This is a genomic window from Streptomonospora arabica, assembly GCF_039531585.1.
GTDB lineage: Bacteria > Actinomycetota > Actinomycetes > Streptosporangiales > Streptosporangiaceae > Streptomonospora > Streptomonospora halophila.
Map to the genome: position 1 here is coordinate 1 of NZ_BAAAQI010000025.1, position 52,714 is coordinate 52,714.

General features: G+C 74.7%; 43 protein-coding genes and 1 pseudogene. 18 read left to right on the top strand and 26 right to left on the bottom strand.

Annotated elements, in window-relative coordinates; all coding sequences use genetic code 11:
- Positions 1 to 93, top strand: a pseudogene (locus tag ABD284_RS25860) (IS982 family transposase); the annotation flags it as partial.
- 30 nt (positions 94 to 123) lie between these two features.
- Here ABD284_RS25860 and ABD284_RS24215 read toward each other — a convergent pair.
- The 4 genes from ABD284_RS24215 to ABD284_RS24230 all read right to left on the bottom strand — a co-directional run bounded on the left by ABD284_RS24215 (position 124) and on the right by ABD284_RS24230 (position 5,787).
- The gene (locus ABD284_RS24215) at positions 124 to 2,520 is read right to left on the bottom strand and encodes a beta-xylosidase/alpha-l-arabinosidase (RefSeq protein WP_344148210.1); all 2,397 of its coding nucleotides are present in this window, start codon (positions 2,518 to 2,520) and stop codon (positions 124 to 126) included.
- Positions 2,521 to 2,624: 104 nt separating this feature from the next.
- Positions 2,625 to 3,530, bottom strand: coding sequence for a carbohydrate ABC transporter permease (locus ABD284_RS24220; RefSeq protein ID WP_386699659.1), 906 nt, complete (start codon positions 3,528 to 3,530; stop codon positions 2,625 to 2,627).
- The gene (locus tag ABD284_RS24225) at positions 3,527 to 4,498 is read right to left on the bottom strand and encodes a carbohydrate ABC transporter permease (RefSeq protein WP_344148213.1); all 972 of its coding nucleotides are present in this window, start codon (positions 4,496 to 4,498) and stop codon (positions 3,527 to 3,529) included. The genes ABD284_RS24220 and ABD284_RS24225 overlap by 4 nt, the downstream gene beginning before the upstream one ends.
- A complete protein-coding gene (locus ABD284_RS24230) occupies positions 4,495 to 5,787 on the bottom strand; it encodes an ABC transporter substrate-binding protein (protein WP_344148220.1) in 1,293 nt (430 codons plus the stop codon). Before ABD284_RS24230 ends, ABD284_RS24225 begins: the two co-directional genes overlap by 4 nt.
- A gap of 172 nt (positions 5,788 to 5,959) precedes the next feature.
- Between ABD284_RS24230 and ABD284_RS24235 the strand changes: the two genes are divergently transcribed.
- Positions 5,960 to 6,988 (top strand): LacI family DNA-binding transcriptional regulator, encoded by a 1,029-nt coding sequence (locus tag ABD284_RS24235; protein ID WP_344148340.1) that lies wholly within the window; start codon positions 5,960 to 5,962, stop codon positions 6,986 to 6,988.
- A 1,135-nt stretch (positions 6,989 to 8,123) separates the two neighbouring features.
- Here ABD284_RS24235 and ABD284_RS24240 read toward each other — a convergent pair.
- Positions 8,124 to 9,140 (bottom strand): LacI family DNA-binding transcriptional regulator, encoded by a 1,017-nt coding sequence (locus tag ABD284_RS24240; protein WP_344148223.1) that lies wholly within the window; start codon positions 9,138 to 9,140, stop codon positions 8,124 to 8,126.
- 277 nt (positions 9,141 to 9,417) lie between these two features.
- Here ABD284_RS24240 and ABD284_RS24245 point away from each other — a divergent pair, with 277 nt between their 5' ends.
- The 3 genes from ABD284_RS24245 (at position 9,418) to ABD284_RS24255 (ending at position 12,748) form a co-directional block, all read left to right on the top strand.
- Entirely contained in the window at positions 9,418 to 10,665 is a 1,248-nt protein-coding gene (locus tag ABD284_RS24245) for an endo-1,4-beta-xylanase (protein WP_344148226.1), read from the top strand.
- 36 nt (positions 10,666 to 10,701) lie between these two features.
- The gene (locus tag ABD284_RS24250) at positions 10,702 to 11,700 is read left to right on the top strand and encodes a helix-turn-helix transcriptional regulator (protein WP_344148229.1); all 999 of its coding nucleotides are present in this window, start codon (positions 10,702 to 10,704) and stop codon (positions 11,698 to 11,700) included.
- A 97-nt stretch (positions 11,701 to 11,797) separates the two neighbouring features.
- Complete coding sequence (locus ABD284_RS24255; RefSeq protein WP_344148232.1) at positions 11,798 to 12,748, top strand: helix-turn-helix domain-containing protein; 951 nt, start codon at positions 11,798 to 11,800, stop codon at positions 12,746 to 12,748.
- A 37-nt stretch (positions 12,749 to 12,785) separates the two neighbouring features.
- Here the strand turns inward: ABD284_RS24255 and ABD284_RS24260 are convergent, their stop codons facing one another.
- Positions 12,786 to 14,615, bottom strand: coding sequence for a serine/threonine protein kinase (locus tag ABD284_RS24260; RefSeq protein WP_344148235.1), 1,830 nt, complete (start codon positions 14,613 to 14,615; stop codon positions 12,786 to 12,788).
- Positions 14,616 to 14,922: 307 nt separating this feature from the next.
- Between ABD284_RS24260 and ABD284_RS24265 the strand changes: the two genes are divergently transcribed.
- A complete protein-coding gene (locus tag ABD284_RS24265; protein WP_344148238.1) occupies positions 14,923 to 15,390 on the top strand; it encodes an NUDIX domain-containing protein in 468 nt (155 codons plus the stop codon).
- Positions 15,391 to 15,465: 75 nt separating this feature from the next.
- Here the strand turns inward: ABD284_RS24265 and ABD284_RS24270 are convergent, their stop codons facing one another.
- Together ABD284_RS24270 and ABD284_RS24275 are read right to left on the bottom strand one after the other, a co-directional pair.
- Positions 15,466 to 15,942: a nitroreductase family deazaflavin-dependent oxidoreductase gene (locus ABD284_RS24270; protein ID WP_344148241.1), complete on the bottom strand. Its 477-nt coding sequence runs from the start codon at positions 15,940 to 15,942 to the stop codon at positions 15,466 to 15,468.
- Positions 15,943 to 16,018: 76 nt separating this feature from the next.
- A complete protein-coding gene (locus tag ABD284_RS24275; RefSeq protein ID WP_344148245.1) occupies positions 16,019 to 16,552 on the bottom strand; it encodes a TetR/AcrR family transcriptional regulator in 534 nt (177 codons plus the stop codon).
- Between the two features lie 179 nt (positions 16,553 to 16,731).
- Between ABD284_RS24275 and ABD284_RS24280 the strand changes: the two genes are divergently transcribed.
- Positions 16,732 to 18,000, top strand: a complete 1,269-nt coding sequence (locus tag ABD284_RS24280; RefSeq protein WP_344148248.1) for a cytochrome P450 — start codon at positions 16,732 to 16,734, stop codon at positions 17,998 to 18,000.
- An 85-nt stretch (positions 18,001 to 18,085) separates the two neighbouring features.
- Here ABD284_RS24280 and ABD284_RS24285 read toward each other — a convergent pair whose 3' ends face one another.
- The 3 genes from ABD284_RS24285 to ABD284_RS24295 form a co-directional block, all read right to left on the bottom strand.
- Positions 18,086 to 19,228, bottom strand: coding sequence for a hypothetical protein (locus tag ABD284_RS24285; RefSeq protein ID WP_344148251.1), 1,143 nt, complete (start codon positions 19,226 to 19,228; stop codon positions 18,086 to 18,088).
- A 226-nt stretch (positions 19,229 to 19,454) separates the two neighbouring features.
- The gene (locus tag ABD284_RS24290) at positions 19,455 to 19,787 is read right to left on the bottom strand and encodes a MoaD/ThiS family protein (protein WP_344148254.1); all 333 of its coding nucleotides are present in this window, start codon (positions 19,785 to 19,787) and stop codon (positions 19,455 to 19,457) included.
- 3 nt (positions 19,788 to 19,790) lie between these two features.
- Complete coding sequence (locus ABD284_RS24295) at positions 19,791 to 20,891, bottom strand: WD40/YVTN/BNR-like repeat-containing protein (RefSeq protein WP_344148257.1); 1,101 nt, start codon at positions 20,889 to 20,891, stop codon at positions 19,791 to 19,793.
- A 384-nt stretch (positions 20,892 to 21,275) separates the two neighbouring features.
- Between ABD284_RS24295 and ABD284_RS24300 the strand changes: the two genes are divergently transcribed.
- The 7 genes from ABD284_RS24300 (at position 21,276) to ABD284_RS24330 (ending at position 30,642) form a co-directional block, all read left to right on the top strand.
- Positions 21,276 to 24,098 (top strand): helix-turn-helix transcriptional regulator, encoded by a 2,823-nt coding sequence (locus ABD284_RS24300; protein ID WP_344148260.1) that lies wholly within the window; start codon positions 21,276 to 21,278, stop codon positions 24,096 to 24,098.
- Between the two features lie 168 nt (positions 24,099 to 24,266).
- Positions 24,267 to 25,061 (top strand): ABC transporter ATP-binding protein, encoded by a 795-nt coding sequence (locus tag ABD284_RS24305; RefSeq protein ID WP_344148263.1) that lies wholly within the window; start codon positions 24,267 to 24,269, stop codon positions 25,059 to 25,061.
- Complete coding sequence (locus ABD284_RS24310; protein WP_344148267.1) at positions 25,054 to 25,776, top strand: ABC transporter ATP-binding protein; 723 nt, start codon at positions 25,054 to 25,056, stop codon at positions 25,774 to 25,776. Before ABD284_RS24305 ends, ABD284_RS24310 begins: the two co-directional genes overlap by 8 nt.
- A 13-nt stretch (positions 25,777 to 25,789) precedes the next feature.
- Entirely contained in the window at positions 25,790 to 26,641 is an 852-nt protein-coding gene (locus ABD284_RS24315; protein ID WP_344148270.1) for a branched-chain amino acid ABC transporter permease, read from the top strand.
- 2 nt (positions 26,642 to 26,643) lie between these two features.
- Entirely contained in the window at positions 26,644 to 27,723 is a 1,080-nt protein-coding gene (locus ABD284_RS24320) for a branched-chain amino acid ABC transporter permease (protein WP_344148273.1), read from the top strand.
- Positions 27,724 to 27,781: 58 nt separating this feature from the next.
- Complete coding sequence (locus tag ABD284_RS24325) at positions 27,782 to 29,110, top strand: ABC transporter substrate-binding protein (protein WP_344148276.1); 1,329 nt, start codon at positions 27,782 to 27,784, stop codon at positions 29,108 to 29,110.
- 827 nt (positions 29,111 to 29,937) lie between these two features.
- Positions 29,938 to 30,642, top strand: coding sequence for a GAF and ANTAR domain-containing protein (locus tag ABD284_RS24330; RefSeq protein WP_344148279.1), 705 nt, complete (start codon positions 29,938 to 29,940; stop codon positions 30,640 to 30,642).
- 39 nt (positions 30,643 to 30,681) lie between these two features.
- Here the strand turns inward: ABD284_RS24330 and ABD284_RS24335 are convergent, their stop codons facing one another.
- Positions 30,682 to 31,593, bottom strand: coding sequence for a glycosyltransferase family 2 protein (locus tag ABD284_RS24335; protein WP_344148282.1), 912 nt, complete (start codon positions 31,591 to 31,593; stop codon positions 30,682 to 30,684).
- Complete coding sequence (locus ABD284_RS24340; protein WP_344148285.1) at positions 31,590 to 32,480, bottom strand: glycosyltransferase family 2 protein; 891 nt, start codon at positions 32,478 to 32,480, stop codon at positions 31,590 to 31,592. The genes ABD284_RS24335 and ABD284_RS24340 overlap by 4 nt, the downstream gene beginning before the upstream one ends.
- A 431-nt stretch (positions 32,481 to 32,911) precedes the next feature.
- On the opposite strand from ABD284_RS24340, the gene ABD284_RS24345 reads away from it, so the two are divergent.
- Entirely contained in the window at positions 32,912 to 33,751 is an 840-nt protein-coding gene (locus ABD284_RS24345; RefSeq protein ID WP_344148288.1) for a SigB/SigF/SigG family RNA polymerase sigma factor, read from the top strand.
- A 104-nt stretch (positions 33,752 to 33,855) separates the two neighbouring features.
- On the opposite strand, the gene ABD284_RS24350 is transcribed toward ABD284_RS24345, so the two are convergent.
- The 11 genes from ABD284_RS24350 to ABD284_RS24400 all read right to left on the bottom strand — a co-directional run bounded on the left by ABD284_RS24350 (position 33,856) and on the right by ABD284_RS24400 (position 47,728).
- Positions 33,856 to 34,857, bottom strand: coding sequence for a UDP-glucuronic acid decarboxylase family protein (locus ABD284_RS24350; RefSeq protein ID WP_344148291.1), 1,002 nt, complete (start codon positions 34,855 to 34,857; stop codon positions 33,856 to 33,858).
- Between the two features lie 43 nt (positions 34,858 to 34,900).
- Positions 34,901 to 35,593 carry an SDR family oxidoreductase gene (locus tag ABD284_RS24355; RefSeq protein ID WP_344148294.1) on the bottom strand — a complete coding sequence of 231 codons (693 nt, stop codon included), beginning with the start codon at positions 35,591 to 35,593 and terminating at the stop codon, positions 34,901 to 34,903.
- Between the two features lie 81 nt (positions 35,594 to 35,674).
- The gene (locus ABD284_RS24360) at positions 35,675 to 37,054 is read right to left on the bottom strand and encodes a PfkB family carbohydrate kinase (RefSeq protein WP_344148297.1); all 1,380 of its coding nucleotides are present in this window, start codon (positions 37,052 to 37,054) and stop codon (positions 35,675 to 35,677) included.
- Positions 37,051 to 37,647 (bottom strand): D-sedoheptulose-7-phosphate isomerase, encoded by a 597-nt coding sequence (locus ABD284_RS24365; protein WP_344148300.1) that lies wholly within the window; start codon positions 37,645 to 37,647, stop codon positions 37,051 to 37,053. Before ABD284_RS24365 ends, ABD284_RS24360 begins: the two co-directional genes overlap by 4 nt.
- Positions 37,647 to 38,891: a glycosyltransferase gene (locus ABD284_RS24370; protein WP_344148303.1), complete on the bottom strand. Its 1,245-nt coding sequence runs from the start codon at positions 38,889 to 38,891 to the stop codon at positions 37,647 to 37,649. Before ABD284_RS24370 ends, ABD284_RS24365 begins: the two co-directional genes overlap by 1 nt.
- Complete coding sequence (locus tag ABD284_RS24375) at positions 38,888 to 39,913, bottom strand: glycosyltransferase (protein ID WP_344148306.1); 1,026 nt, start codon at positions 39,911 to 39,913, stop codon at positions 38,888 to 38,890. The genes ABD284_RS24370 and ABD284_RS24375 overlap by 4 nt, the downstream gene beginning before the upstream one ends.
- Positions 39,910 to 40,965 carry a glycosyltransferase family 9 protein gene (locus ABD284_RS24380; protein ID WP_344148309.1) on the bottom strand — a complete coding sequence of 352 codons (1,056 nt, stop codon included), beginning with the start codon at positions 40,963 to 40,965 and terminating at the stop codon, positions 39,910 to 39,912. The genes ABD284_RS24375 and ABD284_RS24380 overlap by 4 nt, the downstream gene beginning before the upstream one ends.
- Positions 40,962 to 42,518: an HAD-IIIA family hydrolase gene (locus ABD284_RS24385; RefSeq protein WP_344148312.1), complete on the bottom strand. Its 1,557-nt coding sequence runs from the start codon at positions 42,516 to 42,518 to the stop codon at positions 40,962 to 40,964. Before ABD284_RS24385 ends, ABD284_RS24380 begins: the two co-directional genes overlap by 4 nt.
- A 3-nt stretch (positions 42,519 to 42,521) precedes the next feature.
- The gene (locus ABD284_RS24390) at positions 42,522 to 44,174 is read right to left on the bottom strand and encodes a carbamoyltransferase family protein (RefSeq protein WP_344148315.1); all 1,653 of its coding nucleotides are present in this window, start codon (positions 44,172 to 44,174) and stop codon (positions 42,522 to 42,524) included.
- 553 nt (positions 44,175 to 44,727) lie between these two features.
- Entirely contained in the window at positions 44,728 to 47,289 is a 2,562-nt protein-coding gene (locus ABD284_RS24395; RefSeq protein ID WP_344148318.1) for an ATP-dependent Clp protease ATP-binding subunit, read from the bottom strand.
- Positions 47,290 to 47,362: 73 nt separating this feature from the next.
- Positions 47,363 to 47,728, bottom strand: coding sequence for a DUF8129 domain-containing protein (locus ABD284_RS24400; RefSeq protein WP_344148320.1), 366 nt, complete (start codon positions 47,726 to 47,728; stop codon positions 47,363 to 47,365).
- Between the two features lie 255 nt (positions 47,729 to 47,983).
- Between ABD284_RS24400 and ABD284_RS24405 the strand changes: the two genes are divergently transcribed.
- A complete protein-coding gene (locus ABD284_RS24405) occupies positions 47,984 to 48,376 on the top strand; it encodes a PPOX class F420-dependent oxidoreductase (protein WP_344148322.1) in 393 nt (130 codons plus the stop codon).
- A gap of 545 nt (positions 48,377 to 48,921) precedes the next feature.
- On the opposite strand, the gene ctaD is transcribed toward ABD284_RS24405, so the two are convergent.
- Both ctaD and ABD284_RS24415 read right to left on the bottom strand, forming a co-directional pair.
- Entirely contained in the window at positions 48,922 to 50,598 is a 1,677-nt protein-coding gene (ctaD, locus tag ABD284_RS24410) for an aa3-type cytochrome oxidase subunit I (protein ID WP_344148325.1), read from the bottom strand.
- Between the two features lie 127 nt (positions 50,599 to 50,725).
- The gene (locus tag ABD284_RS24415; RefSeq protein ID WP_344148328.1) at positions 50,726 to 50,953 is read right to left on the bottom strand and encodes a DUF3040 domain-containing protein; all 228 of its coding nucleotides are present in this window, start codon (positions 50,951 to 50,953) and stop codon (positions 50,726 to 50,728) included.
- Between the two features lie 294 nt (positions 50,954 to 51,247).
- Between ABD284_RS24415 and ABD284_RS24420 the strand changes: the two genes are divergently transcribed.
- Together ABD284_RS24420 and ABD284_RS24425 are read left to right on the top strand one after the other, a co-directional pair.
- A complete protein-coding gene (locus ABD284_RS24420; protein ID WP_344148331.1) occupies positions 51,248 to 51,667 on the top strand; it encodes a CBS domain-containing protein in 420 nt (139 codons plus the stop codon).
- An 87-nt stretch (positions 51,668 to 51,754) separates the two neighbouring features.
- Positions 51,755 to 52,714: glycosyltransferase family 9 protein (locus tag ABD284_RS24425; RefSeq protein WP_344148334.1), on the top strand; the 960-nt coding region annotated here is incomplete at its 3' end.

The following is a 52,714-nucleotide window of genomic DNA, read 5'->3' on the forward strand; positions in this document are numbered from 1 at the left end:
TGCCAGCGCATCTGCGCGCTCAACGCCGCGATCTGGCACAACTGGCTGATCGGCGCCCCGGTCAAGCGGTCACTGATCGCCTACGACCACTGACCGGGACACACAACAACTCCCATCAACGATCTAGTCGGCCACGGCGGCCTCGCTCACCAGGTGGCGGGTGTGGTCGACCTCCCGGGTCGGCCCCTCCAGGCGCACGCGGGACGTGTGCCGCACCTCCTCGCACGAGGCCCGCAGGGACAGGTCGAGGTCCCCGGCCTCCACGATGCGCCGCCCGTCGGGAGCGGTGTAGGCGGCCAGGTCGGCCGGTACGGCGAACTCCACCCGCCGCTCCTGGCCCGGCTCCAGCTCCACCCGCACGTACCCGATGAGGCTGCACACCGGCCGGCTCACCCGGGCGACGGGGTCGCCCAGATAGAGCTGGACGACCTCGGTGCCGGCGCGCGCTCCCGTGTTGCGCACCGTGCAGCCCAGGGTGAAGGAGCCGTCGGTGGTGGTCGCGACCGGGTCGCCGGAGCCCGCGGGCCGCCCGTGCACCCGGAAGTCCGTCCACGCGAAGGAGGTGTAGGAGAGGCCGTGGCCGAAGGGGTGGAGCGCGGAGGGGTCGACCGTACTGACCTCGCTGCGCCGTGCCAGCGGCGGAGCCGGATAGGAGGAGGCGGGCTGGCCGCCGCCGTCCCGCGGCACCGCCAGAGGCAGTCGGCCGCTCGGGTTGACCCGTCCCGACAGCACGCCCGCCACCGCCGGGCCGCCCTCCTCGCCGGGGAAGAACGCCTGCACCACGGCCGCCGCCCGCTCGGCGAGGCCGCCCAGCGCGTAGGGGCGCCCGCTCATCACGACCAGCACCAGCGGGGTACCGGTCTCCAGCAGCGCCTCGACCAGCTCGTGCTGCACGCCCGGCAGCCGCAGGTCGGCGACGTCGCAGCCCTCGCCCGACGTCCCGCGGCCGAAGAGCCCGGCCCGGTCGCCGACCACGGCCACGCACACGTCCGCGGCCTCGGCGGCGGCAACGGCCTCGGCGATGCCGGAGGTCTCGGGGTCGTCCACACCGCAGCCGCGCCGGTGGTCCAGCACGGCGCCGCCCAGCTCGGCGCGCAGCCCCTCCAGCAATGTCGGCACCTCGATGCCGATCCCGACGTCGGGGTGGGAGGGACCGACGTGGGCGGGGAAGGAGTAGCAGCCCAGCATGGCCTCCGTGGAGTCGGCCAGCGGACCGACCACGGCCGTGCGGCGGCCGCCCGCCAGCGGCAGCGCGCCGGAGGGGTTGGCCAGCAGCACCACCGACTCCTCGGCCAGGCGGCGGGCCAGCGCGCGGTGCTCGGCCGGGTCCAGGTCGATGTCGACGTCGGCCGCCGCGTCGCCGCCCCGGCCCTCCGCCCCGGCGGACTCGGCGGACTCGGCGGGGAACGGCGTCCAGTCGGGGTCGAGCAGGCCCAGCTCGCACTTCTGGATGAGCACGCGCAGGGCGGCGCGGTCCACGAGGTCCTCGGACACGCGTCCGTCGCGCACGGCCTCCAGCAGCGGAGCGCCGTAGTTGCGCAGGGTCGGCAGCTCGATGTCGACGCCGGCCTCCAGCGCCGCGGCCGCGGCCTCCGCGCCCGACCCGGCGATGCCGTGCAGGGTCTGAAGGAAGGTGACGGCGAAGTAGTCGGAGACCACGGTGCCGGAGAAGCCCCACTCCTCGCGCAGGAGGTAGGTGAGCAGGCCGGGGTCGGCCGTTGCGGGCACGCCGTCGTTGGCGGTGTAGGAAGGCATCACCGATCCGGCGCCGCCCAGCGCGACCGCCATCTCGAAGGGGGGCAGCAGCAGGTCGGCGAACTCGCGCGTGCCCGCCGAGACCGGCGCAAGGTTGCGTCCGGCGCGCGAGGCGGAGTATCCGGCGAAGTGCTTGAGCGTGGCGACGACGCCCGTCGACTGCAGCCCGCGCACGTAGGCGGTGGCCACGGTGCCGACCAGGTAGGGGTCCTCGCCGATGGTCTCCTCGGTGCGGCCCCACCGCGGGTCCCGGCTGACGTCCAGCACCGGAGCGAGTCCCTGGTGGATGCCGACACGCCGCATCGAGGCGCCGATCTGGGCCGCCATCCGCTCCACGAGGTCGGTGTCGAAGGACGCTCCCCAGGCCAGCGGGGTCGGATAGACGGTCGCCTGCCAGGCCGCGAAGCCCGAGAGGCACTCCTCGTGCGCGATGGCGGGGATGTTGAACCGGTTGGCCGCCGCGATCTCCTTCTGGGAGTTGGCCAGCGCCTGCACCCCCATGGCCGGGGCGACGGGGGCGGTGCCGAAGGGGCGGGTGAGCTGGCCCAGGCCGTCGGCGATGACCTGGTGCCACTCGGGGGGTACCTCGGCCAGGTCGTGCTGGTGGGGGGCGACCCCCTCACCGGATCCGTCGGCGCCCACCCAGACTCCGTAGAGCTGGGCGACCTTCTCCTCTAAGGTCATGAGCCGGAGAACCTCGCCCGCCCGTTCGTCGGCCGGACGCGCGGCGTCCTGCCAGGGGGCGAGGTTGGAATGCGGCGACATATACCGTCCTTATTCATTGCGGAGTCCCGCGCGGGGCTCCGGTGGCTGTTGGTTCCGGTGGGGCGCGGTGGCGCCGGCGGCGGACCGCCGGCGCCCGTCGCCAGCTACTTTCCGCCGACGCCCATCAGGCCGCTGACCAGCGAGCGGCGGGCGACCAGGTAGACGATGAACAGGGGGACCGTCGCCAGCACGACCGCGGACAGCAGACCGGGGATGTCGACGCGGTACAGCCCCTGGAACTCGAACAGACCCAGGGTGATGACCCGCTTGTCCGCAGACTGGGTCAGGATCAGCGGGAACAGGAAGCCGTTCCAGGCCTGGAGCGCGGCGTAGACCGCGACCGTGCTGATGCCCGACCGGGAGAGCGGTACGACCAGCCGGAAGAACATGCGCACCGATCCCGCGCCGTCCAGCTCCATCGCCTCGTAGAGGTCGTCGGAGATGTCGCGCATGGACCCGGTCAGGATCAGGATGCACACCGGCAGGGCGAACGCCGCGGTCGGCAGCATGATGGCGGCCAGGGAGTCGTACAGGCCCATCTCGATGATGATCAGGTAGACGGGGATGATCACCGCCTGGTTCGGGATGGCCAGCCCCAGCAGGAAGACCCGGAACAGCGAGTTGGTCATCAGCGAGCGCGTGCGCACGATGGCATAGCCCGCGGTCACGGCCAGGGCCACGACGAGGGCGACCACCACCGCGGTCACCACGATCGTGTTGAGTACGAAGCCCGCCAGTCCGTTCTCGATCGCCCTGGCGTAGTTGTCCAGCGTCGGGTCCGACGGGATGGTCAGCGGGCCGGCCGCCCGGTACTCCGAGGTCTGCTGGAAGGTGGCCACCAGCAGGGCGTACAGCGGCACACCCACCACCAGCAGCCAGGCGAAGGCGCCCAGGCCCGCGACCGGGTTGGGGCGCTGGCGCCAGCTGCGCAGGCGCCTGCGCCTGTGCGGTCCGGCGGCGCGCGTAGGCGGGGTCTGCCGGCCGGCGGTGGCCGGAGAGGTCGCGGTCACATCCCCTCCCGGGTGCTGCGCATCGAGCCGAATCCGGTGAAGCGCACCATCAGCAGCGAGGCGAGGGTGGCCACGGCCACCAGCACGCAGGCCACGGCGCTGGCGTAGCCGTACTGGTAGTTCTCGAACCCGGCTTCGTACATCAGGTACGGCACGATCGTGGTGGCGTGCCCGGGGCCGCCTCCCGTGATGATCAGCACCGTGTCGAAGTAGGTCAGCGATCCCACGATCATCAGCACCGACGACGTGGTGATCGTGTTGCGCAGCTGAGGCAGGGTGATGTGCCAGAACGCGCGGTAGCGGCCGGCGCCGTCGATCTCGGAGGCCTGGTACAGCGACTCGGGGATCTGCCGGGCGCCGCCCTGGTACAGCAGGGTGTGCAGCGGGATGAACTGCCAGGCGCTGACGAACAGGATCACGATGAACGCCCCGGACTCGCTGCTGAGCAGGTCCAGTCCCGGAACCCCGACCAGGGGCCCGATCCGGGCGAGCGGGCCGAAGTTGGGGTCCAGCAGCGCCCGCCAGATGATGGCGATGGCGGCCGAGGACAGCAGCAGCGGCACGAAGAAGACCGCCGAGAGCACGGCTCGGTTGCGCTGGCGGCCCGACGCCCACACGCCGAGCAGCAGCGAGATCGGCGTCTGCACCGCCCAGCTCCCGATGGTCAGCATCAGGGTCAGGGCGATGGCCCGGTGCATGACGGAGTCGCCGAGCAGCCGCGTCCAGTTGGCGAACCCGACGAACTGAGGTGATCCCAGCCCTCCCCAGGTGGTCAGGGACAGATAGACCACCAGCACCATGGGCAGCACGGCGAACAGGCCGAAGAACAGCAGTGCGGGAAGCCCCCACCAGGCGCTGGGACGTCCCGCGCGCGGCGCCCCAGAGCGCGCACCGCCGCGACCGGCGGTGCGCGCCTGGGACCGGGCCGACGCGGGGCGTCCGCTCCGGTTGGGCGAGAGAACGCTCACTGGAGCGCCGCCACGTTGTCGACGAACTCCTCGGGCGTGATCTGCTTGTTGAACAGCTTCTCGATCTCGGTCACCATCGGCTCGGCCTGCGAGCGGGGCAGCGCCTGGTCCCAGGAGAGCTGGAAGGTGGGCGCGTCGCGGACCATCTGGTACTGGTAGGTCGCGAAGTCGGGGTTGGGCGAGTGCTTCTCGATCATCTCCTCGGCGTTGGTCGTCGTGGGGACCTCGCCGTTCTCGACCATGTCCTTGACGTAGGGGTCGCTGTAGGTCTGCTTGAGGAAGTCGACCTCGGCCTCGGTGTCGCCGTCGTCGGTGACGGAGAAGAAGTTCGTCGGGTTGCCGACGACGGCCTGGGGGTTGCCGTCGCCCTCGGGCAGCTCGGGGAACGCGGTGTAGCCCAGGTGCTCCTCGGCGAACTCGGGCGCGTCGGCCAGCTGCGTGGAGTACTCCCAGGAGCCCATCAGGTGCATGGCGGCCTTGCCCTCGGAGAGCAGGGCCGAGGCGGCGCCCTCCTCATAGCTCACCGAGGCGTAGTTGTCGCCGAACGCGCCGCGGTCGACGAGGTCCTGCACGGTCTCGGCCGCGTCCAGCACGGCCGGGTCGCGCCACCCTGCGGGGTCGCCGTTCTGGATGCGTTGGAAGACCTCGTGTCCGCCCTTGCGGTCGACCAGGTACTGCATCCACATCTGCTCGGTCCAGGGCGTGGCCCCGCCGAGGGCGAAGGGGGTGACGCCCTCCTCCTTGAACGTGTCGATCAGGTCGAGGATGTCCTGCCAGGTTTCGGGCGGCTTCGCGCCGGCCTCCTCGAAGACCTTCTCGTTGTAGAAGAGCATGACGGGCTGCGTGCCGCGCAGCGGGATGCCGTACTGGGTGTCGTTGACCTTGCCGGCCTCGAGGATGGAAGGGATGAACGCGTCCTCCATCTCGGGGTTCGCCTGCAGCGTCGCCCCCAGAGGCAGGAGCATCTCCTGCTCGATGTAGGGCTCGATGCTGCCGCCGCCCCAGTTGAAGAACATGTCGGGGGCCTGGCCCGAGCCCATGACCGTGCGCAGCTTGTCCTCGTAGCCGTCGCCGGGGACCTCCTGGATGACGGCCTTGGTGGAGTCGTGCTCCTGGTTGAACCGCTTCGCGGCGTTCTTCTGCACGACCGCGAGCGAGTCCTGGTACATGAGTACGTTCATCTCGCCGTCGCCGTCGCCGCCTCCGGAACCTCCGGAGCCGCCGCACGCGGTGGCGGTGAACAGGAGCAGCGCGAGTGCGCCAGCGGTGCCGGCCCTGTGGGGAGTCATGGCTACGTCCTATCGAAACTATCGGACAAGTTATCGCAATGCGTGCTGCCAGAATTTACGGCGCTGCCGTGACAAGCGTCAATAGTCCGCGAGAAGTTCGTCACCCTCCCGCTGCGGCACCATCGGGAGACGCCCAGTAAAATGCAGGCTTGTGACAGCAGAACCCGCCCCGATGCCCCAGGGCCCCGCCGGATCCGAGCCCGTGACGATCTCGAAAATTGCGGAGGCCGCAGGGGTATCCGTGCCGACGGTCTCCAAGGTCCTCAACGGGCGCGCCGACGTCGCGCCCGAAACCCGTGCGCGCGTCGAGGAGCTCATCCACCGGCACGGCTACCGCAGGCGCCGGGGCCCCGGCGCCGGGCGCTCGCCGACGATCGACCTCGTCTTCCACGAGCTGGACAGCGCGTGGGCGATAGAGGTCATCCGCGGCGTCGAGCGCATCGCCCGCGCCGAGGGCCTCAGCGTGGTGCTCTCGGAGTCCGGCGGCGAGCAGACCCCGCGCGACGCCTGGGTGGAGGCGGTCCTGGGGCGCCAGTCCACGGCCGCGATCCTGGTCTTCTCCGACCTGGCCCCCGACCAGCGGGCGCGGCTGACCGCCCGCAGCATCCCGTTCGTGGTCGTCGACCCGACCGGCGACACCGACGAGGCCGTGCCTTCCATCGGCTCGGCCAACTGGAACGGCGGCCTGGTGGCCACGCGCCACCTGATCGAGCTCGGCCACGAGCGCATCGCGGTGATCGGCGGGCCCACCGACGTGCTGTGCAGCCGGGCGCGCATCGACGGCTACCGCTCCGCGCTGGACGCGGCCGGCCTGCCGGTCGACCCCGGGCTGGTGCGCTCGGGCGACTTCCACATCGAGGGCGGCCACAACCACGGCCGCGACCTGCTCACCTCGCCCGACCCGCCCACGGCGATCTTCGCCGGCAGCGACCTCCAGGCCATGGGCCTGTACGAGGCGGCGCGCGAGCTCGGTGTGCGGATTCCCGAGGACCTGAGCGTGGTGGGCTACGACGACCTGCCGGTCGCGCGCTGGGTCGGTCCGCCGCTGACGACGGTGCGCCAGCCGCTGACCGAGATGGCCGAGGAGGCCACGCGCCTCGCGCTGATGCTCAGCCGCGGCCAGCAGCCGCCCAACCTGCGTCTGGACCTGGCCACCAACCTGGTGGTGCGGCAGAGTACGGCCCCGCCGCGGCACCGCTGAGGGACGAGCGGGGGGGGGGGGCGGCGCCGGTTCCCCGGGCGCCGCGCCGGGCGGTCAGCCGCACACAAGTACGAGGGGCGGGACCGCAGCCGTCCCGCCCCTCGTCATCGCGGCGCCCTCAAGGGGCGGGAGGGCGCCGTTCTCCAGGGATGGCTTCGTCGCGGCGGGGCCGCCGTCCCGGTCCGCCGGCCTGGAACCGGCCGCACGAGGCCGCAGTGATATGGATGCGGCCGGTCCCAGGGTCCGGGGCGACGCGCTGAGGCGTCGGTCTCCGCCTTCGGCGGGCGCCGCTGCGGGCGGCACCCGCCGAGGCGCGGGGGCGCAGGCGTGTCCGGGCGCAGGGGATCCGCCCGGAACCGCCTGCCGGAGGCGGGTGGAGCGCCGGCGCCGGCGTCCGCGCCGCTCCCGTCCGCCCCCGCGCGGTCGGCGTGCCACCGGGTTCGACAGCGCCCCGCGGACGGGGTGCGCGCACGCGCCGGCGGAGCCGGGCGCGGCTCGGGTCGGTCATGGCGCTTCCTCGCTGTCATGGATCGGTGGCCGGGGGTCGCCGGGCGGCCGCGTGCGCGTGCCCCGGCCCGAAGGGACGGGCCGCAGCGGACATGCGGGAGCGGTCGCGCCGGCGGCCCCGGCGGCGCGGGCGCGGGGCGCCGGGTCAGCCGCGGCGGGCGGCGTCCCGGCCCGGGGGGTCCGGGCGGGCGCCGCCCCGATCCGCCCGAGGGGGCGGCGGTGGCGGCGGCGCGGTGCGGTCGGCGGCAACGGCCGCTCCGGTCGGTGGGGGCGGAACGGCCGCGCGGCTGCGGCGACGGGATGGTCGGCCCACGGGGGTGTGCTCCCTTCGGGTCGTACACGTCCGGAACGGCGGCCACCTGCACTCCCGTTGGGAGCGCTCCCAGACGTGATGAATGTAACATGGTCGCCATAAGACACCAAGGGGTCACATAGCGAAATTAACTCGAAACTCGGAATCCGCACCTCAACGGGCCCGAACCGCCGGAGTCCCCGCCCTCTCCCCCGGCGCCGCTTCGGACGGGGCCGGCGCACCGCCGGGAGCCCTCCGCATCCGCGGTACCGGGTGCGGCTGCGGCGACGACCGTGCGGGCGCCCGCCCGGCGGGCCCCGTCCCGCGGCGGCTCGCTCAGTTTCGCGGCGGCGCGGTGCTGGTCCGGGCCACCAGCTCGCCCGGCGGCGCGGGCACGCGCCGGGATTCGCCGCCCGCGACCGCATCGAGCAGCAGCGAGGCCGCCAGGCGGCCGTGCTCGGACAGGTCGCGGCGGATCGCCGTCAGGGCCGGGCGCACCGCCTGGCAGAGCGGGGAGTCGTCCCAGGCCACGATGGACAGGTGGTCCGGGACGGCCACGCCCAGCTCCTGGGCCGCGCTCAGGCCCGCCACCGCCATCAGGTCGTTGTCGTAGACCAGCGCGGTCGGCGGCTCGGGACCGGCGAGCAGGTCGCGGGTGGCCTGCGCGCCGCGCTCGCCGGTGTAGTCGGTGTGCACCACGACGGGCGGCGGCAGGCCGTGCTCGTGCGCCGCACCGGCCAGCGCCTCGGTGCGCACGCCGGTGTGCACCAGGTTCTCGGGGCCGGCCACGCGGCCGATCCTGCGGTGGCCCAGCCCCGCGAGGTGGCGCACCGCCAGGCGCATGCAGCCGCCGTCGTCGGACCACACGCACGGCAGGCCGCCCGTGCCCTCGGGCCCGCCCACGGCCACCGCCGGGAGGCCCATCACCGTGAGCGCTCCCACCCGCGGGTCGTCGCGCACCAGATCCACCACCAGCACCCCGTCCACGCGGCGCTCGGCGTACCAGCGCCGATAGGTCGCCAGCTCGGGCGAGGTCTCGTCGACCGACTGCAGCATCAGCGCCGTGTCGCCGTCGGCAAGCTCCTCCTGGATGCCGGCGATGAAGCGCATGAAGAACGTCTCGACGCCGAGCACCATCGCCGGGCGGTCGATGATCAGGCCGATGGCGCCCGCCCGTCCGTCGGAGAGGGCGCGGGCGGCGCTGCTCGGCGCCCAGCCCAGGTCGCCGGCGATGCGCAGGATGCGGGTGCGGGTGGCCTCGGAAACCCCGGGGCGGCCGTTCAGGGCGCACGAGACCGCTCCCTTGGACACTCCCGCCGCCCTCGCGATGTCGACGATCGTCGGGCGCCTCATCGTCTGGTTCCCCCCGCCTGTGAGCGCGCCGCCGCACGTGGGGAACTTACCAGCTCGCACCGAATGCGGCCGGGCGGAGCGGAGGCCGTTCGCGGTCCGGAGGACCCGCGGGCGGAAGGGGCGCATGCGCGACACGGCGGCCGCAAACGGACAAGATTCCCGGCACATCGTGGACGGACTGGGATGATCGAGACGCGGCCCGTTCCGCGGCGCACCAGGCGGGCCGCCGGGCGCCGGACGCTCCGGCGCCCGGGAACCGGCAGCGAAAGAGGGCCCCATGGTCAAGCACCGAGCCCCGCGAACGCACCTCATGGCGGTAGGCGCAGGCCTGCTGCTCTTCGTCCTGCTGGCCGTGGTCGCCGTGCGGGCGACGGCCGGACCCACGCAGGCCGGCGGCGTCCCGCTGCGCGACCTCGCCGCCGAACACGGCATCCGCATCGGCGCCGCCGCCAACCCGTACCTGCTGGAGAGGAACCGCCACTACCGGGCGGTCCTGGGCGAGCAGTACGGCTCGCTGACGGCGGAGAACGTGATGAAGTGGGACACCCTGCAACCGGAGCGCGGTGTGTACGACTTCTCTCTGGCCGACACCCTGGTCGACTTCGCCGAGAAGCACGGCCAGGACATGCGCGGCCACACCCTGCTCTGGCACAACCAGAACCCGGAGTGGCTGTCCGAGGGACACTTCGGCCCCGATGAGCTGCGCTCGATCATGCACGACCACATCGAGACCGTCGTCGGCGACCACTTCAAGGGGCGGGTCTACGCCTGGGACGTGATCAACGAGCCGTTCCGCGACAGCGGCGGCGAGCTGCGCCGCAACCTGTGGCTGCGGACCCTGGGCAAGGACTACATCGCCGAGGCGCTGCGCACGGCCCATGCGGCCGACCCGGACGCGCGGCTCTACATCAACGACTTCAGCATCGAGGGCCGCAACGCCAAGAGCGACGCCCTCTACGAGCTGGCGAAGTCGCTGCTGGAGCAGGGCGTCCCGCTGCACGGCATCGGATTCCAGAGCCACCTGAGCGTCGGCGCCGTCCCCGACGACATGGTCGAGAACATGCGCAGGTTCACCGACCTCGGGCTGGAGGTCACCGTCACCGAGCTCGACATCAGCATCGACATGCCCGCCAGCGAGGAGGAGCTGCGCGCCCAGGCCGAGGACTACCGCACGGTCGTGCGCAACTGCCTGCAGGTCAGCAAATGCACCGGGGTCACTGTGTGGGGCGTGGGCGACGCCGACTCCTGGATCCCGTCCTGGTTCCCGGGCCAGGGCGCGGCGCTGCCCTTCGACCAGGACTACGCGCCCAAGCCCGCCTTCGGCGCCGTGCAGGAGGCGCTGAGCAAGGCCGGGTTCGGCGCAACGCCCACCGGCCCCGCGACTCCCACCGCCTCCGCAACGCCCGCCGGTCCCGCGGCTTCCGCCAACCCGGCAACACCCGCGGCCTCCGCGACACCCACCGGCCCGGCACCCACGGCCTCCACAACGCCCACCGGCCCCGGTACACGGTCGCCGGGATACTGACACCGGCTGTCAGGAGCACGCCGCATACTGGGGTGCATGCGTGCGAGCCGACTGGTCTCGCTGGTGCTGCTGCTGCAGAACCGCGGGCGGATGACCGCGGCCGAGCTGGCCTCGGCCCTGGAGGTCTCCGAACGGACGATCTACCGCGACACCGAGGCGCTGAGCGGTGCCGGCATCCCGCTCTACGCCGACCGCGGCGCTGGCGGCGGGTACCGCCTCCTCGACGGCTACCGGACCCGGCTGACCGGGCTGACCGCCGGCGAGGCCGACGCGCTGCTCCTGGCGGGCCTGCCCGATGCCGCCGCCCAGCTGGGGCTGGGAGCCGAGATGGCCGCGGCCGACCTCAAGCTGCTGGCGGCACTGCCGGAGGAGCTGCGCGAACGCGCCGAGCGCGTGCGGTCGCGCTTCCACCTGGACGCGCCGGGCTGGTGGCGGGCGACCGAGGAGACCCCGCACCTGAGCGCGATCGCCGCCGCGGTGTGGGACCAGCACACGATCGACGCCGCCTACCGCCGGTGGGACGGCGCCGAGGTGCGGCGGCGGCTCGACCCGCTGGGCGTCGTGCTCAAGGGGGGCACCTGGTACTTCCTCGCGCGCCCGCACCCCGACGAGGGCCGGCCCGCGCCCTCCGGCCCGCTCCGCCCGCGCACCTTCCGCGTCTCGCGGGTGTGCGGCCTCCAGGTGCGCGACGACGTCTTCGAGCGCCCCGCCGACTTCGACCTCGCCGCCTCGTGGGCGCAGTGGTCGCGGGAGTTCGAGGAGAGCCGGCACCGGTTGCGCACCCGCGTCCGGTTGACGCGCCGCGCCCTGGAGCTGATGCCCGCCCTGTCCTCCCCGATCACCGCCGCCGGCGCAGAAGGGCTGGAACCGGGCCCCGACGGCTGGTGCGAGGCCGAGCTCCTGGTCGAGTCGGTGGCGGTGGCCACCTCGGAGTTCGCGGCCTACGGCCCCGAGATCGAGGTGCTGGAGCCCGTTGAGCTGCGCTCGGCCCTGGCCGGCTGCCTGCGCGCCGCCGCCGCACTGTACTCGCGGTGAGCCCGGCGGAGGGCGCGCGGCGCCGGGCCGGACGCGTCGGCACCACCGGCGAAAGCCGGTTGACCCTCCAGTGAGGGGAGACTCCACGATGGCGGACATGGAAACGCAGGAAGGCCTGCACACCATCGGTGAGCTGGCCGCACGCACCGGACTGAGCGTCAAGGCGATCCGGTTCTACGCCGACGCGGGCGTCGTGCCGCCGACGGCGCGCAGCGCCGCGGGCTACCGGCTCTACGACGCCGAGGCCGCGGCCCGGCTGGACCTGGTGCGCACGCTGCGCGAGCTCGGGATCGACCTGGCGACGATCAGGGCGGTCCTGGGCCGCGAGGCCGACCTCGGCGAGGTGGCCGCCGCGCACGTGCGCTCGCTGGACGAGCGGATCCGGATGCTGCGCCTGCGCCGGGCGGTGCTGAGCACCGTCGCCCATCGCACGCCGACACAACGGGAGATCAGCCTCATGACCGACCTCGCCCGCCTGTCCGCCGAGGAGCGGCAGCGCATCATCGACGACTACCACGACGCCGTCTTCGGCGGCCTCGACCTGGACGAGGACTTCGTCGCCCACCAGCGCTCGGTGCGGGTGGAGCTGCCCGAGGAGCCCGGTCCCGAGCAGGTGGACGCCTGGGTCGAGCTTGCCGAACTGGTCCAGGACCCCGGCTTCCGGGAGCGGGTGCGGGACATGGCCCGAGCCCAGGAGCGCAGCAGAGCCGACGGCACCTTCGAGCGGTCCGCCGAGGGCGCCTCCCGGCTCGCCGAGCGCATCGCCGAATCGGTCGCCGCCGCCCGCGCCGCCGGTATCGCGCCCGACTCCGCCGAGGCCCGGCCCGTGGTCGACGAGCTGGTGGCCGCTGCGCTGGAGGGCGGGGCCGCCGACACCCCGGCCGAGCGGCGCCGCCTGGCCGACGGGTACGCCGTGTTCACCGACCGCCGTGTCGAGCGCTACTGGAAGCTCATGGGCGTGATCAACGGCTGGCCCGCGTTCGAGCCGCGGGTGCCCGAGTGGGAGTGGTTCATCGCGGCGCTGCGCGCGAGCGCCGAGGCCGCGTAGCACCCCGGCGCGGGGCCGCGCCCCGCGGCCCCGCGCCTCAGCCCCAGAAGCCGTAGTAGTAGAGCATCCCGTTCGTGCCGGCGATGACGGCCAGCGCCAGCGCGGAGCCGACCACGTAGCCGGTGCGCAGCGAGCGGATGAGGAACTCGGCGCCCACGATGTTGTTCAGCAGGAAGTAGCCCAGGTACATGGCGTGGAAGAACCCGTCGAGGGTGAAGACGCCCGGGTAGTACCACCCCTGGCCGCTCCACATGCCCGACTCGGTGGTGAACCACTGCCAGGCGTAGGAGACGCCCGTTCCCAGCGGTATCTGGATGAGCGGGATGATCAGCAGCGGCAGCAGCTTGGCGAAGCTCCACAGGCTGGGCTGGTCGGCATGGCGGGCCTGCGCCTGGGCGCGGCGGGCGGCCTCCTGCTCGGCCCGCACGCGCTCGCGGTGCGCGCGCTCGGCCTCCTGCCTGCGGCGCTGCTCCTCACGCTGCTGCTCGCGCTGCTGCTGCTCCTCGCGCTGCCGGCGGAGCTCCTCGTCGCGGCGGCGCTGCTCGTCCTGGGACTGCCGGCCGCCGCCGTAGGCGTCTCCGGCGCCGCCGCGGTACATGCCGGCATAGGGGTCGTCCTGGGCCGGAGGCATCGCGGCGGTCGGGGGATGCTGCCGGCCGCCGGTGCCGTAAGCGGATGTCGGGGCGGGGCCCTGCTGGTCGTAGGCGCGGGTGTGCTGCCCGTAGGCCGCGGTGGAGGCGGCCTGGTCGTAGGCGCGCGTCTGGTCCGGCCGCGGGCCGTCGGGGTGGTAGGGCGGCGGGTGCTGGGAGGTACCGCCCGCCCCGCCGGCCCCCATGACGGAGGTGGCGTCGGCGCCGCCCTGCCCGGCGGCCCGGGTCGCCGCGTCGTCGCCGAGGGCGGAGGCCGCCGCCGCGCCGGCCGCGGCGCCGGCGGCCGCTCCGCCGAGCACGGAGGTCGACCCGCCGGTGTCGGCGCCGTCGGTGGTGCCCGCGCCGCTCAGCGCGGAGTTGGTCCGGGCGACCTGCTCGCGCACACCGCGCATGACCTGGGCGGGCAGCCAGGACTCGCCGATGGGGATGTCGCCGATCGCGTCGAGCAACTGGCCCGGCGAGGGCCGTCCCCGCGCGTCCTTGGCCAGGCAGGCCGAGACCAGGCGCTGGAGCTGGGCGGGCACCGCTGAGAGGTCGGGGTCGTGCTGCATGACGCGCATGACCAGGGTGGGCATGGCGCCCTCGCCGAAGGGCCCCACGCCGCCGGCCGCGTAGACCAGCACCGCGCCGAAGGCGAAGATGTCGCTGCCGGCGGTGAGGTGCTCGCCTTGGATCTGCTCCGGCGACATGAAACCGGGCGTTCCGATGACCGACTGGGTGGCGGCGGTGCCTTCGCTGGCGCGGGCGATGCCGAAGTCGATGACGCGCGGCCCGTCCTCGGCCAGCAGCACGTTGCCCGGCTTGAGGTCGCGGTGGATCAGTCCGACGCGGTGGATCTCGCCCAGGGCCTCGGCCAGGCCCGCCGCCAGCACGCGCAGCGTGTGCTCGGGCAGCCCGCCGTAGCTGCGCACGGCCTCGTCCAACGGCAGCGAGGGCACGTAGGAGGTCACCAGCCAGGGGACCTGGTCGTCGGGGTCGGCGTCGATGACCGGGGCGGTGAACGCACCGCTGACCTGGCGCGCGGCGGTGACCTCGCGGGCGAAGCGATCGCGGAAGGAGGTGTCGGTCGCCAGGTGGGGGTGGATGCGCTTCACCGCGACCGGGCGGCCGCCCGCTGACCGTCCGAAGTACACCTGCCCCATGCCCCCGGCACCCAGCCGGCTGATCAGCCGGTACCGGCCGATGCGCTCCGGGTCGCCGTGCTCCAACGGACCCACGTCCGTACCTCCGCTTTCGCGCTCTCTCGATGGGTGGCCCGATCCCTGCGATCGTAGCCGCACCGGGTGCGGTCCCGCCCCGCTCCGCCGGCGCCCGACCGCGGCCGGCGGGCGGGCGCGCCGCCGTCTCAGGTGCAGGCTGGAGCCTGCGCCTCGGTCGGCGTTCAGTCTAGGGGGTGGGCGCGTCACCACAGGCGCCTTTACATCGTAGATTATTCTGAGTGTCGCCCGGCACGGCCGCGGTCTCGGCGCCCGCGCGGCCCGGTACCGCGTCGCCGCGCCCTCCGGCACGGCCTACGCTGCGGGTATGGCGCAATTCCTTCCTCCCGAGCAGTGGTTCGCCTCGTTGCCCACGGCCTATCTGGCCGCATTCGGGCTGATCACCGACGAATTCGGCCGCGTACTGCTGGTCGATCCCAACTACCGCGACCACTGGACACTGCCGGGCGGGGTCGTCGAGGACGGCGAGGCCCCGCATCTGGCCTGCGAGCGCGAGGTCGCCGAGGAGGTGGGGCTGAGCCGCACCGCCGGCACGCTGCTGTCCGTGCAGTGGAGCGCGCCCCGGGGCGCCCGCCCCAAGCCGTTCCTGTCGTTCGTCTTCGACTGCGGCTCGGTGGACGCGGGCGTGCCCATCACGCTGCAGGAGGAGGAGCTCGACGACTTCGCCTTCGTCGCACCCGATGCCGCGCCCGGCCTGCTGCACCCCGCCCTGGCGCCCCGGCTGACCGGCGCCCTCAAGGCCCGCCGCGAGGGCGCGACGGTCTACGTGCCCTAGACGGCATGCAGGGAGGGTTCGCGCGAAGGGCGCCGGTCCGGCCCCGGGGGCCGAGGGGCGCGCACCCGGCGGCGCTCAGGCGCGAGGGTGCAGCCGGACGAACGGCAGTTCGCGCCCCGCGGCCCGGAAGTCCTCCTCCGACCCGTCGAGCACGAAGCCCATCATCCGCGCCAGCCGCACAGCGGCGCGCGGGTGGCGGCGGGCGTAGCCGACGAAGAACCCGGCGCCCTCGTCTGCGGCCGGCGGCTCGGCCTCCGCCGCGAAGCGCCGCGCGCCCACTTGGACGAGCACTCGCGGATGCGCGAGTACGTTGCGGTACCAGTCGGCGCGCGGGCCGAACCCGGAGCAGACGACGTAGGCGCCGCCGGGTGTGCGGTCGACGACCTCCAGAACGGTCCGCCGGCGGCGCCCGGACGTCCGCCCGACGTGGTTGAGCAGCAGGAACCGACCGCCGAGCAGCGGCCCCAGGCCCCATCGGTACAGGTGGACCGGCGCGCGGAACAGCAGCCGGGCCGCTCCGGTGGGCGGCTGCGGGCGGTCGGCGATCTCCATCGCGGCCCCTCTTCCGGTTTCGTGGTCGTTGACTCGGTCGTCGCGCCGACCGCTTCCCGGCCGCCGGCGCCGGCACTCAGTCCGCGCCCTCCAGGAGGTCGCGCAGCGCCTCCGAAGCGGCGCCGACCGGCACCTCGCGGTCGGCCATCACGTGCAGCACCAGCCCGTCGAGCAGCGCGGTCACCAGGACGGCCGCCCCGGTGCAGCGCCGCGGCCCCCAGTGGGGATACAGCGCGGCGACGCGATCGGCGATCCGGCCGCGCGCCTCGCGCAGCTCGTCGCGCAGCACGTCGCACAGGTCGGGTTCGCGCTGGGCGCCGACGACGAGTTCCACGGCGATGCGCATGGCCCGGTCGTCGTCGGTCGATGCGGGGATGATCCGGGCCAGCTCGTCCAGCACCTCGCCGACGCTCGCCCGCTCCAGCAGCGCCTCGGCGAAGGGCTCCAGGACCTGCTCGGTGCCGGCCCTGGCCACGTCGCGCCGCAGCCCGGCCAGGCCGCCGAAGTGGTAGTGGATCAGTCCGGTGTTGGCCCCGCTGCGCTCGGCCACGGCCCGCGCCGTGATGGCGGGCCAACCTCCCTCGGCGAGCAGGTCCAGCCCGGCTGCCACCAACTGCTCGCGGCGCCGCGCCCCTCGACCCGAAGTTGCACGATCGGCTAAGTTAGCCATGTGGCCAAGTTACCGCACCCGCAGCGCCGACCGCGACCTCGCACGGCCGGCACGTGCCTCGGCCCCGCCCGCACCACCATGTCGGCATCCGGTTTCCAGCGCAGCCAGGGGGCGCGTCAATGCTCTCCACCACCGAACTCCGCTTCGCCGCACGTCTGCGCATCCAGCGCGGCCTGACCTTGTTCTTCGCCCAGACCGGCGACGCCTTCAGCCGCGTCGACCACTGGCCCTGGCGCCTCGACCCCTATCCCGTCTACGCGCGGATGCACGCCGGGGAGCCCGTCCAGCGCAGCCGCGTCGGCGTGCTGACGATCGCCTCCCACGAGACCGCCCGCGGCGTGCTGCGCGACCGGCGCATCGGCGTGCGGCCCGTCGGCGAGTATCCGCTGCCCGACTTCGACCTGCTCGACCTGTCGTTTTTGCAGCGCGACGAGCCCGACCACGCCCGGCTGCGCGCCTTGGCGCGGCCCGCCTTCTCGCCGCGCCGGATGGCGGCGTACCGGCCGATGGTGCAGACCGTCGCCGACCGGCTGCTGGACGCGGTCGAACCGCGCGGCCGCTTCGACCTGATGCGCGACTTCGCCGCACCGCTGCCGATCGCGGTCATCACCGAGCTGCTCGGGATCGAGGGCGCCGACAGCGAGCGGTTCCTCCACTACGGCAACACGCTGGGCGCCTCGCTGGACGGCGCGCGCAGCCTGCGCCGGTACCGCGAGCTCATGCGGGCCTCGGCCGAGATCGACGCGATGTTCGGCAGGCTCGTCGAGGAGCGCCGCCGCGACCCCCGCGACGACATCGTCAGCGACCTGGTCTCCGCCGTGGACGACGAGCGGATGACCGCGCAGGAGCTGCACGCCATGGCGCAGCTGCTGCTCGTGGCCGGGTTCGAGACCACGGTGAACCTCATCGGAAACGCGGTGGCCGCGCTGATGGTCCACCGCGACCAGTGGGAGGCCCTGCGCGCCGATCCCGGGCTGGCACCCCGGGCGGTCGAGGAGGCGCTGCGCTACGACTCCCCCGTCCAACTGGTCGGCCGCTTCCCCCACGAGGACGTCGAGATCGCCGGGCGCGCCGTCCGGCGCGACACCCCGATGCTGGTGCTGGTCGGGGCGGCCGGGCGCGACCCGGCGGTCTTCCCCGATCCGGCGCGGTTCGACCTCACCCGAGAGAACGCGGGCGAGCACCTGTCCTTCTCCGGGGGCGCGCACTACTGCCTCGGCGCGCCGCTGGCCCGGTTGGAGGGGGACATCGCGCTGCGCACACTCGTGCGGCGCTTCCCCGACCTGCGGGCCGCGGAAGCGCCGCGGCGGCGCCGGACGACCACGATCCGCGGCCTGGCGCGGTTCCCCGTTCACGCGGGAGCGGGCTCGCGCCCGGTCTCGGCCTGAGGCGGCAGCGCACCGCCGACCGTCTCCGCCCCCCACCCCCGCGGAGGCGGCCGGCCCGCCCGGCACCGGACCGGCGCGCGTGCCGCTAGTTCGCCGGTGCGGGGGACGGACGCGCCGCACCGCGTCCGCAGTCGGCGCAGGCGCCGCGGCGGCGCAGGTGGTAGGCGAGCGCGGCGGCGGCAAGGGCCGCGCCCCAGACCGGGAAGAGCACGGCGATGAGGCCCGCCAGCACCGCGGCCCCGAACGGACCGCTCGCATCCGCGGCACCGCCGGCCATGGCGGCATAGCCCGAGACCATCGCGATGCCGCCGACGAACACCAGCACCGCCACGACGCAGGCGGGGACCACGGCCAGCGCGACCGGGACTCGCCGGCCGGCGAGTCCCGGCACCCAGCGGGGGAAGACCTCGCCCCAGCGCTGGACCAGCCCGAGCGTCAGCACGGCGCCGACGGTGGCGAAGCCCGCAAGGAACGCGCCCGAGGTCCACGAGCCGTCGGCCTGGCCCTCGCGCAGGAACTCCCGGGTGATCCCGATCGGGATGCCCAGCCACCAGGCGAACCGGGTGGCGGCGTAGAGCAGCGGCGGCGCCATCGCGACGTACACCGCGACGCTCCCCCACCGCGCCGCGGCGGCGGGCGAGGTCCACCCGTGCGCCCGGCCGGTGCGCCCGCAGTGCACGCACCCGCCCCTGCTGCGCCGCGCGTAGGCCAGGGCGGCCGCCGCCCAGAGGAGCCCGCCGGCCAGGCAGACCACCTGGTGCAGCATGTCCCGGGTCAGCGCCTGGGCCAGGAACACCGCGCCCACGTCGCTGCCGGCCACCACGCCGACCAGTCCGTAGGGCACATAGCCCAGAAGCATCAGCAGGCGGACGTCGATCATGCAGAGCAGCAGCAGTGCCGCGACCAGTGCGCCCGCGGCGACGAGCAGACGCCGCCCGGTGCGCACGCCCTTCAGCATGGTCGCGCCCACCGCCGCGGCGGGCAGGCCCGCCAGCAGCACCGCCGCCCACGCCGGTCCCGGGCCGAAGCGGGCGGCCAGCGGACCCAGCGACGGGTCGCCGGCGGCCTCCACGGGCGGGTCTCCCGCGGTCAGCGCCCAGAGCAGCGCCACCAGCGCATATCCCAGCGACCACAGCGGCGCCGCCACCGGCGTCCAGCGCAGCCACCCGCGCGGGCGGCTGCGCGCGCCCCCGCCCGCGGACCCGTTCCCGGATCGTTCCGTCGTCATCGCGCTCTCCCTCACTCCGGCGGCCGAGCGGCCGCACCGGTTGCCGAGGGCTCCCACTCTCGCCGGGGGCGGCGCCGCCGGGCCTCCCCCCGCAGAGCGGACCGCCGCCGCCGGCCTCCCCTCTGCGGGGGAGGAGCGGCGGCGGCTCTGCGCAGCGCGTTCGCGGCGCCCGGCCGGGCCGGCGCCGGTCGGGGCACGCGGCGGGTCGGGCCGACCCGAGCGCGGGTCAGCCGCCGGCCACCGACGGGAGGACGCGGACCTCCGTGCCGTCGGCGACGGGCGTGTCGAGGCCGCCGACGGCGCGGCACTCGTCGGAGTCGACGAAGACGTTGACGTAGCGGCGCAGGCGGCCCTGCTCGTCGCGGATCCGGCGGTCGAGCCCCGGGTAGCGGCGGGCGAGCTCGTCGAGGACGGCGCGCAGGGTGGGCGCGGAGTCCGGCGGGGCGGCGGTGGGCGCCGCTGCGCCGGCGGGCGCCGCGGCACCGAGCGCGATGTCGACGCGGGAGGCTCCCCCGGCGTCGCTCTGCAGGACCTGCGGGAGGACGACCGTCACACCCATGGCTCACACCTCCGTCGCGCGGACGCAGAGCACGTCGGGCAGGTGCGCGGCCACCTGCGTCCACTCGCCGCCGGAGTCGGTGGTGCAGTAGACGTCGCCGCTGCGGGTGCCGAAGTAGAAGCCGGGGTCGGCGGCGCCGTCGGTGCAGGCGCCGTCGCGCAGCACGATCCCGTAGTAGGGGTCCTCGGGCAGCCCCTTGGCGGCCGGCCGCCAGCTGCGGCCCGCGTCGTCGGTGCGGTAGACGGCCAGGTGGTCGTCGGGGGGCAGGTGCACCTCCTGGCTGACCACCGGGAACACGTATCCCGACCCGGGGATGTGCGGATGGGTGACGAAGGAGAACCCGAAGTCGGTGGGCAGGCCGTCGGCGATCGGGGTCCAGCCCGAGGCGGGGTCCGTGCTGCGGAAGACGCCGTGGTGGTTCTGGGCGTAGAACTCGCCGTCGCTGCCGACCGCGACCTTGTGCACGCACTGGCCGTACTCGGGGTACTCCTCGGGCAGGAAGACGGCGGTGATGCCGTGGTTGGCCGGGTTCCAGGCGGTGCCGCCGTCGCGGGACTGGTACACCCCGCCGGTGGACATGGCCACGGTCATGGCCCGCGGGTCGGTGCCGTCGGCGCTGACCCGCCCGGGGATCACGGTGTGGATCGCGGCCCCGCCCGCGCCGGGCCACCAGTCGCCGCGGTGGGGGTGGTCCCACAGGCCGCGCACCAGCTCGAAGCTCTCGCCGCCGTCGGTCGAGCGGAACAGCGCGGTGGGCTCGACCCCGGCGTAGACGGTGCCGGGCTCGTCGCCGAAGGCGAGCTGCCACACCCGGGTGAAGGTGGCGTCGACGTCCTCGGGGAACGCGATCGGCGCCCGGTCCGGCTCGTGCCAGGTGGCGCCGAGGTCGTCGCTGGACCACACGCTGGGCCCGAAGTGGGAGCTCTCGGCTCCGACCAGGATCCGCCGCGTGCCGGGCTCGATGCCCACCGCGTAGATGCCGGCCATGTTGGCGTAGTCCGCGCTGTCCAGGCGGTGCGGGCCGCGCATCCGCCAGGTGCGGCGGTCCTCGGCGGTTGCGGTGAACAGGCCCTTGCGTGTCCCGATGACCAGGAGATACGTCATGATCGCCCCAAGAGGTGAGTGCTCGGCAGGCAGTGGAGAACGTGGGCGGGCGCACCGTGGTCGGCGGCCCGCCGGGTGGTCGCGCGCCGCCGCGGGACTGCGCCTGCAAGGCGGCGGGTGTGACCCAGAGCATACCGGAGGCGGAGTAAAATTCGTACAAGTGTTCGCCGCGTGTCGTTGACGGAGCGGTGGCGCCGAGGGCGCCGATGTGGGCACCGACCGGGCCCGCGCGGGCGGCGGAGCACCCTCCGGCCGACCCGCCGGCGCGGGCCGCGCCGCCGCTACCAGCCGCACCCGCCGCCTCACGCAGCGCCCTATCGGTGAAATCACCAGTGTGTCCCCGGTCACCTGTCGACAGGATCGAGCGCTGTGTAACTTGAGGGCGTGCCCACAGCGAATCCCCCGCCGACTCCCGGAATCCGCCTCCGGGGCCGGGAGTCGGAGCAGCGGATGCTCACCGACGCCCTGGACGGCGCCCGCGCCGGCCAAGGCGCGGCACTGCTGGTCTGCGGGGGCCCGGGCATCGGCAAGACCGCCCTGCTCGACCACGCCTGCGAGGTGGCGCGCACGCCGCAGGTCAACCGCAGCCGGGCGCCGCAGGACGCCGTGGTCCTCAAGGGCGCGATGGTGCTCAGCTCGGCCGGCACCGAGTCCGAGTCGGCGATGCCCTTCGCCGGCCTGCAGCGCCTGCTGCGCCCGGTCGCCGATCGCATCGGCGAACTGCCGGCGCATCAGGCCGCGGCCATCGAGCAGGCGATGGAGACCGGACGCGTGGCCGAGAGCGACCGCTTCCCGCTCTCCATCGGAGTGCTGCGGACGCTGTGCCTGCTGGGCCACTCCGCTCCCCTGCTGGTCTGCGTCGACGACGCCCACCTGATGGACTCCGCGTCCCTGGACGCGCTGGCCTTCGCCGCGCGCCGGCTGGGCACCGACCCGGTGGCGGTGGTCTTCGCGGCTCGCGACGACGCGCCCAAGTCGGCGGTGCCCGGAATCCCGGCCGCGACCCTGAGCCCGCTCTCCGACGCGGCCGTCAGCGAGGTCCTCGGCGACGCCGCGCCCGGCGGTATCGCCGCCGGGGTCCGCGCCGAACTGGTGCGCGCCAGCCACGGCAACCCGCTGGCCGCCCGCGGTTTCGCGGCGGCGCTCTCCCGCGACCAGCTCTCGGGCGCCCGGTCCCTGCCGCGCACCCTGCCGCTGCCGGCGCGGCTGCGCGGCGCCTACGCACCGCGGCTGGAGCATCTGCCCGAGCCGACCCGCCACCTGCTGCTCCTGGCCTCGGCCGACCCCGACTGCGGCGCCGACGACCTCGTGCGCGCCGCGGGGCGGCCGGAGACGACCGTGGGCGACCTCGAGCCCGCCGAGAACGCCGGGCTGGTGCGCATCGACGGCGCCCGGGTGGTCTTCACCGACCCGCTGCTGCGCACGGCCGCCTACCAGGCCGCCCCGGTGGTGCGGCGCCGCGCCGCCCACGCCCGCCTGGCCCGCGTCGTCGACCCCAAGCGCGAGCCCTCGCGCTACGCCCGCCACCGTGCCGCGGCCGCCGAGGGGCCCGACTCCGAGCTGGCGGCCGAGCTGGCCGCGGCGGCCGACACCGCCAAGGAGCTCAACGGCCACTCGGTGGCCTCGGCCGCGCTAGAGCAGGCCGCCGAGCTGACCCCGATCCCCCGGCTGCGGGCGTGCCGGCTGTCCACGGCGGCCCAGGACGCGTGGCTGTCGGGAATGCCCGAGCGGGCCTCGGAGCTGCTGGAGCGCGCCGAGCCCGACGCGGTCTCCCCCCGCCAGGCCGGCGTGCTGGAGCTGATCCGCGGCCAGGTCCGGCTGCGCGAGGGCAACGCGATCGACACCGCCGACGCCCTGCTGTCCACCGCCGAGCAGCTGCTGCCCCACGACCGCGAGCTGGCGGTGCGCTCGCTGATGCGCGCCGCCGACGCCGCGTCGTTCGCGGGCGACCCGGTGCGCCACGCCGCGGCGGCGCGCCGGCTGGCGCCGCTGGCCCGCGACAACGACCCGCCGGCCATGCGGCTGGCGTTCGCCTACATGGAGGGTTGCGCGCTCAGCTTCGCCGGCGACTACGCGGGCGCGGTCGAGCCGCTGCGGCGCGCCACCGACCTGGCCGAGGAGGTCGACACCCCGGCCGAGCTGATCTGGGCGAGCATCGCCGGACTGCGGCTGGGCGACGCGCCGCTGGTGCACGCGCTGGCGACCCGCGCGGTGGCGGTGGCCCGGCGCCGGGGCGCGCTGGCGGTCGTGCCCCAGGCGCTGGAGTTCCTCGTCTACTCGGAGTTCTGGAGCGGCAGGTTCCCCTCGGGTATCGGCAACTGCATGACGGGCCTGCGGCTGGCCCGCGAGACCGGCCAGCGCAACTGCGCCACCCACCACCTCGCCGCGCTGAGCCTGCTCGCCGCCATCCAGGGCGACTCCGAGACCTGCCACGAACGGGCGCGCGCCGTGGCCGAGCGATCGTGCGAGAACAGCCTGGGCCTGCCGATCGCGCTCAGCTCGTGGGCCCTGGCCCTGCTGGAGCTGGCCCAGGGCGACGCCCACAGCGCGTTCTCGCGGCTGCGCGTGCTCAACCACGCCGGTGCGGGCTACGGCCACCCGACGATGCGGCTGCTGACCGCGCCGGTGTTCGTCGAGGCCTGCGTGCGCACCGGCGAGCACGGCCGCGCCGAGGTCGCGCTGGCGCCCTTCGAGGCGTGGGCCGATGCGACCGGCAGCCTGAGCAGCCAGGCGGTCGCGGCGCGCTGCCGGGGCCTGCTGGCCGCCCCGGACGAGGCCGCCGACCTCTTCGAGGAGGCGCTGCGGCTGCACCGGGCGTGCGGCGACGACGACGTGGAGCGGGCCCGCACCGCGCTGCTGTACGGAACGACGCTGCGCCGCAACCGCTTCCCCGGCCGCGCGCGCGAGCACCTGCGCGAGGCGCTGGAGACCTTCGAATGGATCGGCGCGCGGCTGTGGGTGGAGCAGGCCCGCGGCGAGCTGCGGGCGATCGGCGACCCCGAGCCCGCGGCCGGCTCCGACCGGGTCGACCGCGGTCTGACCACCCAGCAGCACCAGATCGCGCTGCTGGTGTCCGAAGGGGCCACCAACCGCGAGGTGGCCGCGCACATGTTCATCAGCCCCCGCACCGTCGAACACCACTTACGCGGGATCTTCCGCAAGCTCAACATCCGCTCGCGGGTGGACCTGGCCCGCATGTTCCGCTGAGAACCGCGCGGGTCCGTGGGCGCACCCCGCGGGGTGCGCCCACGGACCCCGCGACCGTCCCTCGAACCACGACCCGCCGCACCCTCCGCAGCGGCGGACGACTACCCCCTACATGCCAACCGGTCGGTATCGCAGCGGACTCCGACCCCGGCACGGAAAGCAGAGCGCATGAGACCCACAACGCCGGACCCCCTGCTCACCGCCGAGGGGGTGACCGTGCGCTTCGGCGGCCTGACAGCCCTCAACGACGTGGGGCTGTCGGTGGCGCCCGGCAGCGTCGTCGGGCTGATCGGGCCCAACGGCGCCGGGAAGACGACGCTGTTCAACGTCGTCTCCGGCGTCCTGCGCCCGCAGAGCGGCTCCGTCTCCTGGAAGGGCCGCCGGCTGCGCCGGCACCGCCCCCACCACCTCGCCGACCTGGGCATCGCCCGCACGCTGCAGGGCCTCAACCTGTTCCCCGGGCTCTCGGCGCTGGACAACGTCATGGTCGGCGCCGACCGGCTCTGCCGCGGGGGCGCGTTCGCCATGCTCACCGGCCTGGGCCGCTACCACTCCGACGAGCGGCGGCTGCGCGAGCGGGCGATGGCCGCACTGGCGGAGTTCGGCGCCGCCCATGCCGCCCGGGCGATGCCGGGCACCCTGCCCTTCGGCGTGCAGAAGCGCGTGGCGCTGGCCCGCGCGGTGGTCGCCGAACCCGAGCTGCTGCTGCTCGACGAGCCCGCCGGCGGCCTGTCCGGCGAGGACATGGCCGCCCTGGCCGCGGCCGTCAAGTCCTTCGGCTCGCGCATGGGCGTGCTGCTGGTCGAACACCACATGGACCTGGTGATGGACGTCTGCGACCACATCGTGGTGCTGGACTTCGGCGAGGTGATCGCCGCGGGACCGCCCGAGCGCATCCGGTCCGACCCCGCGGTGGCCGAGGCCTACCTGGGCGAGCCCGAGGAGGCGGGTACCGATGGCTGAACGGCCGATGCTCAGCGTGGAGGGGCTCACCGCCTGCTACGGCGCGGTGACCGCGCTCAACGGGGTGAGCATGAGCGTGCCCCGCGGCGGCATCTGCGCGGTACTGGGCGCCAACGGGGCCGGCAAGACGACGCTGCTGCGCACGCTCAGCGGCCTCAAGCGCGCCGAGTCCGGCCGGGTACTGCTGGACGGCGCCGACATCACCCGGCTACCGGCCGAGCGCCACGTCCGCCACGGCCTGGCGCACGTGCCCGAAGGCGGCGGCGTCATCGCCGAGCTGACCGTGGAGGAGAACCTGCGCCTGGGCGGGCTGTGGCGCGCGGGCCGGCGCGACCGCGCCCGGAGCGCCGCCGAGGTGCTGGAGCTGTTCCCCCCGCTGCGCGAGCGGGTGTCGCGCCCGGCCGCCACGCTCTCGGGCGGTGAGCGCCAGATGCTCGCGCTGGGGCGGGCGCTCATGGCCCGCCCGCGGGTGCTGCTGCTGGACGAGCCCTCGCTGGGTCTGGCGCCGCTGGTCACCCGGCAGATCATGCGGATGCTGCTGGACCTGCGGGCCGAACGCGAGCTGACGGTGGTGCTGGTCGAGCAGAACGCCCGCAGTGCGCTGTCGGTCTCCGACCACGGCCTCGTGCTCAACCAGGGCGAGGTCGCCATGGCCGAGGACGCCGGCCGGCTGCTGGCCGACGACCGCATGCGCCACGCCTACCTGGGCTTTTAGAAGAGGGAGATCCGTGGACCACTTCATCGACCTGACATTGAGCGGTCTGTCCGCGGGCGCGGTCTACGCGGCGCTCGCACTGTCGCTGGTCATCATCTACCAGGCCACCCGCGTGGTGAACTTCGCGCAGCCGGCGCTGGCGCTGATCTCGGTCTACATCGCCTACACGGTCTCGCAGGCCACCGGCAGCTACTGGCTGGGGTTCGGCGCCGCCCTGGCGACCGGGCTGGTGCTCGGCGCCGCCACCGAGCGGCTGCTGATCCGCCCGGTGCACGGGCGCTCCCCGCTCAGCGCCATCATCGTCACGCTGGGCCTGCTGCTGGTCCTGCAGGGGTTGGCGGGGATGATCTGGAGCAACGAGCCGCACTCGTTCTCCTACCCGCTGGGCTTTCGCGGCCGGTTCTCGCCCTCCGACTGGTTCGCGCTGGCCTCGGTGGGCGGCGCGGCGCTGCTGCTGTTCGGGCTGTACCGATTCACCCCGCTGGGGCTGCGGATGCGCGCCGCGGCGTTCCGCCCCGAGGCCGCGCGGCTGAGCGGCGTGCGGGTGGGCCTGATGCTGACCACCGGCTGGGCCATCGCCTCGGTGATCGGCGCGCTGGCCGGGATGCTGGCGGCGCCGCCGTTCATCTTCCCCAACGTGCTCGACGCCGTGTTCATCTACGCCATCGCCGCCGCGGTCGTGGGCGGGCTGGAGAACCCCTTCGGCGCCCTGGCCGGCGGCGTGCTCCTCGGCCTGTGCCTGTCCTACGTCTCCGGCTATGCGGGGCCGGAGCTGACCACGCTGGCGGCGCTGGCCGTCCTCGTCCTGGTGCTGAGCATCCGGCCGGACGGCCTGTTCTCCCGCCCGACCGCGCGAAAGGTGTAGTGATGGTCTCGCTGCGCAACCACGCGTCCACCGGCCGGGGCGCCCCGGCCCCGGGCTCGGCCGCGCCCTCGCTCGCCGACCGCTGGCGGGCGCTTCCGGCCCTGGTGCGGTTCCCGCTGGCCGCGGCCGCCGCCTTCGCCGCGGTCGTCGCGCTGATGGGGGTCACCGGACCCACCGGCGACCTGCGTATCGGCAGCGTGGGCTACTACATGCTGGCCATCGCCGGCCTGCAGCTGCTCATCGGCTACAGCGGGCAGATCTCCCTGGGCCACGGCGCGTTCATGTTCATCGGCGCCTACACCATGGCGCTGCTCGTGCTGAACCAGCCCGCGCTGCCCCTGTGGCTGAACATGGTGATCACCGTGGTGCTGAGCTGCGCGGCCGGGGTACTGGTCGGCGCCGCCACGGCACGGCTGCACGGCCCCTACCTCGCGGGCGCGACCCTGGCGCTGGCCGTGGGGCTGCCCTCGCTGACGGTGCGCTTCCCCGAGCTGCTCGGCGGCAGCAACGGACTGGCCTTCTCCACCCGCGGCGCGCCCGCCGCTCTGGCGGGCGTGGTCACCGACACCCAGTGGCAGTCCGCGGCGGTGTGGCTGACCACGCTGGTCTGCCTGGTCGTCCTGGCCACGATCAGCGCGGGACGGCTGGGCCGGCGGATGCGCGCGCTGCGCGACGACGAGGCGGCCGCTGGCCTGGCCGGAGTCCCGGTGGGCCGCACCAAGGTGATCGCCTTCGTCGTCAGCGCGGGCGCCGGCGGGCTCGCCGGCGCCTGCCAGGCCTATCTGCTGGGCACGGCCACGCCCAGCTCCTTCACGGTGACGCTGTCGCTGAGCCTGCTCGCGGCGCTGGTGCTGGGCGGGCTGGGCAGCATGTGGGGCGCCTTCTTCGGCGCGGTCGCCCTGGTCTACGTGGAGGTGTGGGGCGAGGAGCTGGCCCACGCGCTGTCCCTGGACACCGACGTCGCCAACAACCTGCCGATCGTGTTCTTCGGCGTGCTGCTCATCGTCGTCGTGCTCGTGTGGCCGCACGGCCTGCACGGGATGCTGCGCAGCCTCGCCGGACTGGTCCGCCGCGGGCGCTGACCAACCCACCCCGCACCCCGCCCGCACCCCGTCCCCGACCCACCGCCCGGGAGAAAACATGAGATCACGCATCGCCCCGGCCGCCGCCCTGACGGCGGCGGTCCTGCTGGCCACCTCCTGCGGAGGAGCCGGCGAAGTGCAGGAAGGCGCGGCCGCCGACCTGGACGTCTCGACCGGCGTCACCGACAGCAGCATCAAGATCGGCTCGCACCAGCCGCTGACCGGACCGGCCGCCCCCGGCTACAGCCAGATCTCCATCGGCGCCCAAGCCGTGTTCGACTACGTCAACGACAACGGCGGCGTCAACGGACGCGAGATCGACTACGTCGTCAAGGACGACGCCTACGACCCGGCCCGCACCATCGAGGTGACCCGGGAGCTTGTGCACAACGACGAGATCTTCGCGATGCTCGGCGGCCTGGGCACGCCCACCCACTCCAAGGTCGTCGACTTCCTCGACAAGGAGGGCGTGCCCGACCTGTTCGTGTCCTCGGGCGCGCTGATGTGGAACCAGCCGGACAAGTACCCGCTGACCTACGGCTTCCAGGTGGACTACACCAAGGAGGCCAAGATCCAGGGGCAGTACATCGCCGAGAACCTGCCCGACGCCAAGGTCGGCTACCTGCACCAGAACGACGACGTGGGCGCCGACTCCGAGGCCGGCCTGGAGCAGTACATCGCCGAGCAGCGCGTGGCCGTGGAGTCCTACGACTCCGGCAACACCGACCTGGGCCCGCAGATCGCGGCGCTGAAGGAGGAGGGCGCCGAGGTGGTGGTGTGCTCGTGCATCCCGGCGTTCACCGCCCTGGCGATCCTGGAGTCGGCGAGCATCGGCTACGACCCGCAGTTCGTGGTCAGCACCATCGGCGCCGACACCGCGACGCTGAAGGGCCTGCTCTCGGAGTTCGCGGCCGAGGCCGGCAACGAGGACCTGCCCGTCGAGGAACTGCTGGACGGGATGATCTACACCGGCTACCTGCCCGCGGTCACCCAGGAGGAGGACCCCTGGATCGGGCTGTACGCCGGGATCTACGACGAGTACGCCGACAGCGACAGGCCGATGACCAACACCACGGTCTACGGCATGGTGCAGGCCACCCTGATGTCCAAGGCGCTGATGGCGGCGGGCGAGGACCCCACTCGGCAGAGCCTGATCGACGCCGTGCACGGCCAGGACTGGTCGGGGCCGGGCCTGGTGCCCTTCGCCTCCTCCGAGGACGACCACGGCGGATACTCCGGGGCGCTGGTCATGGAGTTCCGCGCGGGCAAGGAGCCCGAAACCCTGCAGGAGGCCCGCGTCACCGACAACGCCGGCGGCGAGATCACCGAGGCCGGCGACGTCGAGCGGCCCTCGCCCGAGGAGTTCGGCTTCCACGGCGAGGGCTAGCCAGCGGGGCCGCGGCAGCGCCCGTCGCGAACGGCGCGCTCGGGTGCACCCCGGCCCACGCGCGGGACACATAAGCCGACGCGGGGCGCCCGCGGCAGAGCGACGCCGCCGGGCTCCCCGGGTCGGTGCCCGGTCCGAGCGGACCGGGCGCCGGCCCGTGCCGGGGCACGGGCGGGGGATCGGGCTCCGGCCCGAACCCCGGTGCGGCCGGGACGTCCGGCACGCCCGCAGAACACCGCAAGCGAGGGGACCGGCGGGCAAGCGCGTTCCGCGGCGGAACACGCGGGCCGCCGCCAATCCCGGTGGTCCTGCGCACATTCCCGGGCCCGCTTTCCGTTTGCACGGGATTGAACCCCGCATGGGGAATTCTGTGGCGAATCCGCGGGTGGCGGGGACGAAGGTCCCGACTACGGCCGGGCGGCGATTCGATGCGGATTCCGCATGGAATCGCGCAACCCGCCGCGCAGCCGATCGGATCGCTGCGCCGCCTCTCCGGAAACGGCCGCGGACGACGGATTCGCCGATCGCCGCCCCGCAGGTCCTCCGGCCCGCACCGCCGGAGACCGCGGAGACCCGCGGGATCCGCGGGGTCCGCGGGGTCCGCGAATCGACGCCGTCCGGCGGCAGGTACAGTCGTTGACACAGGCAAGGAGTGCGGGCAATACTCGCATTCGATCGGGAAGGCCAACGACCGGATCGGTCGCACCTCGATTCTCACACTGCGGAGCCATTCGGTCACCTGACCGAGCGCCTTGTGCTGTGCGCGGGCTCCACACCGGAGGGGCGATTCGAGTCGGCGCTCGAATAACGGCACAGGAGGGCGTGCGATGCTCAACAAGGACCACTCTCCCTCACCCCGGGGGTTCGCGGAGGTGGTGCGTTCGCTGTTCGCTGAACCGGACCTGCGCGCGACGCTCCAGCGGATGGTGGACCTGGCGGTGACCACCGTCCCCGGATGCGACTACGCCGGCGTGAGCCTGGTGGAGTCGCGGACCAGTCTGCAGACCCCGGTGTGCACCCACGACATCGTGCGCCGCAGCGACGCGCTGCAACTGGAGCTGGGCGAAGGCCCGTCGCTGGACTCGATGAACAAGGGGACCTACGTCTACCTCCCCGATCTCACCTCCTCCACGCGCTGGCCCAGATACGCCGCCGAGGCCGCCAAGCTGCCCATCGGCAGCCTGCTGAGCTTCCGGCTGTTCACCGCGCGCGAGACCCTGGGGGTGCTGATCCTCTACGCGGCGCGCCCGCAGTCCTTCGGCGAGGACGCCCACGAGGTCGGGGTCATCTACTCGGCGCAGGCGGCCTCCGCGCTCGCCGCCAACCGGCACATCGCCAACCTCAGCCGCGCCCTGGACACCCGCGAGACGATCGGCCAGGCCCAGGGCATCCTCATGGAGCGCCACCACATGACCGCCGACCAGGCCTGGGAGCGCCTGCGGGAGGCCTCGCAGAAGCTCAACGTCAAGCTCGCCGAACTCGCCGAGAAGATCGCCCTCACCGGCGAGGACCCCACCTCGCCCGTGGACTGACCCCCTTCCTTCCCGCCCCCTCCCGGCCCCCGCACCCGCTCAGCCGATGTAGCGCCGCGCCGCCGAGCGGCCCTGCGGCGCCTCCAGCAGCCGCAGCCCCTCCTCCACCCGGGGCGGCACCGGTCGGCGCTCGCCGAGCACCCACGGCAGCCCGGCCAGCGCCTCGGCGACCGCCGCCGCGCTGGCCGCATCCCCGGGCACCGAGGCCAGCACCCGTACGGTGCGCCGCAGCGCCGCGCCCGCGGGACGGCGCAGCCACGCCGTCCACAGGGTGTTGCGGATGCCCAGGCGGCGCCGCGCCCTGCTGTCGCGGGCGCGGGAGGGGGCGTGGTGCACCCGCATCTCCTCGATCCAGCACATCCACCACCCGGCCGCGGCCAGGTCCAGCGACAGCAGCTCCTCCTCGCCGCCCAGCCACAGCCGCTCGTGGAAGCCCCCGGCGTCCCGAAACGCCGACGCGCGCAGGACGGAGGCGCCGGCGAGGATGCTCAGCAGGGCGGGGCCGGGCAGGTGCGCCGGGGCCGGGACCGGCGAGTCGCGCAGCTCGGGTGTGATGGGGTCCTCGCGCAGCGACGGCTCGACCAGGATCCGCGCCGTCAGCGAGGCCGCGTCCGGGTGGGCGTCCAGCAGGTCGGCAGCAAGCGCGAGCGATCCCGGCTCCCACCAGGTGTCGTCGTCGCAGAAGGCGATGTAGGGGGTATCCAGTGCCTCGGCTCCGAGGTTGCGGCCCACCGCCCCCAGGTTGGCCCCCGCGCGCAGCAGCGCCGCATCGGGGAAGGACGCGGCGACGGCGTCGGCGCTGCCGTCGCGCGAGCCGTTGTCGACCACCACGATCGGGGGCCGCTCGGGCAGGGCCGTGAGCCGTTCCAGGACGCCCAGCAGCTCGCCGCGGCGGTCGCGGGTGATGACCACCGCGCCCACACGGGGATCGGGGCGGCCCGGGCGGCTCACCGCCGCTCCAGCAGGCGCAGGTCGCGTTCGACGCGGGGCGGGAGCCGTCGCCGCTGCACCAGCGCGCGCGGCAGTGCGCCGGCTACGCCCGCCAGGGCGCGCCGGGCCGCGGGCTCCCGGCTGCCCGCGCGCGCCAGCCGGGCGGTCTCGGCCAGCGCCCGCTCGGCGGGGCGCCGCATCCAGCAGACCAGGACGCGGTTGCGCAGGTCCAGGCGCCGCCGCCAGGCGCTGGGCGGGCGGTCGGCGGAGGGGTGGTGGCGGGCGCGCACCTGCGGGAGGTAGCAGGCCTCCCAGCCCAGCGCTGCGAGGTCCTGAGCCAGCAGGGCCTCCTCGTGGGTGAAGAACAGCAGATCGCTGAACCCGCCGGCGTCGAGGAACGCCTCGCGGCGCACGACCGCGGCGCAGGCGAGGAAGCCGAGGACGCGCGGGCCGGGCAGGCCGCGCGGGGCCGGCCCCAGTCCGGCGGCCAGCTCCTCGTTGATCGGGTCGGGGCGCGCGTCCTCGCCGACGAACGTGGCCGCGGCGACCAGGCCCAGGCGGGGATGGGCGTCGAAGGCGGCCGCGGCGCGCTCCAGTGCGCCCGGCTCCCACCAGGAGTCGTCGTCGCAGAAGGCGATGTAGGGGGCCGGGTTGGCGGCGACGCCGTCGTTGCGGGCGGCGCATCCGCGGTTGCGGGCCAGCTCCACCACGCCGGCGCCGGGCGAGGCCGACCGGACGAGGTCGGCGGTGCCGTCGCTGGAGGCGTTGTCGACCACGGTGACCGGCGCGTCCGGACAGGCCGAGGAAAGCCGGCGCAATGTCCGGGCAAGGTCCTCGCGGCGGTTGCGGGTGGCCACGACGACCCCCACCCGCGCGCCCGCCGGGTTCGCCTCCGCACACGGTCGCATGCCGCGATCCGGCGCGTCGCGCCGCCGCTCGGGATCCGCGCTGTCGCCCACTACCCGATACCCCCCATAAACACACACACCGCCTGACGAAGGAAAGCGATTGCGTGAGATTTCCTATGGCAAAGACCACTGTCGTCCTCACCCCGTCTACCCTGCGGCTTCGCAATCTCACGCGTTAATTAAGCGCAAAACCGGGCGGAATCGGACGAGGGCGGGCTGGCTTAATCGCGCATATCTCGATATGGTCAACGTGTTGTGCAGGAGGTCCGACAGCGCGGCCTACGACGCCATCATGTGCGTCCCGGCCCCCGCTGCGGTGAACCACCGCACAGTACGGGGGAGCCACATCGCCGGCATGGTGCACAACACGCCGCGCGATCCGGGGGGCACGTGGTCGGTGGTCAACTCCGATCGCAGAAGGAACGTTGACGATGAGCGCATCGAGCACGCTCCGCGAACGAGAGACCGCAGTACCGCGTCCGCGCAGTTCCCGAGGGAACAGCAAAACCGACGAAGCCTACTACACCCGCACGCGGGAACTGTTCGCGCAGCTCAAGGGTGGGTCCGCCGGCCCGGCCGAGCGTGATGAGATCTATCGGAACCTGGTGGATCTGCATGCTCCGGTCGTACGCCGCATCGCCCGCCGCTACCGCAACCGCGGTGAGCCCGAGGAAGACCTGCGCCAGGTTGTGACAGTCGGCCTGGTCCAGGCGATCCGCGATTTCAATCCCGACTACGGCAAGGAGTTCATCTCCTACGCCCTGCCTATGATGACCGGAGAGGTCAAGCGCCACTTCCGGGACCGCACATGGGCGATTCGGGTGCCGCGCAAGTATCAGGAGAAGCGGCCCGAGCTCAACCGGGTGACCTCGTCGTTCGCCCAGGAGCACGGCCGCTCGCCCACGGTCGCCGAGATCGCCGAACGGCTGGAGATGAGCGTCGACGACACGCTTGAGCTCATCGACGCCTCGTCGGCCTACAGCGCCCTGTCCCTCGACGTGCCCTACGGGGCCGAGGAGGAGGACAAGACGCTGGGCGACACGCTCGGCGAGGAGGACCACGACCTGGAGAACGTCGCCGACCGGGCGTCGTTGCGGCCGGCGCTGGCAACCCTCTCGCCGCGCGACCGGCGGATCGTGCTCCTCCGGTTCGCGGGCAACAAGACCCAGGCCGAGATCGCCGAGATCGTCGGCCTCTCGCAGATGCATGTCTCGCGGACCCTTTCGGCGTCCCTGGCCAAGCTGCGCAAGCAGCTGGTACCCGACGTCTGAGGGATCGGCCGACGGTTTCACGCGCAGGTCCCCGGGGCGCCGAGGCGCCCCGGGGACCCGTTCGTGCGGTGCCGTCCGCCCTGCTACGGCTCAGGCCTGCGGGCTCAGGCGCGGCCCGCGGTCGGTTCCACCGTGCGGTCCTCCCCCGGCGCGGCGGCCGCCCGGGTGCGCACGAACCACGCGACGGTGCGCCGCAGCCCCTCCTCCATCGGCACCAGCGGGCGCCAGCCCAGCGCCCGGGCCGCCAGCGACGTGTCGGGGCGGCGGAACCGCGGATCGTCGGCGGGACGCCCCACCGCGACGATGGGCGAGTCGGAGCCGCAGACGCCGCGCACCAGCTCGGCGAGCCGGCGCATGGACAGCTCGTGCGGACTGCCGATGTTGACCGGGCCGACGATGCCGGAGCGGGCCAGGGCGATCAGGCCGCGCACCGTGTCGTCGACATAGCACACCGACCGCGTCTGCATGCCGTCGCCGGAGACGGTGATGGGCTCTGCGGCCAGCGCCTGGCGGATGAAGGTCGGGACCGCGCGGCCGTCGTCGGGGCGCATCCGGGGCCCGTAGCTGTTGAAGATGCGGGCGATGCCGACGTCGGCGCCGCGGGAGCGGTGGAAGGCCATGGTCAGGGCCTCGGCGTAGCGTTTGGCCTCGTCGTAGACGCTGCGCGGGCCCACCGGGTTGACGTTGCCCCAGTAGCTCTCGTGCTGGGGGTGGTGCAGCGGGTCCCCGTAGACCTCGCTGGTGGAGGCCAGCACGGTGCGGGCACCGTGCTCGGCCGCCAGGTCCAGCGCGTTGCGGGTGCCCCGGCTGCCCGCCTCCAGGGTCTCCACGGGCAGGCGCAGGTAGTCGCGCGGCGACGCCGCCGAGGCCAGGTGGAAGACGGTGTCGACGCGCCCGGGAACCACCAGCGGGTGTGTGGCGTCGGCCTCCAGCGTGCTGAACCCGGCGCGGTCGGCCAGGTGGCGCACGTTCGCGGCGGAGCCGGTGGCGAAGTTGTCCACGCAGACGACCTCGGCGCCGGCGTCCAGCAGGTGCTCGCACAGGTGCGAGCCGACGAAACCGGCGCCGCCGGTGACGACGGCGCGGCCGATGTGTGCCTGACTCATGATCCCCCCATTGCTCGCGGTGCACCGGCGAAGCGGCCCCGGGTCAGGGCCAGGACGTCTCCTGCGAGGGGCAGACGACGAGTTCGCGCACCTCGCACCCGGGCGGCTGGGCCAAGGCGAAGACGACGGCCCGCGCGACGTGCTCGGGCTGGTTGAGGCGGGCGTCGGGACCGGGCCGGTAGGCCTCGGGGCGGTCGTCGAAGAACGCGGTGTCCATGCCGCCGGGGACCAGCAGCGTCACGCCGATGCGCCCGGCGGTCTCGGCGGCGAGTGCGCGGGTGAAGCCCATGACGCCGGCCTTGGAGGCGCAGTAGGCGGTGGCGTCGGGGACGGCGCGCGTGCCCAGCGTCGAGGCGCAGTCGACCACGGTGCCGCGCGAGGCCTCCAGGTGGGGCAGGGCGGCGCGGACCACCGAGGCGGTGCCGATGAGATTGACCTTGACGACGCGCTCCCAGTCGTCGGCGTCGACCTTGTCCAGCGGCCCGCAGGCGTCGATCCCCGCCGCGTTGACGACGGCGTGCAGGCCGCCGGCGCGGTCGGCCGAGCGCTGGACGGCGTCCTCGGCTTCGGCGCGGTCGGCGATGTCGGCGCACACGTAGTCGTAGTCGAGGCCCTCGGCCGGGCGGGCGCGGTCGACGACGAGCGGCCGACCGCCCTCCTCCGCCACGGCCCGGGCCACGGCGGCCCCCAGGCCGGAGGCGCCACCGGTGATCAGTGTGTTTCCGAGCGGTCGCATTTGCGTACTCCCTCCACCTCGTGTTCTCGACCGTCTGGGCGGACGCGCACGGGGCGTGGTGCGGGCGCGCCCCGGCGGTGCTCAGGGGGGCGTGCGGCTGCGGGCGGCCACCATGCGGCTGGTGGAGCGCCCCGGAAGCAGCGGCAGGATGACCGCCTGGCCGCCGCCGGCGGTCACGGCGGGCAGCTCGGGCAGTTCCTCGGCCGCGTAGTCGCCGCCTTTGACCCACACGTCGGGCCGCAGCCGCTGGACGACCCGGACCGGTGTCGGCTCGTCGAAGACGGTGACCGCGTCGACGCACTCCAGCTCCGACAGCACACGCACCCGGTCCTGGGCACAGGTGAGGGGCCGGTGCGGCCCCTTCTGCGCGCGCACGGCGGCGTCGCTGTTGAGGCAGACGATCAGGCAGTCGCCGAGCGAGCGTGCCCGGCGCAGCAGGCTGACGTGCCCGGCGTGCAGCACGTCGAAGCACCCGCCGGCGGCGACGACCCTGCCGCCGCTGCGGCGCACGCGCTCGGCCAGCGCATCGGCGCTCTCCCCCAGGCCCAGTGGCAGCGCCCCGGCCATGGGTCCCGACTCCGCCGTGGCGCCCGCGGCGCCGTTGCCGACGAACCGGGAGGCCGCCTGGACGCTCTCGGCGACGGCGTCGGCCGTGTCGGCGCCGGTGCGCAGGGCCCCGGCGGCGGTTCCGCTGAAGCGGTCGCCGGCGCCGCAGGCATCGGCCTCGGACACGCTCACCGGTGCGGGGAAGAAGCGGCCCGGCCCGTCCGGCGGCGCCCAGGCGGCGCCCTTGCCGCCCAGGGTCACCGCGACCGAGCCCGCCCGCCAGGTGCGGGCCAGGCGCGCCGCGATCTCGCCGGCCCGCTCGGGGTCGGCGGCCCCGGCGCCGGCCTCGGCCGCGTTGGGGGTGACCAGGGCCGCACCGGCGACAGGCGCGGGGCCGCGCGGGTGCGGGTCCCACACCACGGGCCCGTGCCGGGCGGCGCGGGTCAGCGCCTCGCGGACGGCGGGCAGTTCGACCACGCCGCGGCCGTAGTCGGCGGCGAGCACGGCGCCGGCCCGGCCGATCACCTCGGCCGCGCGTGCGTGGTCGCCCGCGGTGTCGGGGCGGCCCTCGCCGTCGTCGACGCGCAGCAGGGTCCGCCCGTTCGCCCGGATGCGCGACTTGACCGGGGTGGCCCCGGACTGGTCCAGGCGCACCAGGGTCAGCGCGTCCTGCAGCAGCTCGGCGACGCGCTCGCCGGGGCCGTCGTAGCCCAGGGAGCAGACCAGCACGACGGGATGGCCGTCGCGGGCCGCCAGCCATGCGGCGAGGGCGGCGCCGCCGGGGCGGTGCCGGGCGCCGCAGGCCTCCAGCACCGGCGCGTCCTGGCCGTGCCCGGTGGTGCGGCGATCGCCGACGACGTCGACGTCGAGGAACGCGTCGCCGACGACGACCAGCGGCCCGCGGGCGCGGCTCACGCCGCCCCTTCCGCGGACAGCCCGGCCCGCCGGGGGGCCGGCGCGGCCGCGCCGCAGACGGCGTCGACCTCCTCGCACATCAGGTGGATGAGCGAGAGGTGGACCTCCTGGACCGTGGCCGGGTCCGGCGAGGGGACCGCAAGGCTCTCCTCGCACACGGCCTGCAGCGCGCCGGGGGACGCGCCGGCCAGCGCCCAGGTGCGCAGGCCGATCTCGCCTGCGGTGGCGGCAGCGGCGACCACGTTCTCGCTGCTGCCGCTGGTGGACAGGCATATCAGGATGTCGCCCGGGCGGGCGTGGGCGCGCAGCTGGCGGGCGAAGACCTGGCCGTAGCCGTAGTCGTTGGCGATGGCGGTGAGGCTGGAGGTGTCGGCGTGCAGGCAGATCGCCGAGAGCGGGATGCGCTCGGTGGCGAACCGCCCGGTCAGCTCGGCGGTGAGGTGCTGGGCCTCGGCGGCGCTGCCGCCGTTGCCGCAAGCGAGCAGCCGGCGCCCGCGCGGCAGCTCCTCGCCGAGGATGCGGCCCCACCGCACGGCGCACTCGCTGTCGACGCCCTCCAGCGCGCCGCTCAGCCGCTTCAGCCGGGGATGCATCAGACACCTCCCGCGGCCAGGGCGGCGGCTTCGCCCGCCGGTTCGGGCACCTCGCGGCCGCGTTCGCGCAGCACGCTCGCGTAGCAGTCCTCGGTCTGGCGGGCCACCCGCGGCCACGTGTAGCGCACAGCGGCGCGGTCGGCGGCCGCGATCCCCAGGCTCTCGCGCGTGACGGGGTCGGCGAGCAGCATGCGGATCCAGTAGGCCAGGGCGCGGGCGTCGCGCGGCGGGACGAGCCGGCCGGTGACGCCCTGGACGACGGTGTCGAGGTGGCCGCCCACGTGGGAGGCGATGACGGGTACGCCGCAGGCCATGGCCTCGACGGTGCTCATGCCGAAGGGCTCGTACCAGGGCACGTTGACGGCGATGTCGGCCGAGCGCAGCAGCTCGGGCACCCGCGAGCGGGGCACGCCGCCGGTGAAGACGACACGGTCGGCCACACCGGCCTCCTCCGCGGACGCGCGCAGTGCGGCGATCTCGGGGTCCTCGTCGATCCGCTCCGGCGGGGCCCCGCCCGCGACCACGAGTTCGGCGTCGGGCACCCCGGCGAGCGCGCCGATGGCGGTGCGGATCCCCTTGCGGGGCACCAGCCGGCCCAGCGTGAGGATGCGGGGGCGGTCGCCGCGTTCGGCGGCGGGCCCCTCGGGGCGGAAGGCCTCGCAGTCGACGGCGCAGGGGACCACGGCGATCCGGTTGCGGGCGACGTTCCAGGTGCGCAGCTCCCGGCGCTCCTGGCCGGAGGTGGCGACGATCCGGTCGACCCCGTGCGCGACGGCGCGCTCGACGCTCTCCCGCTCGGGGGGACTGGTGTCGTCGGGGCCCTGGTGGCGGCGCTTCTCGGTGCCCAGGGCGTGGAAGGTCTGCACCACGGGGGTGCCGGTCGGCGCGGCCGCGTCCAGGGCGGCGCGCCCGCTCATCCAGAAGTGGGCGTGGACGATGTCGGGGCGGTCGCGCTGCCACGCCTCGGCGAGGCGTTCGGCGAACTCGCCCATGTAGGGCAGAAGCTCGTCCTTGCTCAGCGGGTGCGGCGGTCCGGCGTCGACGTGGTGCACGCGGACGCCGGGCGCGAGCTCGACGTTCTCGGGCTCGTCGGGCCCGCTGCGGCGGGTGTGGACCACGACCTCGTGGCCGCGTGCGCCCAGGGCGGCGGCCAGCTCGGCGACGTGCACGTTCTGCCCTCCGGTGTCCTGCTCGCCGAGGGCCGCCAACGGGCTTGCGTGTTCGGAGACCATGGCGATTCTCACCGTGTCACCTCCTGGAGTATCCGGTCCCAGTCGTCGAGGAACCGGTCGACGGAATAGCGGCGCAGGGCCGCACGGCGCGCGGCCCGGCCCTGCTCGGCGGCGCGGGCGGGGTCGCGGACGAGCTCGCCCAGCGCCCGGTGCAACGCGTCGACACGGGTTGTCGCGAGTCCCGCGTCCAGGGGAATCGCCTCGCCGGCCTCGGTGGCGGCCAGAGCGAGGACGGGCATGCCCAGCAGCATCGCCTCGATGAGGGAGAGTCCCAGCGAGGTCCAGCGCACTGGGTGCAGATAGACGCGCCTGCGGGCCAGTTCGGCGTGCAGGCGGTGCTGGGGGAGGTCTTCGTAGGCGCGCAGCCGCTCGGGGGGCAGGCCGAGCGCGGCGGGCGCGCCGGCCGTTCCCATGCCGAAGAGGTCGAGGGCGGCGGCCCGGGAGAAGCCGGCCAGCAGGTCGGTTCCGGTGACGCGGCCGCGGCGCAGCGGCTCGTTGACCACCACGCCGGCGCGTTCGACCTCGCCGGTGTAGCGGTGGCCGGGGTCGAGGACGCCGTGCTCGACGACGGCGGTGGGCGCGCGGCCGCTGTCCCAGAACAGGTCGTTGAAGTGGGTGACGTGCACGATGGGGATGGCGGACTGCTCGGCGAGGGGGTGGCGGGTGTCGGGGACGCCGCCGCGCGGCGCGTTGTGCTCGACGTAGACGGCGGGGACGTCGCGTCCGGGGCGGCGCCCGCCCAGCCACCGCTCGGCGAGGTCGAGCTCGTGGGGGCGCTGGAGCACGACCGCGTCCACGGGCTCGTGGGCGAGCCGCTCGGGCGCGACCTCGACGGCGCCGCCGGGCCAGTCCCAGGTACGGGCGCGGCCGCGGCCGTCGGGGCCGCGGTCGGCGTCGACCGGCAGCAGGCAGCGGTGCCGGCCCTGCACGAAGGAGGTGGTCCAGGAGCCGTGGACGTGCCACAGGAGCACGCGCAGGGTGGACGGGCGCCGCGGCTCGCGGCGCTCGGCGGGGCGGGACCGCTGCAGTGTCACGGCGCTCCTCGGTCCAGGTCGTCGACGGCGTCGAGGACGTCGTCGGGGGTCACTCGGTTGAGGCACGGATGGCCGGGCACGGGGCAGGTGCGGGCGCGGGTGCCGCGGCAGGGCGCGTCCTGGTCGCCGAGCAGCCGCACCCGGCTGCCCTGGGGCGCCCAGGCGGAGGCCGGCACGACCGGCGCGAACAGCGAGACCACGGGGGTGCCGACGGCCGCGGCCAGGTGGGCCGCGCCGGTGTTTCCGCTGACCAGCACCGACGCGGACTCCAGCACGCCGGCGAGCTCCGCGAGGCCGGTGCGTCCGCCCAGGTCCAGGCCGGCGTCGCCGGCCTCGCCGGCCACGGCCGCGGTCTCGGCCCGCTCGCCGTGGGTCCCGGTGACCACGACGCGCCGGCCCCGGGCCGCCAGCGACGCCGCGGTGCCGGCGGCCAGCTGCGGGGGTATGGCGCGGGCGGGCACCGAAGCGCCGGTGTGCACGGCGACGTAGCCGGGGCTTCCCGCCAAGTGGGCGGTGGGTGGCAGCGGGCGGCGCACGCGCGGCTGGCCGTCGTCGCCGGGCGGCGGCCGGTACCCGGCGGCCTCGGCCAGGCGCAGCATGCGCGCCGCCTCGGGCCGGGTGTGGTCGGTCCGGTGGCGCAGGTCCAGCAGGGAGCCGGGGTAGTCCTCGCAGGCCGCGCCGATCCAGCCCACCCCCGCCGTCCGCAGCAGCGCGGCCAGCGGCAGCGGCGACTGGTGGAAGGAGGTGAGGACGAGCGCGGCCGACGGCGCTTCGGCCCGGACGGCGGCCACGAGCTCGTCGGCGCTGTCGCGGGTCAGCGGCGGCGGCTCGGGGTCGATCCAGGGGGCGCACCACTCCAGGACGCGGTCCACCCCGGGCAGCAGCTCGGCGGCGGCGCGCCCGCGCGGGCCGGCGAGCAGCACGAGGCGATCGGCACCGGCGGCGACCGCCCGCACGGCGGGGCCCGCCAGCAGCACGTCGCCGACGTTGTCCATGCGGGCCACCAGCACGGTGCCGCCGCGCGGCGCCGGGCGCCCTTCGGCGGCGGTCATGCCGCACCGTCCCGCAGCAGGCGGCGCACGGCACCGGTCAGCCGCGGCGCGGTCTCGGGCGCCGCCGCCACCTCCGCGGCGCGCGTCGCCGGGCCGGGCACCAGCACGGAGCGGGCGCCGGCGGCGCGCGCGGCCTCGACGTCGGCCCCGATGTCTCCGATGACCGCGCACTCGCGGGGGCTGAGGCCCAGGTCGGCGGCGGCGGCCTCGATCAGGCCGGTGCGCGGCTTGCGGCAGGTGCAGCCGTCGTCCTCGCCGTGGACGCAGACCCGCCACGCGTCGAAGGGGCCCAGGCGCTCCTCCAAGGCGGCGTTGACGGCCTCCAGCTCGGCGGGGGTGATGAGGCCGCGGGCGACGCCCGACTGGTTGGTCACCACGCCCACGCGCAGTCCGGCGGTGCGCGCCCGCTCCAGCGCGGCGCGCGCGTGCGGCAGCGGCCGCACCAGGCCGGGGTCGCGGTTGTAGGGGACGTCGTGGACGAGGGTGCCGTCGCGGTCGAACAGCACGGCCTTGACGCGCCGTTCGCGGTGCGGCCGGGCTCGCCGGTGGCGCCACTCCCCCGCCACCCGCTGCGCGCACGCTGCGGGCGGGATGAGCGCGCTGGTCACCGCCATGCGCACGATCTCGTCGCGGGTCCGCGGGCCCGGCGCGATCCGGCGCCAGGCGAACTCGGCCGTGGCGGCCAGCCACAAAGAGCCCAGCCCGGCGGCGGCCGCTGCCGAGGTCCGCGGGCCGAGCAGCGGGGCGAGCAGCGGGGCGGCGGCCGCACCGGCGAGCGCCGCCGTGGCCGCCACGTGGCGGCGCAGCCGGCCCGGGGGCTCGCCGACGCGTGCACGCCAGCGGGGCCCGTGCAGGCGACGCATCAGCGCGTCGTCGGCGTTGCCCGCCTGCGCGGCCACGCTGCGCAGCAGCCGTGCGTCGCGGACCATCGGGTGCACGCTGCGCCGCGTCCCGGCGACCAGGGCGTAGCCGGCGTCGAGCACGCGCAGCGCGAGGTCGGTGTCCTCGCGGTAGGCGCGCTTGAGCCGGCGGTCGAAGCCGTCGGCGGCGGCCAGGGCGGCGCGGCGGTAGGCCATGTCGGCGGTGATCCAGCGGGCGCGGGCCAGCGCCAGCGTTCCGCGCTCGGCGTCGGTGGGGCGCCGTCCCCGGGGCGGCGGGACCTCGATGCGGCCCTGGCATCCCCCGACGCCGTCGCCGCAGGCCGCGAGGTCGGCGGCCAGCTCGGCGGTCCAGTCGTCGCCGGGAGCCACGTCGTCGTCCAGGAAGACGACCCAGGGTGCGGAGGTGCGGCGCCAGCCGACGTCGCGGGCGCAGGCCGGGCCCCGCCCGCCCGAGCGCAGCACGGTGACGCCGGCGGCGTCGGCGCCGGGCGGCGGGCCCTGCGGCGCGGGCCGGTCGTCCACGACGACGATCTCGGCGGGCGCGCAGGGGCCCGCGGCCAGCAGCGGGCGCAGGGTGCGCTCGAGCTCGGGGCGGCCCGCCGTCGGCACCACGACGGCGTAGGCGGGCGCCCGTCCCTTCTCCGCCCGCGCGGCGGCGGATGCGCGGTCCACGGGTCAGCCCTTCCCGTTCAGCCGGGAGCGCCGCACCGCGAACGGCCCGATGGCAAGCAGGTCCACCGGTGAGGACCCGAAGCACTCCAGGGCGTCCCGGGGGCTGTCGACCATGGGCCGCCCGGCGGTGTTGAGGCTGGTGTTGATCACGACGGGGACGCCGGTGCGGGCCTCGAAGCGGTGCAGGAGCCGGTGGAGCACCTCGTCGCCGGGCTCGACGGTCTGCACCCGCGCGGTGCCGTCGGTGTGCACGACGGCGGGGATGCGGTCGCGCCAGTGCTCGGCGACGTCGTGCACGAACAGCATGTACGGGCTGGGCAGCGGGCCGCGGGCGAAGATCTCGCCCGCGCGCTCGGCGGGCACCATCGGTGCGACGGGGCGGAAGCTCTCGCGGCCCTTCACGGCGTTGATGCGGTCGAGGTTGGCGGGATCGGTCGGGTTGGCCAGCAGGGAGCGGCGGCCCAGCGCGCGGGGGCCGTACTCGCTGCGCCCCTGGAACCAGGCGACCAGCTCGTCGCGCGCGAGCGCGGCGGCGACGGTGTCGGCGATGTCGTCGGGGCGCTCGTAGTCGAGGCCGGCCGCCTCCAGCGCGCCCGCCAGCTCCGCCTCGCTCCAGCCGCGCCCCAGGTCCGCGCCCGTCATGGGGGCGACGTCCTCGCCCGCTTGCCGTGCCAGGTGCAGTGCGCCGCCGAGCGCGGTTCCGGCGTCGCCGGCGGCGGGCTGCACCCAGACGTCCTCGAACGGGCCCTCGGCGGCGATGCGGGTGTTGGCGACGCAGTTCAGCGCCACTCCCCCGGCCATGGCCAGCCGCGGCAGGCCGGTCTCGCGGTGCAGCCAGGAGGCCAGCTCCAGCAGGACCTCCTCCAGGCGCCGCTGCATTCCGGCGGCGAGGTCGGCGTGGTCGGCGGTCACCTCGCCGCCGGGCGCGCGCCGCTTGGCGAAGGCGGCGAAGTCGACCGGTCCGACGCGGACGCCGCCGTCGCCGGTGGGGGCGATCATCTCGCGCAGGGCGCCGATGAAGCGGGGGGTCCCCGAGGAGGCCAGCGCCATGACCTTGTACTCGTCGCTGGAACGCTGGAAGCCGAGGTGGTCGGTGAGGTCCTCGTAGACCAGCCCGAGCGAGTGCGGAAGGCTCTGGCGCGCCAGGATCTCCAGCTCGCCGCCGCGGTAGGCGCCGAGCAGGTGGGCGGTGTCCTCGCCGCGGCCGTCGGCGGTGAGCACGGCGCGGTCGCGCCCGCCGCCCGCGGGCGGGGCCGCCAGCCCGGCCGAGGCCGCGTGCGCGACGTGGTGGGGCACGTGGTGCACCCGGGCGGAGTCGAGGCCCGGCAGCGCGGTGGCCAGGAACACGGGCGCGCGCCGGGCGTAGAGGGTGCGCAGGTCCTCCCAGGCGGGGTCGAGCCGCTCCCCCTCCGGCCGGACCAGCGAGGGGTCGTAGGAGTAGGCGACGCCGTCGAGGTCCTCGGGCGCCAGCCCGGCGGTCTCCAGGCACCACCGCATGGACTGCTCGGGCAGCTCCCACGCCGAGAACGGCACGGGGCGCTTGCCGTGCTTGCGCCGGTTGAACCGCTCTTCCTCGGCCGCGGCCACGATCGAGCCGTCGACGACGAGCGCTGCGGCCGGGTCGTGGAATACGGCGTTGACACCGAGGAACCTCATGGTCCGTCGACTCCTTCCCCCCGTGGCCCCCGCCTTGTGCAGCGGTGGACGCCCCGCCCTGTGGGCACGATCAGTCGACTACCAATCGCAGCGACGCTGAAACGGGTGCCCTCCCGCATCGGGCACTATGGTCACGCTGTGTGACGAAGTGCGGGATGAGTACCGGAAGGCGAGCGGGTCGCGGGGGGCGCCGCCGGAGGCACCGGCGCGGTCTGCAGGAAAGCGCCGCGCCCGCCGCTGAACGCCGGCGGCCCGCGCGCCGAGGCCGTCCTCGGCGGCCTGGGCCGCGACAGGGGTCGGGAGCCGCTCACCCGCGATGCGCATCGCCGCCGCCACGGCGGGGTGCCGCCGCGGTTCGCCGGGCGGCGGCGCGCCGGAATCCGCCGCCGAGTCCGGCGGCGTGCACGAGGACCTCACGACACCCGCCTCGTCCCGCCCGTTCAAGCCGGTGCGCCTCCGGCCCCGGGCGCCGGCGGGGCGAGCGCCGGACAGCGGCCGCGGACCCGGCCGGGCCCGCCCGAAGGCCCGGCCGGCCGGGGCCGCGGCGCGGCGGTCACGCCTGCGCGGGGCGGCTCTCCGCGGTGCGGCGGGTGCTGGTGTCCACGCTGAAGTCCAGCCCCTGGTCGCCGACCCGCACCGTCACGCGGTCGCCCGGCGCGAGCTCGCCGTTGAGCAGCCGGGACGACAGCGGATTGCCGACGCTGCGCTGGATCGTGCGCGCCAGCGGCCGGGCGCCGAACTCGGGCTGGTGGCCGGTCGCCGCCAGCCAGCGCACCGCGTCGTCGGTGAACTCGATGCCGATGTCCTGGGCGTGCAGCCTGCGCGCCGTCTCCTCCAGCAGCAGCCGGGTGATCTTCGCCAGCTCGTCCTCGGTGAGCTGGGCGAACACGATGATCTCGTCGACGCGGTTGAGGAACTCGGGCCGGAACTCGTCGCGCAGCCGCGCCATGATCCGCTCGCGGGTGGCGCGGTCGCGCTCGCCCTCCTCGGCGCCGATGAATCCGATCGGCCCTCCGCCGGTGATGAACTCCGACCCCAGGTTGCTGGTCATGATGACCACGGTGTTGCGGAAGTCGACGGTGCGGCCCTGCCCGTCGGTGAGCCGTCCGTCGTCGAGCATCTGCAGCAGCAGGTTGAAGATGTCCGGGTGCGCCTTCTCGATCTCGTCGAGCAGGATGACCGAGTAGGGCGAGCGCCGCACCGCCTCGGTCAGCTGGCCGGCCTCCTCGTAGCCGACGTAGCCGGGGGGCGCCCCGACCAGGCGCGCGGCGGTGTGGCGCTCCTGGAACTCGCTCATGTCGAAGCGGATCATCTGCTCCTGGGAGCCGAACAGCGCCTCGGCCAGCGCCCGCGCCAGCTCGGTCTTGCCCACGCCCGTGGGCCCCAGGAACAAGAAGCTGCCGATGGGCCGATCGGGCGAGGCGAGGCCGGCGCGCGAGCGCCGCACCGCCTCGGCGACCGCGGTGACGGCCTCGTCCTGGCCGATCACGCGGGCGTGCAGCCGCTCCTCCAGCCCGGTGAGCCGCTCGCGCTCCTCCTGGGTGAGCTGGGAGACGGGGATCGAGGTGATCCGCGAGACGACCTCCGCGACGTCCTCGACCCCGACCACGGGCACCTGCTCGGGCCCGGTGTCGCGCACCTCGGCGATGGACTCGCGCGTCCGGTTGATCTCGTCGCGGGCCTGCGAGGCGGCTTCGTAGTCCTCGTCGCGGACCGCCTGCTCCTTGCGGGCCTCCAGCTCGCGCAGGCGCTCCTCCAGCTCGCGGACGTCGACGCTGGGCCGCTTGGCGCGCAGCCGGACCCGCGCGCCCGCCTGGTCGACCAGGTCGATCGCCTTGTCGGGCAGGAACCGGTCGGAGATGTAGCGGTCGGAGAGCTCGGCGGCCGCCACCAGCCCGTCGTCGCTGAAGCGCACCTGGTGGTGGGCCTCGTAGCGGTCGCGCAGGCCGCGCAGGATCTCCACGGTGTCTGCGACGCTGGGCTCGGAGACCAGCACCGGCTGGAAGCGGCGCTCCAGCGCCGCGTCCTTCTCGACGTTCTGCCGGTACTCGTCGAGGGTGGTGGCGCCGATCATGTGCAGCTCGCCGCGGGCCAGCGCCGGCTTGAGCATGTTGCCCGCGCTCATCGCGCCCTCGGCGCCGCCCGCCCCCACGACGGTGTGCATCTCGTCGATGAAGATCAGCAGCTTGTCGTCGTTGCGGATCTCCTCGATGATGTTGCGCACCCGCTCCTCGAAGTCGCCGCGGTAGCGCGTGCCGGCCACCACGCCGGCCAGGTCGAGCTGGACGAGCCGGCGCCCGCTGAGGGTGTCGGGGACGTCGTTGTCGGAGATCCGCTGGGCGATGCCCTCGACGATGGCGGTCTTGCCCACGCCCGGGTCGCCGATGAGCACCGGGTTGTTCTTGCGGCGGCGCGCCAGCACCTCGATGGTCTGCTCGACCTCGGACTCGCGGCCCATCACCGGGTCGAGCCGGCCTTCGCCGGCCAGGGCGGTGATGTCGGTGCCGAACTCGTCCAGGTTGGGCGTCGTGCTCTCCTGCTGGGCGGCGGTGCCGCTCTGCGATCCGGCGCCCGCGGGCGCGGGACCCGAGCTCGCCGCCGACTGCAGCGACTCGGGGGTCACGCCGGACTCGGCGAGCATGCGGCCCATCCGCGACTCGCCGTTGACCGCGAGGGCGAAGAGCATGTGCTCGGGAGCGATGAAGGGGCGGCCCATCGCCCGCGCTATCTGGTGGGCGTCGAGCAGCGTGCGCTTGGCCGCCGGGGTCAGCGCCGGCACGCCCGGCCCGGCCTGGGGCGCCCGCTCGGCCTCGCTCCCGGCCGACGCCGCCAGAGCCTCGGGGTCGGCCCCGGTGCGCTGGACCAGCTCGCGCGCCGGCGCGTAGCGCAGCACCGCCCACAGCAGGTGGGCGGCGTCCAGATCGGTCCGGTCGCTCTGGGAGGCGCGCGCGAGCGCCTCCGACACCACCTCCCGGGTGGCGGTGTCCATCAGCTTGGACAGGTCGACGCGGTGCGAGGCGCGGCGCGCGCCGCCGGAACCGAAGAAGCGCGCCAGGAACTCCTCGAAGGAGCGCGGGTCGTAGCCTCCGCCTCCCCCAGGGAAGTCGTGTGTCATCGCCGGGACCTCCTCATGGAACGGGGCGCCCCGCTGTTCGGGCGCCCCGGTGGCCGTGTTCGCAGGCTCTTCCTCACCCGTTTCCGGGGCCGGGCGGATTGTCGCCCTTGGGCTTGGCGGGCTGGGCGGGCACGCCGTGCGGCGGCGGGTTGCCCGGGGGCGCCTGCCCGCCGGTGCCGACCTCCGATCCGCCCCGGGCCGCCTGCGGGGTCTCCGGCTGGAAGTCCTGGTCGCCGCCGGAGGGCTCGGCGCCGTTCTCCAGCTCCCGCAGCCGCGATCGGAGGATCTCCAGCACCTGGGGCCGGTCGGCGTGTCCGGCCTCGTAGTCGATCAGGTCGCGCATCTGCTCCTGTGTCAGCGCGCGGACGCGATGCTGCAGCGTTCCGACGGGCAGGCCCTCATAGCCCGCGATCGGCGGTGCGTTCCGCTCGGCGGACATGGAACATCACTCCGTTCCCCGCGTTCGGTCTCAGCGTCGGCGCGCGGCGCGCGGTCTCCGCCGCGCGCCGAGGTCGCCTCCGGGGCCGCCGCTACCCGTGGCCCCGTCGGCGAAACCGCCGGTCAGGCCGGGCGCGCCGAGGGGGCAGGCGGGGCGCTTGCGCAGGGGCTCCGCCCCCACCGGGACGGAGGACGTTTGGACCGGCTGCGTCGTGATAGGGGATAGCCGCGTGTGACCGCCGGTGAAAGGAGCCGCATGAACACCATCCCCGATGACCGCGAAGACATTCTGCACAAACCCAGCTTCGCGCACGTGGCGACGCTCGGTCCGCACGGCGAGCCGCAGGCCAACCCCGTCTGGATCGACTGGGACGGCGACCACGTCCGCTTCAGCCAGACCCGCGGTCGGCAGAAGTACCGCAACCTGCTGCGCGACGACCGCATCGCGATGTCGGTGCAGGACCCCGACGACCCGTACCGCTACGTGGAGGTGCGCGGCCGGGTGGAGTCGATCGAGGAGGACGACGGCAACGCCTTCATCGACCACCTGGCCAAGCGCTACCTCGGCCGGGACCGCTACCCGTGGGCCGCGCCGGACGAGGAGCGGATCGTGATCTCGGTGCGTCCCGAGCACGCCACGAAGCAGTGACCGACGGTGCGCCGCGCCCTCGGGGCGGGGCGCACCCACGGGCGGTTGCGTCCGGCACGATTCGGCCGCGGCGCGTTGAGCGGGTAGAATTCCCGCCGGATCGTTCAATCCTCAACCAAATGCGGAATCCGGGTCGGCCGTACCGGTACCGCGCCCGGCCCGCGCCGGCGGGCACCACCGCGGCAGCGCCCTCCCGGCGCCGCACCCCGCCGTCGCCCGCGCCGAGCGGGGGCGCGGCTGCCCGGCCACCCGCGCGGGGCGCCGCCGAGCGGCCCCCGGGCACCCTGACCGCGCCCGCGAGACCGTCCGTCCCGGTCTCGCGGGCGCGCCCTTCGGCACAGCGTGCCGGGCGCGCTGATCGGGGCCGCCGACGCCGCCCGATTGTAGTCGCGGGCGGCCGACCGGGCGGCGCCCCGAGCCACCGCCGCGGCCCGCGCGCCGCAGCGCCCGGCCGCGTCCGCGCGCCCCTCAGCGCTCCGCCGGGCGCCCCCGGCCTGCCGAGCCCGGCACTGCGCGGGATTCTTGCTCAGCTCTCCACCGCGTCCTCAGTTCTCCACCGCGTTCGCGGTGTTCTCGGGCCGCGGAACACGCGGGAACTTGAGGTCGAACGCCGGCCGCTCGCTGCGGATCCGCGGCAGCGTGGTGAAGTTGTGCCGCGGCGGCGGACACGAGGTGGCCCACTCCAGGGAGCCCCCGTAGCCCCAGGGGTCGTCGGTCTCGACCTTGGGCGCGGTGCGCGCCGTGTGCCAGATGTTCCAGAGGAAGAACAGCGTCGAGGCGCCCAGGACGAACGACCCGATGCTGGAGACGATGTTGAGCGCGGTGAACCCGTCGGAGGGCAGGTAGTCGGCGTACCGGCGGGGCATGCCCTCCACGCCCAGCCAGTGCTGGACCAGAAACGTGGTGTGGAACCCGACGAACAGCGACCAGAAGTGCGCCTTGCCCAGTCCTTCGTGGAGCATCTTCCCGGTCATCTTGGGCCACCAGAAGTAGAAGCCGGAGAACATCGCGAACACCACGGTGCCGAAGAGCACGTAGTGGAAGTGGCCCACGACGAAGTAGGAGTCGGTGACGTGGAAGTCCAGCGGCGGCGAGGCCAGGATCACCCCCGTCAGCCCGCCGAACAGGAACGTCACCAGAAACCCAACGGAGAACAGCATCGCCGACGGGAAGGTGAGCTGGCCCCGCCACATCGTGCCGATCCAGTTGAAGAACTTGATTCCGGTCGGCACGGCGATCAGGAACGACAGGAATGAGAACAGCGGCAGCAGCACCGCGCCGGTGGCGAACATGTGGTGGGCCCACACCGTCATCGACAGCCCGGTGATCGTCAGCGTGGCGGCGACCATCCCCCCGTAGCCGAACAGCGGCTTGCGCGAGAAGACCGGGATCACCTCGGTGACGATCCCGAAGAACGGCAGGGCGACGATGTAGACCTCGGGATGGCCGAAGAACCAGAACAGGTGCTGCCAGAGGATCGCCCCGCCGTGGGACGCGTCGTAGACCTGGGCCCCGAGGATGCGGTCGGCTGCCAGCGCCGCCAGCGCCGCGGTCAGCACCGGGAACGCGAGCAGGATCAGCACACCGGTGAACACGGTGTTCCAGGTGAACAGCGGCAGCCGGAACATGGTCATCCCCGGCGCGCGCATCACCGCGATCGTCGTCAGGAAGTTGACCGCGCCCAGGATGGTGCCCAGGCCCGACACCAGCAGGCCCAGCACCCACAGGTCGCCGCCCAGGCCGGGCGAGCGCACCTCGTCCGACAGCGGCGTGTAGGCGAACCAGCCGAAGCTGGCCGCTCCCGAGGGCGTGAGGAAGCCGCCGACGACCATCAGCCCGCCGAAGAGGAACAGCCAGTAGCTGAACATGTTGAGCCGCGGGAAGGCCACGTCGGGCGCGCCGATCTGCAGCGGCACGATCACGTTGGCGAACCCCACGAACAGCGGGGTCGCGAACAGCAGCATCATGACCGTGCCGTGGATCGTGAACAGCTGGTTGTAGCCCTCGTGGGTCACGACCTGCATGCCCGGCCACATCAGCTCGGCGCGGATCAGCATCGCCATCACGCCGGCCGCGACGAAGAACCCGAACGAGGTGATGAGGTACATCTTGCCGATCACCTTGTGATCGGTGGAGGACATCCAGCTGACGAAGGTCGATCCGCCGGCGATCGGACCGCGCTCATGCGAGGCCTCGCGCTCCGACTGCACGGTCTGGGTCATCGGGACTCCGTTCGTCTCGCCCGGGCACAGGCCGGTTCGTTCGTGAAGGCGTGGACGCGGCCGCTCGGGTGCCCGACAGGTCCGGGCCCGGGGGCGCGCGAAGCGGGGTGCCGCGGCGGTCGGGTGCTCAGACGGCGCCGACCGTGGCGGCGAGAAGTACCAGCGCCGACGTGAGCACGGCCGCCCACACCAGCAGGACGGCCGCCCAGGGCGCCGGCTCGCGGTCGGCCTCTCCGGCGTTTCGGGCGAGCCGCTCGGAATACGCGCGCATGCGCCGGCGGCAGTCGGGGTCCTCCCGGGCGAGGTGCCGGCCGATCCGGTCCAGCTTCGCCCGCTCACCGCGCTCCAGGGCCATCGCCGTCCTCCTGCTCTCCCCCGCCGTCCGGTACCGCCCGACCGGTCCCGGATCGGCGAGCGCGCCGCTACCCGCAGCGACGCCTGCCTAACCAGGGCTTCGCCCCGGCGTCCGGGCCCGGGCCGCCGCGGGAGCGGCGCGCGGCGTGGTTTGGCCCCGCGAGACCGCGGTAGTGGGCGCACAGAGGCCGAGGAGCGACCCGGACGCCGCCGCCCGGCGCCGGAGCGGCGGGCGGGGGTGCGGGCCCCCTGGGCGAACCCGGTATCCGGGACAGCCGCAACGCAGGAGGATCCAATGGCCGAGCAGGTTCGGGAGATCATGACCCAGCCTCCCTACACCGTGTCTCCGCAGACGACGCTGTACGAGATCGCCGTCATCATGCGGGACAAGGACATCGGCGACGTGGTGGTGACCGAGGACGACTCGGCGCTGGGCGTGCTGACCGACCGCGACATCGTGGTGCGCTGCGTCGCCGACGGCGCCGACTGCGGCACCGCCACGGCCGGCGGCGCCCTCAGCGGCCGCCTGTCGGTGGTGGGCCCCGACGACAGCATCGACGAGGCTGTGCGCATCATGCGCGAGAGCGCGGTGCGGCGGCTGCCGGTGATCGACGCCGACCGCGTCGTGGGCGTCGTCTCGCTGGGCGACCTCGCAGTCGAGCGCGACCCCTCGTCGGTGCTGGCATCGATCAGCGGAAGCCGGGCCAACACCTGACCCGGCGCGCTCGCCGATCCGGGCCCGGGCGGCGCTCCGCCCGGGCCCGCGCGTTTGCCCCGCACGGGCTGCGGTAGCGGCGCCACCATGAGCGGCGCCGCGGCGGCCACGGGCCCCCAGCGCGGCAGCGGGGAGGCGCGGCCGCGCCTGCTGGTGCTGCGCGCGCTGGGCCTGGGCGACTTCCTCACGGCGGTTCCCGCGTTCCGGGCGCTGGAGCGCGCCCACCCCGCAGCCGCGATCCACCTCGCCGCTCCCAGCGCCCACGCCGACCTGCTGTCGCTCGCAGGGCTGGAGTGGTCGGTGCTGCCGACCGCGGGCCCCCGGACCCCGCCGTGGCCCTATTCCGCACCGCCCGACACCGCGGTGAACCTGCACGGCAGCGGCCCCGGATCGGTACGGGCGCTGCGTGCGCTGGGGCCGGGGCGGCTGTGGACCCACGCCTCTCCCGCCGCCGGAGGGCCCCCGGGTCCCGAGTGGCCGGGGCGGACCCACGACGTCGACCTGTGGTGCCACCTGCTCGCCTACTACGGCATCAGTGCCGACCCCACCGACCTGCGGCTGCCGCTTCCCCGGCCGCCGAAGGAGCACGCGGGCGCCGCCGTCGTGCACCCGGGCGCGGCCTTTCCCGCGCGGCGCTGGCCGCCCGAGCGCTTCGCGGCCCTGGCTCAGCGGTTGGCCGCCTGGGGGCTCGACGTCGTGGTCACGGGATCGGCGGCGGAGCGGCCGCTCGCGCTGGAGGTCGCGCGCCGAGCGGGGCTGGGCGAGCAGCGGGTGCCGGCCGGGCGGACGCCGCTGCCGGAGCTGGCCGCCCTGGTCTCGCGCGCCGCTGTGGTGGTGTGCGGCGACACCGGCGTCGCGCACCTGGCGACCGCCTACGGCACGCCCTCGGTCGTGCTCTTCGGACCGGTCGACCCCGCGTTGTGGGGGCCGCGCGTCGACGCCGACCGGCACGCCTGCCTGTGGTACGGCGAGCCAGGCGATCCCCACGGCGGCGCGCCCGCTCCCGGACTGCTGCGCATCGGCGTGGCCGAGGCCGCCGCGGCCGCC

Coding starts and splice junctions, on each gene's coding strand:
- ABD284_RS24415 (WP_344148328.1), bottom strand. CDS start 50,953: ATGGCCCTGGAGCGCGGTGAGCGGGCGAAGCTGGACCGGATCGGCCGG.
- ABD284_RS24395 (WP_344148318.1), bottom strand. CDS start 47,289: ATGACACACGACTTCCCTGGGGGAGGCGGAGGCTACGACCCGCGCTCC.
- ABD284_RS24320 (WP_344148273.1), top strand. CDS start 26,644: ATGGTCTCGCTGCGCAACCACGCGTCCACCGGCCGGGGCGCCCCGGCC.
- ABD284_RS24285 (WP_344148251.1), bottom strand. CDS start 19,228: ATGACGACGGAACGATCCGGGAACGGGTCCGCGGGCGGGGGCGCGCGC.
- ABD284_RS24240 (WP_344148223.1), bottom strand. CDS start 9,140: ATGAGGCGCCCGACGATCGTCGACATCGCGAGGGCGGCGGGAGTGTCC.
- ABD284_RS24250 (WP_344148229.1), top strand. CDS start 10,702: ATGCGTGCGAGCCGACTGGTCTCGCTGGTGCTGCTGCTGCAGAACCGC.
- ABD284_RS24280 (WP_344148248.1), top strand. CDS start 16,732: ATGCTCTCCACCACCGAACTCCGCTTCGCCGCACGTCTGCGCATCCAG.
- ABD284_RS24265 (WP_344148238.1), top strand. CDS start 14,923: ATGGCGCAATTCCTTCCTCCCGAGCAGTGGTTCGCCTCGTTGCCCACG.
- ABD284_RS24215 (WP_344148210.1), bottom strand. CDS start 2,520: ATGTCGCCGCATTCCAACCTCGCCCCCTGGCAGGACGCCGCGCGTCCG.
- ABD284_RS24365 (WP_344148300.1), bottom strand. CDS start 37,647: ATGCATCCCCGGCTGAAGCGGCTGAGCGGCGCGCTGGAGGGCGTCGAC.
- ABD284_RS24230 (WP_344148220.1), bottom strand. CDS start 5,787: ATGACTCCCCACAGGGCCGGCACCGCTGGCGCACTCGCGCTGCTCCTG.
- ABD284_RS24380 (WP_344148309.1), bottom strand. CDS start 40,965: ATGACCGCCGCCGAAGGGCGCCCGGCGCCGCGCGGCGGCACCGTGCTG.
- ABD284_RS24340 (WP_344148285.1), bottom strand. CDS start 32,480: ATGCGACCGTGTGCGGAGGCGAACCCGGCGGGCGCGCGGGTGGGGGTC.
- ABD284_RS24310 (WP_344148267.1), top strand. CDS start 25,054: ATGGCTGAACGGCCGATGCTCAGCGTGGAGGGGCTCACCGCCTGCTAC.
- ABD284_RS24245 (WP_344148226.1), top strand. CDS start 9,418: ATGGTCAAGCACCGAGCCCCGCGAACGCACCTCATGGCGGTAGGCGCA.
- ABD284_RS24350 (WP_344148291.1), bottom strand. CDS start 34,857: ATGAGTCAGGCACACATCGGCCGCGCCGTCGTCACCGGCGGCGCCGGT.
- ABD284_RS24355 (WP_344148294.1), bottom strand. CDS start 35,593: ATGCGACCGCTCGGAAACACACTGATCACCGGTGGCGCCTCCGGCCTG.
- ABD284_RS24305 (WP_344148263.1), top strand. CDS start 24,267: ATGAGACCCACAACGCCGGACCCCCTGCTCACCGCCGAGGGGGTGACC.
- ABD284_RS24325 (WP_344148276.1), top strand. CDS start 27,782: ATGAGATCACGCATCGCCCCGGCCGCCGCCCTGACGGCGGCGGTCCTG.
- ABD284_RS24270 (WP_344148241.1), bottom strand. CDS start 15,942: ATGGAGATCGCCGACCGCCCGCAGCCGCCCACCGGAGCGGCCCGGCTG.
- ctaD (WP_344148325.1), bottom strand. CDS start 50,598: ATGACCCAGACCGTGCAGTCGGAGCGCGAGGCCTCGCATGAGCGCGGT.
- ABD284_RS24290 (WP_344148254.1), bottom strand. CDS start 19,787: ATGGGTGTGACGGTCGTCCTCCCGCAGGTCCTGCAGAGCGACGCCGGG.
- ABD284_RS24330 (WP_344148279.1), top strand. CDS start 29,938: ATGCTCAACAAGGACCACTCTCCCTCACCCCGGGGGTTCGCGGAGGTG.
- ABD284_RS24255 (WP_344148232.1), top strand. CDS start 11,798: ATGGAAACGCAGGAAGGCCTGCACACCATCGGTGAGCTGGCCGCACGC.
- ABD284_RS24295 (WP_344148257.1), bottom strand. CDS start 20,891: ATGACGTATCTCCTGGTCATCGGGACACGCAAGGGCCTGTTCACCGCA.
- ABD284_RS24400 (WP_344148320.1), bottom strand. CDS start 47,728: ATGTCCGCCGAGCGGAACGCACCGCCGATCGCGGGCTATGAGGGCCTG.
- ABD284_RS24390 (WP_344148315.1), bottom strand. CDS start 44,174: ATGAGGTTCCTCGGTGTCAACGCCGTATTCCACGACCCGGCCGCAGCG.
- ABD284_RS24345 (WP_344148288.1), top strand. CDS start 32,912: ATGAGCGCATCGAGCACGCTCCGCGAACGAGAGACCGCAGTACCGCGT.
- ABD284_RS24235 (WP_344148340.1), top strand. CDS start 5,960: ATGCCCCAGGGCCCCGCCGGATCCGAGCCCGTGACGATCTCGAAAATT.
- ABD284_RS24420 (WP_344148331.1), top strand. CDS start 51,248: ATGGCCGAGCAGGTTCGGGAGATCATGACCCAGCCTCCCTACACCGTG.
- ABD284_RS24405 (WP_344148322.1), top strand. CDS start 47,984: ATGAACACCATCCCCGATGACCGCGAAGACATTCTGCACAAACCCAGC.